Annotated in this window: 49 protein-coding genes (2 of these 49 cut by a window edge); 41 read left to right on the top strand and 8 right to left on the bottom strand. The window is 52.1% G+C overall.

Going from position 1 to position 57,671, the window contains the following annotated elements; translation table 11 throughout:
* The 6 genes from rpoB to QZN53_RS06040 form a co-directional block, all read left to right on the top strand.
* Positions 1-2,236 carry the 3' portion of a DNA-directed RNA polymerase subunit beta gene (gene rpoB / locus QZN53_RS06065; protein ID WP_163437975.1) on the top strand. It extends 2,036 nt beyond the left edge of the window, so only the last 2,236 of its 4,272 coding nucleotides appear in the window; its start codon lies beyond the left edge, outside the window; its stop codon occupies positions 2,234-2,236.
* 1 nt (position 2,237) lies between these two features.
* Positions 2,238-6,683, top strand: coding sequence for a DNA-directed RNA polymerase subunit beta' (gene rpoC, locus QZN53_RS06060; RefSeq protein WP_163437973.1), 4,446 nt, complete (start codon positions 2,238-2,240; stop codon positions 6,681-6,683).
* Positions 6,684-6,749: 66 nt separating this feature from the next.
* Positions 6,750-7,139 (top strand): 30S ribosomal protein S12, encoded by a 390-nt coding sequence (rpsL, locus tag QZN53_RS06055; RefSeq protein ID WP_072980597.1) that lies wholly within the window; start codon positions 6,750-6,752, stop codon positions 7,137-7,139.
* Between the two features lie 12 nt (positions 7,140-7,151).
* The gene (gene rpsG, locus QZN53_RS06050) at positions 7,152-7,628 is read left to right on the top strand and encodes a 30S ribosomal protein S7 (protein WP_163437972.1); all 477 of its coding nucleotides are present in this window, start codon (positions 7,152-7,154) and stop codon (positions 7,626-7,628) included.
* Positions 7,629-7,792: 164 nt separating this feature from the next.
* The gene (locus tag QZN53_RS06045; protein WP_163437971.1) at positions 7,793-8,473 is read left to right on the top strand and encodes a hypothetical protein; all 681 of its coding nucleotides are present in this window, start codon (positions 7,793-7,795) and stop codon (positions 8,471-8,473) included.
* A gap of 181 nt (positions 8,474-8,654) precedes the next feature.
* The gene (locus QZN53_RS06040) at positions 8,655-10,370 is read left to right on the top strand and encodes a glycosyl hydrolase family 8 (RefSeq protein WP_294652071.1); all 1,716 of its coding nucleotides are present in this window, start codon (positions 8,655-8,657) and stop codon (positions 10,368-10,370) included.
* 86 nt (positions 10,371-10,456) lie between these two features.
* Here QZN53_RS06040 and QZN53_RS06035 read toward each other — a convergent pair whose 3' ends face one another.
* Positions 10,457-11,614 carry a glycoside hydrolase family 26 protein gene (locus QZN53_RS06035; RefSeq protein ID WP_163437969.1) on the bottom strand — a complete coding sequence of 386 codons (1,158 nt, stop codon included), beginning with the start codon at positions 11,612-11,614 and terminating at the stop codon, positions 10,457-10,459.
* 131 nt (positions 11,615-11,745) lie between these two features.
* On the opposite strand from QZN53_RS06035, the gene QZN53_RS06030 reads away from it, so the two are divergent.
* The 10 genes from QZN53_RS06030 to QZN53_RS05985 all read left to right on the top strand — a co-directional run bounded on the left by QZN53_RS06030 (position 11,746) and on the right by QZN53_RS05985 (position 22,705).
* A complete protein-coding gene (locus QZN53_RS06030; RefSeq protein ID WP_163437968.1) occupies positions 11,746-13,065 on the top strand; it encodes a GntR family transcriptional regulator in 1,320 nt (439 codons plus the stop codon).
* Positions 13,066-13,192: 127 nt separating this feature from the next.
* Positions 13,193-14,599 carry a phosphopyruvate hydratase gene (gene eno / locus QZN53_RS06025; protein WP_088626685.1) on the top strand — a complete coding sequence of 469 codons (1,407 nt, stop codon included), beginning with the start codon at positions 13,193-13,195 and terminating at the stop codon, positions 14,597-14,599.
* Positions 14,600-14,709: 110 nt separating this feature from the next.
* Positions 14,710-14,868, top strand: a complete 159-nt coding sequence (locus QZN53_RS06020) for a hypothetical protein (RefSeq protein WP_163437967.1) — start codon at positions 14,710-14,712, stop codon at positions 14,866-14,868.
* A 296-nt stretch (positions 14,869-15,164) separates the two neighbouring features.
* Positions 15,165-16,988 (top strand): ABC transporter substrate-binding protein, encoded by a 1,824-nt coding sequence (locus QZN53_RS06015; RefSeq protein WP_163437966.1) that lies wholly within the window; start codon positions 15,165-15,167, stop codon positions 16,986-16,988.
* Between the two features lie 35 nt (positions 16,989-17,023).
* Positions 17,024-18,382: an ABC transporter permease gene (locus tag QZN53_RS06010; protein ID WP_233144185.1), complete on the top strand. Its 1,359-nt coding sequence runs from the start codon at positions 17,024-17,026 to the stop codon at positions 18,380-18,382.
* A gap of 2 nt (positions 18,383-18,384) precedes the next feature.
* Positions 18,385-19,230 (top strand): ABC transporter permease, encoded by an 846-nt coding sequence (locus QZN53_RS06005; protein WP_072800040.1) that lies wholly within the window; start codon positions 18,385-18,387, stop codon positions 19,228-19,230.
* Between the two features lie 11 nt (positions 19,231-19,241).
* Positions 19,242-20,240, top strand: a complete 999-nt coding sequence (locus QZN53_RS06000) for an ABC transporter ATP-binding protein (RefSeq protein WP_072800039.1) — start codon at positions 19,242-19,244, stop codon at positions 20,238-20,240.
* Positions 20,230-21,039: an ABC transporter ATP-binding protein gene (locus QZN53_RS05995; RefSeq protein WP_163437965.1), complete on the top strand. Its 810-nt coding sequence runs from the start codon at positions 20,230-20,232 to the stop codon at positions 21,037-21,039. Before QZN53_RS06000 ends, QZN53_RS05995 begins: the two co-directional genes overlap by 11 nt.
* Positions 21,040-21,224: 185 nt before the next feature.
* Positions 21,225-22,238, top strand: coding sequence for an N-acetylmuramoyl-L-alanine amidase (locus QZN53_RS05990; protein WP_163437964.1), 1,014 nt, complete (start codon positions 21,225-21,227; stop codon positions 22,236-22,238).
* A 23-nt stretch (positions 22,239-22,261) separates the two neighbouring features.
* A complete protein-coding gene (locus QZN53_RS05985) occupies positions 22,262-22,705 on the top strand; it encodes a hypothetical protein (protein WP_088626691.1) in 444 nt (147 codons plus the stop codon).
* Positions 22,706-22,812: 107 nt separating this feature from the next.
* Here QZN53_RS05985 and QZN53_RS05980 read toward each other — a convergent pair whose 3' ends face one another.
* Positions 22,813-23,412 (bottom strand): porin family protein, encoded by a 600-nt coding sequence (locus QZN53_RS05980; protein WP_163437963.1) that lies wholly within the window; start codon positions 23,410-23,412, stop codon positions 22,813-22,815.
* A 219-nt stretch (positions 23,413-23,631) separates the two neighbouring features.
* On the opposite strand from QZN53_RS05980, the gene QZN53_RS05975 reads away from it, so the two are divergent.
* Both QZN53_RS05975 and QZN53_RS05970 read left to right on the top strand, forming a co-directional pair.
* The gene (locus tag QZN53_RS05975; RefSeq protein WP_163437962.1) at positions 23,632-25,359 is read left to right on the top strand and encodes a glycoside hydrolase family 9 protein; all 1,728 of its coding nucleotides are present in this window, start codon (positions 23,632-23,634) and stop codon (positions 25,357-25,359) included.
* A 78-nt stretch (positions 25,360-25,437) separates the two neighbouring features.
* The gene (locus QZN53_RS05970) at positions 25,438-27,117 is read left to right on the top strand and encodes a DUF4832 domain-containing protein (protein ID WP_163437961.1); all 1,680 of its coding nucleotides are present in this window, start codon (positions 25,438-25,440) and stop codon (positions 27,115-27,117) included.
* On the opposite strand, the gene rpe is transcribed toward QZN53_RS05970, so the two are convergent.
* Positions 27,107-27,757: a ribulose-phosphate 3-epimerase gene (gene rpe / locus QZN53_RS05965; RefSeq protein WP_163437960.1), complete on the bottom strand. Its 651-nt coding sequence runs from the start codon at positions 27,755-27,757 to the stop codon at positions 27,107-27,109. The two genes, QZN53_RS05970 and rpe, sit on opposite strands and share 11 nt — an antisense overlap.
* 76 nt (positions 27,758-27,833) lie before the next feature.
* Here rpe and QZN53_RS05960 point away from each other — a divergent pair, with 76 nt between their 5' ends.
* The 7 genes from QZN53_RS05960 to QZN53_RS05930 all read left to right on the top strand — a co-directional run bounded on the left by QZN53_RS05960 (position 27,834) and on the right by QZN53_RS05930 (position 34,389).
* Positions 27,834-28,298: a glycogen-binding domain-containing protein gene (locus QZN53_RS05960; protein ID WP_163437959.1), complete on the top strand. Its 465-nt coding sequence runs from the start codon at positions 27,834-27,836 to the stop codon at positions 28,296-28,298.
* 131 nt (positions 28,299-28,429) lie between these two features.
* Positions 28,430-28,816: a hypothetical protein gene (locus QZN53_RS05955; RefSeq protein WP_163437958.1), complete on the top strand. Its 387-nt coding sequence runs from the start codon at positions 28,430-28,432 to the stop codon at positions 28,814-28,816.
* 156 nt (positions 28,817-28,972) lie between these two features.
* Positions 28,973-30,235 (top strand): diaminopimelate decarboxylase, encoded by a 1,263-nt coding sequence (lysA, locus tag QZN53_RS05950; protein ID WP_163437957.1) that lies wholly within the window; start codon positions 28,973-28,975, stop codon positions 30,233-30,235.
* A gap of 251 nt (positions 30,236-30,486) precedes the next feature.
* The gene (locus QZN53_RS05945; RefSeq protein ID WP_163437956.1) at positions 30,487-31,653 is read left to right on the top strand and encodes a ribose-phosphate pyrophosphokinase; all 1,167 of its coding nucleotides are present in this window, start codon (positions 30,487-30,489) and stop codon (positions 31,651-31,653) included.
* A 142-nt stretch (positions 31,654-31,795) separates the two neighbouring features.
* Positions 31,796-32,626, top strand: a complete 831-nt coding sequence (locus tag QZN53_RS05940) for a hypothetical protein (protein WP_163437955.1) — start codon at positions 31,796-31,798, stop codon at positions 32,624-32,626.
* Positions 32,627-32,791: 165 nt separating this feature from the next.
* Positions 32,792-33,409, top strand: a complete 618-nt coding sequence (locus QZN53_RS05935; protein WP_163437954.1) for a hypothetical protein — start codon at positions 32,792-32,794, stop codon at positions 33,407-33,409.
* A gap of 236 nt (positions 33,410-33,645) precedes the next feature.
* Complete coding sequence (locus QZN53_RS05930; protein WP_163437953.1) at positions 33,646-34,389, top strand: hypothetical protein; 744 nt, start codon at positions 33,646-33,648, stop codon at positions 34,387-34,389.
* Between the two features lie 246 nt (positions 34,390-34,635).
* Here QZN53_RS05930 and QZN53_RS05925 read toward each other — a convergent pair whose 3' ends face one another.
* Together QZN53_RS05925 and QZN53_RS05920 are read right to left on the bottom strand one after the other, a co-directional pair.
* Positions 34,636-36,318: a putative transporter gene (locus tag QZN53_RS05925; RefSeq protein ID WP_163437952.1), complete on the bottom strand. Its 1,683-nt coding sequence runs from the start codon at positions 36,316-36,318 to the stop codon at positions 34,636-34,638.
* Positions 36,319-36,339: 21 nt separating this feature from the next.
* On the bottom strand, positions 36,340-36,903 hold the full coding sequence (locus QZN53_RS05920) for an FISUMP domain-containing protein (RefSeq protein ID WP_163437951.1): 564 nt from the start codon (positions 36,901-36,903) through the stop codon (positions 36,340-36,342).
* 118 nt (positions 36,904-37,021) lie between these two features.
* Between QZN53_RS05920 and QZN53_RS05915 the strand changes: the two genes are divergently transcribed.
* Together QZN53_RS05915 and QZN53_RS05910 are read left to right on the top strand one after the other, a co-directional pair.
* Positions 37,022-37,924 carry a LysR family transcriptional regulator gene (locus QZN53_RS05915; protein WP_163437950.1) on the top strand — a complete coding sequence of 301 codons (903 nt, stop codon included), beginning with the start codon at positions 37,022-37,024 and terminating at the stop codon, positions 37,922-37,924.
* A gap of 69 nt (positions 37,925-37,993) precedes the next feature.
* A complete protein-coding gene (locus QZN53_RS05910; RefSeq protein WP_294652059.1) occupies positions 37,994-39,850 on the top strand; it encodes a hypothetical protein in 1,857 nt (618 codons plus the stop codon).
* On the opposite strand, the gene QZN53_RS05905 is transcribed toward QZN53_RS05910, so the two are convergent.
* Complete coding sequence (locus QZN53_RS05905; protein WP_163437948.1) at positions 39,851-40,327, bottom strand: cytochrome c; 477 nt, start codon at positions 40,325-40,327, stop codon at positions 39,851-39,853. It abuts the gene before it with no gap.
* A 120-nt stretch (positions 40,328-40,447) separates the two neighbouring features.
* On the opposite strand from QZN53_RS05905, the gene QZN53_RS05900 reads away from it, so the two are divergent.
* The 10 genes from QZN53_RS05900 to QZN53_RS05855 all read left to right on the top strand — a co-directional run bounded on the left by QZN53_RS05900 (position 40,448) and on the right by QZN53_RS05855 (position 51,879).
* A complete protein-coding gene (locus QZN53_RS05900) occupies positions 40,448-41,467 on the top strand; it encodes a GDSL-type esterase/lipase family protein (protein ID WP_294652056.1) in 1,020 nt (339 codons plus the stop codon).
* Between the two features lie 147 nt (positions 41,468-41,614).
* Positions 41,615-42,943: a GGDEF domain-containing protein gene (locus QZN53_RS05895; protein ID WP_088626707.1), complete on the top strand. Its 1,329-nt coding sequence runs from the start codon at positions 41,615-41,617 to the stop codon at positions 42,941-42,943.
* Between the two features lie 72 nt (positions 42,944-43,015).
* The gene (locus tag QZN53_RS05890; RefSeq protein ID WP_163437947.1) at positions 43,016-43,369 is read left to right on the top strand and encodes a hypothetical protein; all 354 of its coding nucleotides are present in this window, start codon (positions 43,016-43,018) and stop codon (positions 43,367-43,369) included.
* A 46-nt stretch (positions 43,370-43,415) separates the two neighbouring features.
* Positions 43,416-44,258, top strand: coding sequence for a TIGR02147 family protein (locus tag QZN53_RS05885; RefSeq protein WP_072800019.1), 843 nt, complete (start codon positions 43,416-43,418; stop codon positions 44,256-44,258).
* On the top strand, positions 44,255-45,961 hold the full coding sequence (locus tag QZN53_RS05880; RefSeq protein ID WP_163437946.1) for a carboxypeptidase-like regulatory domain-containing protein: 1,707 nt from the start codon (positions 44,255-44,257) through the stop codon (positions 45,959-45,961). Before QZN53_RS05885 ends, QZN53_RS05880 begins: the two co-directional genes overlap by 4 nt.
* 137 nt (positions 45,962-46,098) lie before the next feature.
* Positions 46,099-46,986, top strand: coding sequence for a polyprenyl synthetase family protein (locus tag QZN53_RS05875; RefSeq protein WP_163437945.1), 888 nt, complete (start codon positions 46,099-46,101; stop codon positions 46,984-46,986).
* Positions 46,986-48,854 carry a 1-deoxy-D-xylulose-5-phosphate synthase gene (gene dxs, locus QZN53_RS05870; RefSeq protein WP_163437944.1) on the top strand — a complete coding sequence of 623 codons (1,869 nt, stop codon included), beginning with the start codon at positions 46,986-46,988 and terminating at the stop codon, positions 48,852-48,854. The genes QZN53_RS05875 and dxs overlap by 1 nt, the downstream gene beginning before the upstream one ends.
* Positions 48,851-50,086 carry an RNA methyltransferase gene (locus tag QZN53_RS05865; protein WP_163437943.1) on the top strand — a complete coding sequence of 412 codons (1,236 nt, stop codon included), beginning with the start codon at positions 48,851-48,853 and terminating at the stop codon, positions 50,084-50,086. The genes dxs and QZN53_RS05865 overlap by 4 nt, the downstream gene beginning before the upstream one ends.
* Positions 50,086-50,979, top strand: a complete 894-nt coding sequence (gene pyrF, locus QZN53_RS05860) for an orotidine-5'-phosphate decarboxylase (protein WP_163437942.1) — start codon at positions 50,086-50,088, stop codon at positions 50,977-50,979. The genes QZN53_RS05865 and pyrF overlap by 1 nt, the downstream gene beginning before the upstream one ends.
* Before the next feature lie 3 nt (positions 50,980-50,982).
* Positions 50,983-51,879 carry a hypothetical protein gene (locus tag QZN53_RS05855; protein WP_163437941.1) on the top strand — a complete coding sequence of 299 codons (897 nt, stop codon included), beginning with the start codon at positions 50,983-50,985 and terminating at the stop codon, positions 51,877-51,879.
* A 7-nt stretch (positions 51,880-51,886) separates the two neighbouring features.
* Here the strand turns inward: QZN53_RS05855 and QZN53_RS05850 are convergent, their stop codons facing one another.
* Both QZN53_RS05850 and QZN53_RS05845 read right to left on the bottom strand, forming a co-directional pair.
* Positions 51,887-52,654: a hypothetical protein gene (locus tag QZN53_RS05850; protein WP_163437940.1), complete on the bottom strand. Its 768-nt coding sequence runs from the start codon at positions 52,652-52,654 to the stop codon at positions 51,887-51,889.
* Positions 52,648-53,649 (bottom strand): MlaD family protein, encoded by a 1,002-nt coding sequence (locus QZN53_RS05845; RefSeq protein ID WP_163437939.1) that lies wholly within the window; start codon positions 53,647-53,649, stop codon positions 52,648-52,650. The genes QZN53_RS05850 and QZN53_RS05845 overlap by 7 nt, the downstream gene beginning before the upstream one ends.
* Positions 53,650-53,745: 96 nt before the next feature.
* Between QZN53_RS05845 and QZN53_RS05840 the strand changes: the two genes are divergently transcribed.
* From QZN53_RS05840 to QZN53_RS05825, 4 genes are all read left to right on the top strand, one after another.
* The gene (locus tag QZN53_RS05840) at positions 53,746-54,951 is read left to right on the top strand and encodes a M18 family aminopeptidase (RefSeq protein WP_163437938.1); all 1,206 of its coding nucleotides are present in this window, start codon (positions 53,746-53,748) and stop codon (positions 54,949-54,951) included.
* A 195-nt stretch (positions 54,952-55,146) separates the two neighbouring features.
* The gene (locus tag QZN53_RS05835) at positions 55,147-55,977 is read left to right on the top strand and encodes a TIGR02147 family protein (RefSeq protein ID WP_163437937.1); all 831 of its coding nucleotides are present in this window, start codon (positions 55,147-55,149) and stop codon (positions 55,975-55,977) included.
* Positions 55,970-56,854: a hypothetical protein gene (locus QZN53_RS05830; RefSeq protein ID WP_163437936.1), complete on the top strand. Its 885-nt coding sequence runs from the start codon at positions 55,970-55,972 to the stop codon at positions 56,852-56,854. Before QZN53_RS05835 ends, QZN53_RS05830 begins: the two co-directional genes overlap by 8 nt.
* Before the next feature lie 99 nt (positions 56,855-56,953).
* On the top strand, positions 56,954-57,671 hold the start of the coding sequence (locus QZN53_RS05825; RefSeq protein ID WP_163437935.1) for an NPCBM/NEW2 domain-containing protein. 1,016 nt of this gene lie beyond the right edge of the window; 718 of the gene's 1,734 nt are visible here — the first part of the coding sequence; it begins with the start codon at positions 56,954-56,956; its stop codon lies beyond the right edge, outside the window.

The raw sequence follows: 57,671 nt of genomic DNA, 5'->3' as shown, positions 1-57,671 counted from the left end.
CGACGAAGAAGATGCATTCAAGGTGGCTCCGGCTTCTACCGAACTCACCGAAGACAACCGCTTCAAGGGTGACATGGACGGCTACGTGATCGTTCGCGACAAGAGCGAATATCCGCACCTCATGCGCCAGGACAGCTTCGCCCTCGACGACACCGAAACCGAACGCATTGACCTCATGGACGTGGCCCCGATGCAGATCGTGTCTGTGGCTGCTGGTCTTATCCCGTTCCTTGAACACGATGACGCTAACCGTGCATTGATGGGTTCTAACATGCAGCGCCAGGCGGTACCTCTGCTCCGCGCCGAAGCTCCGGTTGTGGGTACGGGTCTCGAACGCCGCGCCGCTCTCGATTCGGGTACGGTCGTCCGCGCCAAGCACGACGGTAAGGTGACCTTCGTTGACGCTCGCAACATCACCGTGCAGCGTGGCAACATGGTCGACGGCAACTTCGTGCCGCTCACCGGTCTCGGCGAAGACTACGAATTCCTCGGCAAGGATCCGATTGACAACTACGTTCTCCGCAAGTTCGAACGTTCCAACCAGGATTCCTGCATCAACCAGAAGCCTATCGTGGATGTGGGCGACTTCGTCAAGGCTGGCGATGTGCTCGCTGACGGTGTGTCTACCGACCACGGCGAACTGGCTCTCGGTAAGAACATCTTGATCGGCTTCCTCCCCTGGAACGGTTACAACTACGAAGACGCCGTTATCATTTCGGAAGAACTCGCCATCAAGGATACCTTTACTTCTATCCATATCGAAGAATACGAATTGGAAGTCCGCGACACCAAGCGCGGTCCGGAAGAACTCACTCGTGAAATTCCGAACGTCGGCGAAGATGCTCTCCGCAACCTCGACGAAAACGGCGTGATCCGCGTGGGTGCCGAAGTTTCTGCTGACGATATCCTCGTCGGTAAGGTGACGCCGAAGGGCGAAACCGAACTCTCTCCGGAAGAACGTTTGCTCCGCGCTATCTTCGGCGAAAAGGCCGGCGACGTGCGCGATTCTTCTCTGAAGGCTCCTCCGGGAATGAAGGGTGTCGTGCTCGAAACCCGTATCTTCAGCAAGAAGGACAAGGCCGACAAGAACAGCAAGGAAAAGGATCAGGAAACGATCAACGAAATCCGTTCCAACTTCCAGGCTCAGATCGACAAGATCAAGGCTTCTTGCTCCGAACACTTGTTCGAACTCTTGGGCGGCAAGGCTGCCGGTAAGGTCATGGACAACGAAACCCATGAACTCCTTATCCGCGAAGGCCAGACTTATACTGAACAGAACCTCTCCGTCATCGACGTGACGAAGGTTTCTCCGGCTTCCACTTTCGTGGTGGGCGACGACGAACTCCAGGAAAAGGTTCTTTCGCTCGTGCTCGTTGCACGCGACAACCTGGATACGCTTACCCGTACCATGGAAAAGGAAATCGACAAGGTCACTAAGGGTGACGAACTCAAGCCGGGTGTCCTCAAGAGCGTGAAGGTCTACATCGCCAAGAAGCGTTGCCTCTCTATCGGTGACAAGATGGCAGGTCGTCACGGTAACAAGGGTGTGGTCTCCAAGATCGTGCCTGTTGAAGACATGCCGTTCACCGAAGACGGTCGTCCGCTCCAGATTCTTCTGAACCCGCTGGGCGTGCCTTCTCGTATGAACATCGGTCAGGTGCTCGAAGTCCACTTGGGCTGGGCTGCCAAGACCCTCGGTTTCAAGGTTTCCACTCCGGTGTTCGACGGTGCCAAGTTCGAAGACATCTGCAAGGAACTCGAAAAGGCTTACCAGAAGAACCCGATCGTGAACTACGAAATGGATCCGGACAATAACAAGATTATCGGTAAGGCAAAGCTCTATGATGGCCGTACCGGTGAAGCATTCTTGAACCCGGTTACTATCGGTTACATGTACTACCTGAAGCTCGGTCACTTGGTGGACGACAAGATCCACGCCCGTTCTATCGGTAGCTACGCGCTCGTGACGCAGCAGCCTCTTGGCGGTAAGAGCCAGTTCGGTGGCCAGCGCTTCGGTGAAATGGAAGTGTGGGCTATGGAAGCTTACGGTGCCGCTTACACGCTGCAGGAACTCCTCACCGTCAAGTCTGACGACGTGCAGGGCCGTTCTAAGGTGTACGACGCTATCGTGCACGGTCAGAACACTCCGAAGCCGGGTGTTCCTGAATCCTTCAACGTTATGATCCGCGAAGTTCGTTCTTTGGGTCTCAATATTCAGACCAATGGAGATAAGTAATATGGTCGAAGAAATTGAACGCGACAATTCTGGCGATATTTCGATTCACCTCGCCGCTCCGGAAATGATCCGTAGCTGGTCCCATGGTGAAGTGACCAAGCCCGAAACCATCAACTACCGTTCCTTCAAGCCTGAAAAGGATGGTCTTTTCTGTGAAAAGATTTTTGGACCGGTGAAGAACTGGGAATGTAACTGCGGTAAGTTCAAGCGTATCCGTTACAAGGGTGTCGTTTGCGACCGTTGCGGCGTGGAAGTGACTCACTCCAACGTGCGCCGTAAGTACATGGGCCACATTGAACTTGCTATTCCTCTGACTCACACTTGGTTCGTCCGTAACCAGCCGTGCGTCATTGGCGCTCTGTTGAACCTTTCCACCAAGGATCTCGACAACATCATCTACTACGAAAAGTATGTTGTGATTGATCCGGGTGACGCCGACCTCGAACCGAATGCCTTGATCGATGAAGCCCAGTATCAGGACCTCACCAACGAAGGCCGTACTTTCGACGCCAAGATGGGTGCTTCCGCCATCAAGCAGCTGCTTGACCGCGTTGACCTCACCGCCCTTTCTGCAGAACTCCGCACTCAGGCTATGTCCAAGTCCAAGACCAAGCAGGAAGATGCTCTCAAGCGCCTCAAGGTCGTGGATTCCTTCCTCAAGTCTCAGCGCGAAAGCTTCCGCGGCTACTACGAAGATCCGGTCAAGGCCATGAAGGCCGACAGCCAGCAGCCCTGGCTCCGTGGTCTCGCCGAAGCCGTTGCCGAATTCAAGGCTAACTACGAAGCCAAGCACGACAACTTTGTCGTGGCCGACGCTTACGAAGAATTCCGCAAGATGTACCCGAGCGAAGCTCGTCTTCTTGCAAACCAGCCGTCTTGGATGATCCTCGACGTGCTTCCGGTGATTCCGCCTGATCTTCGTCCGCTCGTTCCGCTCGAAGGCGGCCGTTTCGCAACGTCTGACTTGAACGAACTTTATCGCCGCGTCATCAACCGTAACAACCGTTTGAAGAAGTTGATTGACCTCCGTGCACCGAACGTGATTCTCTGCAACGAAAAGCGTATGTTGCAGGAAGCCGTTGACCAGCTGTTCGACAGCGGCCGTCGCACTGCCCGTACGGGTTCTGCACGTCCGATGAAGAGCCTCGCCGAACTCTTGAAGGGTAAGCAGGGCCGCTTCCGTATGAACTTGCTCGGTAAGCGCGTGGACTACTCCGGTCGTTCCGTGATCGTGGTGGGCCCGGAACTCCGCATGCATCAGTGCGGTCTCCCGAAGCGCATGGCTCTCGAACTTTACAAGCCGTTCATTATCCACCGCTTGGAAGAAGAAGGTATCGTTTATACCCTCAAGTCCGCTAAGAAGTATGTGGACGCCGAACGTCCGGAAGTTTGGGACATCCTCGAAGAAATTATCGAAGACCACCCGGTGATGCTGAACCGTGCTCCGACGCTTCACCGTCTGGGTATTCAGGCCTTCTATCCGCGCCTGATCGAAGGTAACGCAATCCGCCTCCACCCGCTCGTCTGTACTGCATTTAACGCAGACTTCGACGGTGACCAGATGGCATGCCACCTTCCGCTGTCTTTCGAAACGCAGCTCGAATGCCGCGTGCTCATGCTTTCTTCCAACAACATTCTTCACCCGGCTTCCGGTCAGCCGATCGCTGTGCCGGGCCAGGACATCGTGCTCGGTCTGTACTATCTGACCAAGCCGCGTCCGGCTCGTAAGGGTGAAGGCATGCACTTCTTCGACTCTGCCGAAGCCGTGCGCGCTTACGAAAACGGTGTTGTTGACCTGAACGCAATCGTTTACTTGAAGCTCAAGGCCGGCAAGAAGATTTACATGGGCGCCCTCGAAAAGGATGCCGTGTGCCTCCGCGAAGCTGCCGACGATAACGGCAACATCGAACAGGCTGTGAAGGCCGGTGAAAAGATTAAGTTCCTTACTCTTAAGGAAGACAATGTTATCAAGACGACCGTCGGTCGTATCATCTTCAACGAATTCGTTCCGAAGGAACTTGGCTACGCCAACGAAACCTTCGGCAAGAAGGTGATCGCCAAGTCCATTGACGACCTGTACCGCCGTACCGGTAACCGCGTGACCGTGGATTACCTGGATGACTTGAAGGCTAACGGTTACAAGTGGGCAACTCGCGCCGGTTCTTCTGTGGCTATCGCCGAAATGGTGATCCCGAAGGAAAAGCAGGAAATGCTCGACAAGGCTGCCGAACAGGTTTCCCGCATCCGCGGCCTTTATGAAGACGGTGTGATTACCGACGGTGAACGTTATAACCAGACCATTGACGTGTGGTCCAAGACCACGTCCGAAGTTGCTGCTAAGCAGTGGGACTTGCTCTCCAGCGACCGCGACGGCTTCAACCCGGTTTACATGATGGCCGACTCCGGCGCTCGTGGTAGCCGTGAACAGATTAAGCAGCTGTCCGGTATGCGTGGTTTGATGCAGAAGCCGATCAAGCAGCTCGGTGGTCAGGAAGTTATTGAAAACCCGATTAAGTCTTGCTTCCGTGAAGGCTTGAACGTGATGGAATACTTCATCTCGTCTCACGGTGCTCGTAAGGGTTTGGCAGATACCGCTCTTAAGACGGCTGACGCTGGTTACCTTACCCGTCGTCTCGTGGACGTGGGCCAGGACCTCGTGATTACCGAAGAAGACTGCGGTACCACGAACGGCATCGAAGTGTCCGCGTTCAAGGACGGCGACGATACCGTGATTGCTCTTGAAGAACGTCTCCTCGGTCGTGCACCGGTGGACGACATCAAGCACCCGGTGACTGGCGAAGTGATCGTCAAGGCCGGCGAACTCGTGACCGAACGCGACCTCCCGAAGATCTCCGCTACGGGTCTCGAACACATCAAGATGCGTTCCGTGCTTACCTGCGATTCCCGCAATGGTGTCTGCTCCAAGTGCTATGGCCGTATGCTTGCATCCGGTCGCCCGGTTGACCTGGGCGAAGCTGTTGGCGTGCTCGCTGCACAGTCCATCGGCGAACCGGGTACGCAGCTTACCCTCCGTACCTTCCACATCGGTGGTGCTTCTTCTCGTCTTACTGTTGAAAGTGACAAGAAGGCAACCGTCGACGGCCACATCGAACTCGAACAGGTTGAAACTGTCGAACACGAAGGCCAGAAGGTCGTTACCAGCCGCATGGCTGAACTCGTTATCTTTGACAAGACCGGCATCAACAAGGGTCGTTACCAGATTCCGTACGGCTCTATCCTCCATGTCGAAAACGGCGCCGCAGTTACTGCTGGCCAGGTAATGTTCGAATGGGATCCGTATAACAGCCCGATTATCAGTAACGTTTCTGGTAAGGTTGTTCTTACGGACATGGTTGAAAACCGCACCTACCGTTCCGAAACTGACGAAGTGACGGGCGTGGAAACCTGGACCGTGATTAGCGACAAGCAGCACGGCAAGAAGGACCTCCACCCGGCAGTTACCATCGTTGATTCTTCTAACACGAAGATCGGTAACTACATGCTTCCGGACGGCGCTATCCTTACCGTTAAGGCTGGCGACATGGTGACCATCGGTCAGACTGTTGCAAAACTTCCGCGCGCTGCCGGTAAGACCCGCGATATTACGGGTGGTCTTCCGCGCGTGGCCGAACTCTTCGAAGCTCGCGTTCCGAAGAACAAGGCATTCATCGCTCCGATTGACGGTCTCGTCGAAAAGATCGAAGAAGTTCGCAACAACCAGGTAGTTTATATTAAGATGGATGACCAGGAAGAGAAAGTGCTGGTTCCCCGCGGCGTCCATCTGGCGGTCAACGAAGGTGACCGTGTCCACATTGGTCAGAAGATCAGTGAAGGCAGCGTGGATCCCCACGATATCCTCGACGTCCTCGGTCCTGAAGAGGTCCAGCGTCACTTGGTGAACGAAATCCAGGCGGTGTACCGCTTGCAGGGTGTGGCTATCGCAGATAAGCACATCGAATGTATCGTCCGCCAGATGATGCGTAAGGTGAAGGTCAAGGATTCCGGAGACTCCGAACTGCTTCCGGGCGAAGAAATTTCCAAGGCCCGTCTCCGCGCAGAGAACGACCGCTTGGTCGCACTCGGCAAGACTCCGGCGACCTTCACGCCGATGCTCCTTGGTATCACGAAGGCATCCTTGGCGACAGACAGCTTCATTTCTGCCTGCTCGTTCCAGGAGACCACCAAGATCCTTACCCGCGCTTCCATCGAAGGTAGCGTTGACCCGCTCCTGGGTCTTAAGGAAAACGTGATTATGGGTCGTCTTATTCCGTGCGGTACTGGCGCACGCCACCTGAGGAACGTCCAGGTGGTGGATGCCGATGCCGAACTGGATGCCGCGGCTCGGCCTATGGGTATCCAGGGCGATTACACCGAATCCGACGATAGCGCCATCCAGATGCTGGATAACGAAATCGGTATCAATGACGAGGAAGATTCGGATAATTAACCCGAGATACTTGAAAAAAATTGGAAAAGAAACTATATTTGCACTCCAAAATCTAGGAGATTAACAGTGCCAACTATTCAACAGCTCGTCCGTAACGGACGTGAACAGATCAGCAACAAGACCGCTTCCGTGGCCTTGAAGTCCTGCCCCCAGAAGCGCGGCGTTTGCACCCGCGTGTACACCAGCACCCCGAAGAAGCCGAACTCTGCTCTTCGTAAGATTGCCCGTGTGCGTCTTTCCAACAAGATGGAAGTGACCGCATACATTCCTGGTGAAGGCCACAACCTCCAGGAACACTCCATCGTGCTCATCCGCGGTGGTCGTGTGAAGGACGTCCCCGGTGTTCGTTACCACATCATCCGTGGTACCTTGGATACCCAGGCTGTGAACGGTCGTCAGAACGGCCGCTCCAAGTACGGTGTTAAGAAGAAAGGTGCCGCTCCGGCCAAGAAGTAAGGAAGGTAGAATATGTCTAGAAGAAGAAAGGCTCTCCATCGCTCCATCCTCCCGGATCCGCGTTACAAGTCCACGCTCGTTACCGAACTCGTCGGTGTCGTGCTGAAGCAGGGCAAGAAGACCATCGCTGAACAGATCGTCTATACCGCTCTCGAAACCCTCGGCCAGAAGCTCGAAGGCCCGGAATCCCCGCTTGAAAAGTTCGAAATCTGCCTCGAAAACATCAAGCCGCGTCTCGAAGTGAAGTCCCGCCGTATCGGTGGTGCAAACTACCAGGTTCCGATGGAAGTTGCTCCGGACCGCGCCAAGGCTCTCGCTCTCCGTTGGTTGCTCGACGCTGCCCGTAGCCGCAACGAAGCCAACATGGCTGACCGCCTTGCTGCAGAACTCGTTGCCGCCAAGAACGGTGAAGGCAACGCTGTCCGCAAGAAGAACGACACGCACAAGATGGCCGAAGCCAACAAGGCTTTCGCCCATTTCCGTTTCTAATTCTTGCATTAGCACAGAATTATCCTAGAGGAAGGCTCCGCTTAAAAGCGGAGCTTTTCTTTTTTGTGCCGTTTATCGTTGCGTTTTTCCCGTTTATCAAAGGATTGGGCTGGGGGAGGCCTTTCCCGGAGAAAAGGAATTACTTTTAGGGTGAATTTGTTGTGATGGGAACTTTTATGGGTCGGTTAGGAAAATTTAATTTGTTCGTATTTCTTTTCACTGCAGTGTCTGCGGTGCATGCCTTTGCGCAGCCAGCCGAAGTGGACGGCCCCATTTTGCAGGATTATTGCCCTAGCTGCGATGACAACAAGACGCCTGAATATATGCCGTATGGGTTTACGGCAGAGATCGCCTATGCAGGGCCGACCGTATTGAGGATGCAACTTTTTGGGTTGCGTATTTTTTCTATAAAGAAAAAGGCTCTTATTGGATTGCCCTTGATTGCCGCGGATATCGATTTTGACGAGTGGAATGAAGGGTGGAAGATTTCCGATGAAGGTATATTAGGTTTTTTCATCTGTTTTGCCTCCATAGAAGGGGGTGGTGACCTTGGAACTTGGCTGGGTTATCTCTTGTTCGGCAATACTTACTACCCCTTGACAGAAGACGCTAGTATCGGATTGTTCGAAACGCATCATATTGTAGATTACCTGATTTATGATACGAGCCTTGGAAAACCCTGGGAATTCGGCTTCTCGGAAGCGGCGGGCGTCAAGTTCATTTATAGTAAAAGTAGAACGGGTGACGTGTACTATCTTGACGTGGGCGCCAATGTCCGGTTGACGAATAAGGCATTCCGCTTCGGAGCGTTTGTACAGTTTGGATTCACTGGAACACATACGTAGGCACACTCACCTTGCTTTAATGCAATTGTAGACTAAAATTTTAACACAAAAATGCCGAAATTTTGCGTAATTAGGCGTTTAAAACCGAACAACGCAAATAGTTGGACTTTTATTGCTTTTGTATACAGCGGGATTTATCTTTGCAGTAAAGGGTAAAAACAAAACACTTATGGGAGTGAAAATGAAAAAACACCTGAAATCCTTTGCCGGCATTTTGGCATCTGCCGCTTGCCTTGGCGCATTCGCGACCACCACATCGATGGCTGCAGAAACCTACGCGGGAACCTTCTTTGATGAAAACGGAGCCTACTACGGCCCGGACTGCGATAAAGAAAAGAACTATTCCGGCGCTTATTACACGGGTAATTACGAAAGCCCGTTCAAGACAATCTTGGGTAAGACCGATGCAGAAATTCAGGAAAAGATGGATGCCCTTTGGAATCATTACTTTAAGGGCGACAACAACTCCAAGGTCTATTACGACAAGGGCAACGAAGCTTACATTCTCGACGTGAACAACAGAGACGTCCGTTCTGAAGGCATGTCTTATGGAATGATGATTGCCGTGCAGACCGGCCACAAAGAAGAATTCGACAAGCTCTGGAACTGGGCCAAAAATCACATGTGGCACAAGGGCGGTGGCTGGGATGGCTACTTCGCTTGGCAGCGCAACGAAAGCGGTTCCGGCGGTGACGACAACTGCGCTCCGGACGGCGAAATGTATTTTATGATGTCGCTCCTCTTTGCAGCGAACCGCTGGAATGACAGCAAGTACATGGACGATGCCCAGTACATCTTGAAGAAGATGTGGGACAACGGTCAGCATAGCCTTTTCAACCCACAACATTACGTTATCACGTTCCAGCCGCAGGGCAACGAAAATAACTTCTCCGACCCGTCTTACGACTTGCCGGCATACGTTGATCTTTTCGCCCGCTGGTCCACCTCCAATCAGGACAAGTGGAGCAAGGCAGCGAAGGCAACCCGCGATCACTTGTACAAGTCTTCCAACACCAAGTCTGGTTTGTTCAGCGATTACAACAACTTTGACGGTACTCCGCACGGTGTGAGCTACAATGCCCATGCAGAACAGTACATGTACGATGCCATGCGCTGTGCCATGAACTTCGGTATGGACTACTACCTGTTCGGTGTTGATTCTGCTCGTCAAGAAGAAATGGCCCGCCGCATTATCGATTTCTTTGAAAAGGATGGCTACAAGCACGCCCGCTTTAACTGGGATGGCTCTAATCCGCAGGAACAGTATACGCAGGGCGAAGCTGGTGCAAATGCAGTTGCAGCCATGGCTTTGATTAATGATTCCAAGTACGATGCCGCCGTCAAGAAAAACCTGGAATTGGCATGGGATACTAAGTTCATGACCGGTCAGTACCGCTACTACGACGGCCTGGTGCATTACCTTGCCATGCTCCATTTGAGCGGCACCTTCAAGATTTGGAAGCCGAAGCCGAATGTCGAATCTGAAGAAAAGACCATTAACGAAACCGAAATCAATGGCGTGACCTATAACGACGGCGACAAGATCGATTACTTCGAAGGTTGCAAGCTCTACAAGGCGACCATCAAGGCTGCCGCCCAGACTGGCCCGGGTAATGATTCTACTGTTACCAACCCTGATTCCACCGTTACCAACCCGGATTCTACGATTGCAATTGGCGCAACGGTTGCCTTGAACAATAATGTTCGCGTGTGGTCCACCAACAGCGCAATCGTTATCGAAAACGCTCCGGCTGGAACCAAGTATACGGTCACTGATCTCAACGGTCGCGTGCTGACTGCATCGAAGACTGCAACTTCGACCCAGGAAGTCCGCCTCGCCAAAACGGGCCCGATGCTTGTCATTGTCGGCAACAAGGCATACAAGGTCGTGAAATAGTAAAGCTTCTATTTAAGGCTTGTATATAAAAAGTCCCGGAAGGAAAACCTTCCGGGATTTTTTGGTTGTTTGGGTTGGAGTGATGATTATTGTTTAATAGAAAGTTTGTAAATGCTCCGTGTATTTGCCTCGGGTGCGTCGATAGCGTGTACGCCCGGGGTGAAGTGCTGTACGGCGCTCTGCCACAAAATGCGGCCCTGGTAGTCGAACTGCACGACGCTTGCCTTTAATGCTTTGTCGGTTTGCATGTAGAGTTTGCCGTCTTGCAGGCGAAAGGAGCTACCGGCGGCCCTCCCGGTAGGCTTGATGCCCGTGTTGCCGCCGTCGGGGTCTGCTGCTTTCATCTTCGCGATGCCGGCCTTCCAGGCGTCAACGGCGGCCTGCGAGGTGTTGAGCGCCCAGTCGCCTTCGTTGGCTTCTTTGCTCTGGCTGAACCACATCACCGCGAAAACGCGGGAGAAGTCCGTGGCAAAATGCTCGAACATGTCGGTAATCCATTCGGCCTTGTTGCCGCCGAGTTCGGAGCTCGAAATTTCGGCGATGAAGAGTGGCTTGTCGATATTCGCGAGAGCGTTGTAGGCCTTCTTGAATACCTGCGTGAAAGTCTGCCAGCTGGACCAGCTCTGGCATTTGCCCCAGTTGTAGCCGTCGATGGAGATGTAGTCGACGTATTCGTCGCCGGGGTAGTTGCCGGTAAGCGTGGAACCCTTTCCTGCGTTCGAGGCGTTAGTGGTCCAGACCCACTTGACGTTTTCGACTTTTTCTTCGCGGAAGATTTTCACGATGTGGCGGAATGCTTCGGCCACGTTTGCGTCGGTGTTGCCGGCACCTTCTTTACCCACGCCCCAGTCGTACCAGTCGCCGTTTGCTTCGTGGAGGGGCCTGAGCCAGATTTCTTCACCGTAATTCTTGACGCCCTTGGCGTAATCGCGGATGTATTCGTCGGCTCTGCCGTCGACCAAGTCTTGGGCACCGTATCCGTTAGCCATCCAAGTGATCACCAGTGTGGAGCCGTTTTCCTTGGCGACGTTGGCGTATTCTTCGGTTGCGTTCCAGTCGTTGATGTCGAAAAGTGCAAAGTAGCTGATCAGGTCGAGATGCGTGCCCTGCAAATCCTGGAACGCCTGCACGTTCTGCTGCGTGGGCTGCGGATACTGACCCGGGCCACCGACCCATGCGCCGACCTGGAATGCCATGGCCGCGACAGGTGCGACACACATAGAGAGGAATAATTTCTTGTTCATATAAACCCCGATTGGCGTTAAACGCCGGTGATGTTGTTTTACGTTTTAAAGATATGTTCGGGATTTTGTGAAATACGATTTAATTGTTTATATTTATATTAAAGTGTATCTAGTGTTATAACGGAGGCTCCATGACTGTCGATGAATTTTGCAAGTGGATAGAATCGTCCGGATTCAAGGACGGCGCAAGGCTTCCATCTGTGCGCAAGGTGGCTGCGTCATTGCATGCCTCGACCTTTACGGTTTTCCAGGCGTACAAGCGCTTGGTAGAACAAGGGAAAATCTACGGAGAGCATGGTAATGGTTACTTTTGGGGCCAAAAGCCCGAAATCGTGGTAGACGCAGGCGAACATGAGACCGAACGCCTGGAGCGCCTGCTTTTAGAAGACTGGAAATCCGGCAAGATTTCGGTAGACAGTACGCTGCCGTCGATCAAGGACTTGTGCTTAGTTTACAGGACCACGTCAGGCTCCATGAGCCGTACCCTTGAAATGCTGCGTGAAAGGGGAGTGCTCGACCGCAAGGGCCGCGGGCGTTACTACTTCAAGAATACAAGGTCGTCTGCGGTCAACTTGAAGGAAATCCTCTTGATTATGCGTTGCAATCCGAACGGGGATTTTAACGGGCTTGGCGAACGTGAACTGACGTTCATGCAGAAGGTGTACGCCGAGGCGCGCCGCAACAAACTTAAAGTCAAGGCGCTCGGATATTATGAAAAAGAGGGGCTTTTTCTAGATGCCGCCGGAAACCGGGTCAGGCTGGAGGACTGCGGCGAATACTTCGGTGCCGTCGTTTCGACCATGCTGGTGTTCAACATAAGCAAACTCTTTGCCCTGCTTGCCTGCACGCGGTTCCCGATTTCGGTGTGGTGGGAACACCCGCTGTACGACATTCCCCGCGCATTGAAAAAAGAAAAGCGCTACGCGTTCTTCAATTTGGCCTTTGGCGATTTTCCGGGACGCGCGGTGGGACATTTCTTGAAAGAAAAGGGAATGGAACGTGTCGCCTTTATTTCGCCTTACCACATGAGCATGTGGTCAAGGGACCGCCTGAAAGGACTCAAGAAGGTGGGGCTCGATGTAATCGAGGCAACCGATGCGAGCCATGCGAGCCATTTTGATTTTATGCAGGAGAAGGGGGCGTACGAACTTTTCAGCCGTATTTTGCTTAAGCTGGTGAAAGCGATTCCGCCTGTAGATGCGTGGGTCGTGTCTAACGATAGGGCAGGGGTGGAAATTTTGTCGCTTGTGGAGCAGGGCAAGCTCAAGCGCCCGCCTTACATGGTATCGTTTGACAATTCTAACGACAGTTACCGCAACCGCCTGGATTCCTTCGAGTTCAGCCTCGATGCCCTTGCCGAGCAGTCCGTGTTTCACTTGGTATCCCCTGGAGTTACTTTGTATAAAAAAGACGATTTTAGGGAACTTTCGGGGCATGTCGTGGAAAAATGACGGTTTTTTCTGCCAACCATTAATCACTAAATCTTCACATTTTTTCTAACCACTAACCATTAATCAGTAACCACTTTTTTATATTTAAGGCACAAAAATTTTTTCACTTTAACAGAAGGTTAATAAAATGGCTAAAATCGCTAAAGTTTGGGCTCGTCAGATCCTGGATTCCCGTGGCAATCCGTCTCTCGAAGTCGATGTTACTCTTGACAACGGTATCGTTGGTCACGCTGCTGTTCCGAGCGGCGCTTCCACCGGCGAACGCGAAGCTTGCGAACTCCGCGACGGTGATAAGAAGACTTACTGCGGTAAGGGCACGCTCACTGCTGTGAAGAACGTGAACACCAAGATCGCCAAGAAGATCATCGGCATGGATCCGTCCAAGCAGACTGAAGTTGACGACGCCATGATCGCTCTCGACGGCAACCGCATGCTCAAGAACAAGCTCGGTGCAAACGCTATCCTCGGCGTTTCCATGGCTGTTTGCGTTGCTGCTGCTAAGGACGCTGGCCTTCCGCTTTACCAGTACATTGCCAAGCTCCATGGCACCAAGAAGCTCACGCTCCCCTGCCCGATGTGCAACGTGATTAACGGCGGTGCTCACTCCTCCGCTCCGATCGACTTCCAGGAATTCATGATCGCTCCGGTTGGCGCTAAGACTTTCTCCAAGGGCCTCCAGATGGTCACCGAAATCTTCCACGCCCTCAAGGCTGTGCTGAAGAAGGCCGGCTTCGACACCACCGTTGGTGACGAAGGTGGCTTCGCTCCTGGCGTTTCTATCAAGCCGGCTAAGAACAAGTTCGGTTACGAAATCACTGGCGTGATGACCCTCGAAAAGGCTCTCGACGCCCTCAAGGCTGCAACCACCAATGCCGGTTACAAGTTCGGCACTGACATCAAGATTGCTCTTGACGTTGCTTCCTCTGAATTCTGCGACAAGAACACCAAGGCTGGCAAGCCGGAAACCTACACCTTCAAGAAGAGCACCAAGAAGACTGTCAAGTCTGCCGACATGGTGAAGCTCTACGAAAAGCTCATCGACAAGTACTCCATCTTCTCCATTGAAGACGGTCTCGATGAAGCTGACTGGGCTGGCTGGAAGGTCATGACCGACAAGCTCGGTGGCAAGATCAACCTCGTGGGTGACGACCTGTTCGTTACCAACCCGACCATCTTCGACGAAGGCATCAAGGCTGGCATCGCCAACGCTATCCTCATCAAGGTGAACCAGGTGGGTTCTGTGTCCGAAACTCTCGCTGCTATCAAGCGCGCTCAGAACGAAGGCTATGCTCCGATCGTTTCTCACCGCTCTGGCGAAACCGAAGACACCTTCATTGCTGACCTCGCCGTCGGTACCGCCGCTGGCCAGATCAAGACCGGTTCTCTCTCCCGTACGGACCGCGTTTGCAAGTACAACCGCCTCCTCCGCATCGAAGAAGAACTCGGCAAGGCTGCCGTGTACGCCGGTGACCCGCGCAAGGCTTGCAAGGCCCCTGCTAAGAAGGCCGCTTGCAAGAAGTGCTGCAAGAAGTAATTTCTGACTAATAGAATTACAAAAAGAAGCGCCCTTTATGAGGGCGCTTCTTTTGTACACGGCAGCCTTGCTGCGACCATGGAGGGCAGGTTGGTTAACTCCTGCTCGGAATGGTCGGCAAAGCCCCGCATACTTTTGCTAGTGCAATCATATATCGGGGCTTTGCACTCTTGTGTTTTGCTGCCGTGTACGCCGGTGACCCGCGCAAGGCTTGCAAGGCCCCTGCTAAGAAGGCCGCTTGCAAGAAGTGCTGCAAGAAGGCCAAGTAATTTTCTAAACCATTAGAGTTACTAAGAGAAACCGTTCCTGGTTAACAACCGGGGCGGTTTTTCTTTTGTATGTAATAGTGTTTAATTTGTACAAAACAAGATAAAAAATGGATTTGCACATGGTGTGTGTAAACTTCTATAAACAACTACGGCCGCAAGGACTGCCGCCTTGCGCTTAAAAGCACGATTGTAAACACTATTTTTGAAAATCGCGGGAACAAACAATTCTTTTAAATCTATATTACGATTGAATTTTTTCACATAAAGCTTATTACAGCTCATAAAAGAGGACACACATGATTGGACTTAAATCGATTGCCAGGACGGCGCTCGCGCTCTCGGCATCCGGTGCACTCCTTTCGGGTTGCGGCGACGCTTCTTCGGAAGGTGATCTGGGTGGAGCGCTTCCCCGTCAACAGACGCTATACTTGTCGGGCCAGCAGAACGACGCTCCGGGTTCCTTTAACCCGCTAGCCGAAAGCTGGATGGCTTCCTGGCCGGTGGGCGGACGTTTCAACCTGATGTATGAACCGCTCATCACGTACAACTCCCTGAATGGTAAGATTGAACCCCTTCTGGGTACCTTGGTTGAGGAACTCTCCAATAACGACTCTATCGTTGTGGACTTGAACCCCGCCGCCAAGTGGAGCGATGGCAAGCCGGTGACCTCCGTGGACGTGACCTTCATGTTCCTGCGCGGTTCCATCAACTCTACCGAACAGATTTCTGCAATCCATATCGACTCCCTGAAGGGTGCCGATGGCGTCATTACCGAACGTCTTTCGTTCATGGTTGCTAAAGACAAGCGTAACAACCCGTTGACCGTGCGCGACATGTTGCAGGCAACGCGTATCGCTCCATCTCACGTGTTTGAACCGCTGATCAAGGAAAAGGGCCTCGACGAAACGAAGAAGCTCCCGATGGATCAGAACCCGGTCGTTTCCGGTCCGTACAACCTGCGTAGTGCCGACCCGAACAAGATTATTCTTGAACGCCGCGACGACTACTGGGGCAATGCCGCCCTTCATGACGGAAAGCTCCCGGCTCCGAAGTTCATTGTTCACCCGATTTACAAGAACAACGAACACAACACGATTGCTATGCGTGAAGGCAACCTCGATGCCTCCCAGAGCTTCATTCCGCGTATTGCACGTAAGGCTTCGGCCGGCGTCCACACCTGGTGGAACGAACCGCCTTACTTCCGTCCGGGTGCAATGCCCATGCTCGTGATCAACACCCTTAAGGAACCCTTGAACGACAAGCGCTTCCGTCGTGCCTTGGCTACCGCCATCGACTACAACGCTCTGCGCCAGTTCGCTGTTTCCAACTACACCTCTACCCTGAAGGCCGGACTTATTATGCCGACGGACCTCGAAGGCAAGTACATTGTCGACGAAGACCTCGACAAGTATGGCGTGAACCTCGGCATCAGCGACGAAGCCGAACGCCTCGCCGCCGTGAAGCAGATTCTTTCCGAAGCTGGCTTCAAGTCCGTGTTCAACGACGACGGTACCTTGGACCATATGGAAAATGCCAAGGGCGAAAAGCTCCCGACTCTCTACATCACTAGCCCGAACGGCTGGACTGACTGGGAAGCCATGGTGACTATCGCTGTCGAAGGTATGCGCAAGGCCGGTATCGATATTCGCGAAGGCTTCGTGGACGGCGGTTCTTACTGGCCGGCTATGGGTCTTGGCAACTTTGACCTCGTGATGCACAAGCCTGTTGCTGACGTGACTCCGTCTCTTCCGTGGAGCCGCTTCAACGAAATCATGGCAAGCCGCGACTGGCAGCCGCTTGGCGCCTGGGCCGGTGTGAACATCGGTCGTTACAACCAGCCGGGTACCGAAGGCTTCCGCCCCGAAGTGGACCAGCTCCTTTCCGCTATTCCTCTGATGACGGACTCCGTGGAAATCGCAAAGGCTTACCGCGAACTCAACAAGATCTTCATGGAAGACCAGCCCTCTATTCCGCTGGTTTACCTGCCTGAACAGTTCTACGAATTCAGCGACCGCGTGTGGACGAACTGGCCCACCGCCGAAAACCCGTACGCTCCGGCTCAGCTGCCGTGGGTGGCTTCGGGCACCAAGATCCTCTGGAACTTAAAGCTTGCTAAATAAAGGTTAAAGGAATACAAATGCTTAAACAATATCCTATGCTACGCTATGTCCTGCAGAAGGGGTTCTGGTATCTCCTGACCTTCGTTTTTGCAGTGGCATTGAACTTCGCCTTGCCGCGTCTTGGCGATAATAACCCGGTTGACATTATCATGGGTCAGGCCGGTAAGGGTCTTTCTCCGACTGAAGCTCAGAAGAAGAAAGCCGAACTCCTGGTGTCCTTCGGTATGGCCGAACTCGACGATCAGGGCAACGTGATTTATGAACCGGAAGTTGACGAAAATGGTCAGATGGTTACCCGCAAGGTTCCCAAGCTTGACGACGCTGGCAATCCGGTACTCGTGACCGTGAAGGAAGTCAACGAAGATGGCACCCCGAAGATGGTGGATCGCCAGAAGGTTGACGCCGAAGGCAAGCCGGTCTTCGAAGAAAAGCCGGTTCTCGATGCCAAGGGCAAGCCGGTCATGGAAAAGAAGGGCAAGAAGAAGGTCGCTAAGGTCGAACAGGTTGCCGTGATGGAACAGGTTCAGGCCGAACGCCAGGACACCGTGATGGTGGACGAAGTCGTGCTCAAGACCGACCCGAAGCTTTCTTCCGCATTCTCCCAGTTCCTCCGTTACATTGCCAACGTGTTCAAGGGTGACCTCGGTCTCTCTTACCAGAACAACGAACCGGTGACCAACGTGATCAAGAAGTCCCTCCCGTGGACGCTCCTCATCCAGGCTCCGACCATTTTGCTCGGCTGGATTATCGGTAACTTGCTCGGTGCTTTCGCTGCTTACAAGCGCGGCATCTTCGACAAGGTGTTCTTCCCCTGCGCCATGTTCTTGAACGGTGTGCCGTACTTCGTGTTCGGTATGCTCTTGGTGGCCATGTTCTCCATTACGCTCGGCTGGTTCCCGGCTATGGGTGCTTACAGCTCCGACATTCCGGAACTCACCTTCTCCTGGACTTGCATCAAGAGCGTTGCTTGGTACTACATCCTCCCGTTCTTCAGCTGCTTCCCGATTCTTCTTTCGGGTCAGGCAACGGGTATGCGCTCCATGTCGATCTATGAACTCGGTACTGACTACATGAAGTACGCCAAGTGGCTCGGTCTTCGCGAAGGCAAGATCATCAGCTACGTGTTCCGTAACGCAATGCTCCCGCAGCTCACTGGTCTTGCCCAGTCCCTGGGTGCCATGGTGGGTGGCGCACTCATTACCGAAATGATCTTCTCTTATCCGGGCCTCGGTATGGCTATGCTCAACGCCATCCAGAAGAACGACTACGCAACGATTCAGGGTTGTACGCTCATGATTTCGACCTGCGTGCTCGTGGCCAACTACGCCGTTGACGTGCTCATCGCCGTGTTCGATCCGCGCGTGAAGGCCGGTCTCCAAATGGGAGGTAAGTAATTATGTTGAAACTCTTAAGAAACCTTCTCAAGTCCCCGATGTTCGTCATCGGTATCTCGATCTTCGTGCTTACGCTCCTGATCGCGCTTTTTGGACCTCTCTTCTACAGCGTCGATACTCACGCCCGTGACATTCTCGCTGGTCCGTATGCAGGTTCTTCTTCTGAACACTTGCTCGGTACTGACCACCTTGGTCGTGACTATGTGTCCCTGTTGATCGCAGGGCTGCGCAGCTCTCTCTATGTGGGCTTTGTGGCCGGCATCATCGCTACCACGATCGGTGTGCTTATCGGTCTGTTCGGCGGATTCCGCGGCGGATGGATTGACGAAGTGCTGAACATGTTCACGAACCTCTTCATCGTGATTCCGCAGTTCGTGATTCTCGTGCTCATCAGCTCTGCCGTGAAGGATGGTCGTTCCCTCACCTTGATCGGCCTCATCATCGGTCTTACCGCATGGAGCTGGTCTGCTCGTGCCGTGCGTGCCCAGGCATCTTCTCTGCGTAGCCGCGACCATATCGCCCTCGCTCGCATTAACGGTGCATCCACGCTCACGATCGTGATCAAGCATGTGCTTCCGTACTTGCTCTCTTACGTGTTCATGGTGTTCATCATGCAGGTGGGTTCGGGCATTCTTTCCGAAGCTTCTATCTCCATGATCGGCCTTGGCCCTGTCGATACGACTAGCCTCGGTATCATCCTGAACCAGGCAAAGGACAACGGCGCTCTTGCCGACTCCATCTGGATTGCCTTCATTCCGGCGACCCTCGTGGTGACCCTTACGGTGTTTGCCCTTTACCTCATCAATACTTCTATGGAAGGCGTCTTTAACCCGCGTCTGCGCAAATAAGAGGTAACGAAATGTCTGAAAATGTATTTGAAGTAGAAAATCTCGGCCTCTATTACCTTGGCCGTTTCGGCGACAAGACTCATGCCGTGACGGATGTTTCCTTCTCCATGAAGAAGGGCGAAATCCTCGGTATCGCAGGTGAATCTGGTTGCGGTAAGTCCACCTTGGTGTCCGGCCTTATGGGCATGTGCATTCCGCCGCTTTACCCCGAAAAGGGTGACGTGCGTGTGCGCGTGGGTGACCACATGGAATCCCTGATGCACCGCAAGCTCGAAGATGTTCGTGCCAACGTGCTCGCTCAGCAGGTTTCCATGATTCCGCAGGGTGCATTCAACGCTTTGAACCCGGTGCGTAAAATCAAGGACATCGCAGCCGACGTGATCGCCGCTCACCAGCAGCCGGGCAAGAAGCTCGACAGCAAGGAAATCTACGACCGTCTTTGCGAACGTTTCGACTTGTTCGGTATGGACACCAAGCGCGTGCTGAACTCCTACCCGATTCAGCTCACTGCCGGTGAACGCCAGCGTTCCGTGATCGGTATTTCTACGCTTCTCAACCCGCAGATGGTGATCGCTGACGAACCGACTTCCGCTCTGGACGTTTCTACCCAGAAGGAAGTGATCAAGATGATCTTTGATCTTTTGGACAAGGGCATCTTCTCTACCATGATCTTCATTACCCACGAACTTCCGCTCCTGTACCACGTGGCCGACAATATCGCCATCATGTACGCCGGCGAAATCGTGGAATACGGTACGGCTGACCAGGTCGTTAAGGACCCGCGTCACCCCTATACGCAGGCTTTGATGGGCGCTATGCTTTCTACCGAAGCTTCTCAGCGTACCCGTCATCCGGTGGCTATCGAAGGTGCTCCTCCGAGCCTCAAGAACAAGATTGTGGGTTGCCGCTTTGCACCGCGTTGTAAGAAGGCATGCCCCGACTGCAAGAAGAATACCCAGAACATCCGCATTGTAGGCGACCGTCAAGTGAGGTGCGATTATGCTGTCTGATAAACCCATTGTATTTTCCGCTAAGCGCATCAGCAAGGACTTTGGTGCCGGTAAGACCCTGAAGACCGCCGTGAAGGATGTGTCCTTCGACATCTATGACGAAGAATTCATCTCCATCGTGGGTGGTTCGGGTTGCGGTAAGTCCGTGCTCGCAAAGATCATGCTCGGTCTTTACAAGCCGACTCGTGGCCAGTTCCTGTATCGCGACAAGCCCATCAAGAACCTGAAGGCTCACTGGAACGAAGTGCAGTCCGTGTTCCAGGATCCGTTCGGCTGCTTCAACCAGTTCTTTACGATTCGTAGCCAGCTGGAAGACGCCCTGAACATCCTCAAGGACAAGCCCTCCAAGGAAGAAGTCCGCCGCCGCGTGGACGAAGGCCTGATGGCTGTGAACGTGAAGCCCGAAGACATCGAAGGCAAGTATCCGTTCGAACTTTCCGGTGGTCAGATGCAGCGTATGCTCTTGGCCCGTATCTTCGCACTCCGTCCGAAGGTCTTGATTGCTGACGAAGCCACCTCCATGGTGGACGCCTGCGTGCGTGCAAACATCCTCGATTACCTCCGCAAGTTGAAAGACGAGCTGAAGATGACCGTGGTGTTCGTGACCCACGATATCGGTCTTGCAAACTACGTTTCTGACCGTATCTTCATCATGCACGACGGTAAGATCGTGAACCAGGGTACTCCGGAAGAAGTGCTCGACAACACGACCGAACCGCACACGCTCAAGCTGCTTGACGATATCCCGGAAGTCCACAAGACCGAATGGATCAAGAACAGCCACAGAAGCAAGAAGTAATACTGTGTAATACGATAGTGCTGATTTAAGCACTGAGTTTAAGGAAGCCCGACTCCAGATGGAGCCGGGTTTCTTCTTTTTGGGGCGTTTTCTGTGATTTTATATTGAAATTAATCGTTTATTTTGAATGTAGAGTTGCGTACAAAAGAGAATTATTTTACCTTGTATCCAAAAAGAAGGGGTTCATGAGACCAGAGACAATCCAAAAGCGTGAAGACGAATTTTTTTCCAATCTGACCAATTCCGCAGGGGTTAAGTATAAGTTGATCCAGACGACCGATATTGGCCAAGGGGTGAAGATTTATTCCATCCGTCCGGATTTCACGTCTTACTATTACGCTACCAAGACTACAAAGAAAAGCATCTGCCTGCATTTTACGGTTGGCTATATCAAATCTGACACGACTGCTCTTTCGACAAAGGACAATTGTGTTTCAGTGTCGTACGTTGTGGACCGTTCGGGACACATTTACGAGATGTTCCCCGATACTGAATGGAGCTATCACCTGGGGAGTGGCGCCGTGGGCGGCAACGGCAACATGTCGAAGCAGTCTATCGGTATCGAGATTTCCAATTACGGCCCGTTGAAGTTGTCCGGCGAAAACCTGGTGGACGCTTATGGCAATAACTACTGCACTGTGGCCGAAACCCAGTTCTATGACAAGCTGAACTACAGGGGCTACGACTACTTTGCCTCCATGACGGATGCCCAGATTTCTGCGACAGCGGCCCTTATCAAGTATCTTGGCAAGAAGCACGACATCCCCATGAACTTTATGCCCAGTGATGCCCCGTTTGCAAATAATGCCGAGGCGCAAGCGTTCAAGGGCGTGTTCTACCATACCAATGTAAGAAAGGACAAGTTTGACTGGCCCTTTGGCCCCTCGCTCAAGTCGGTTATTGCCGCATGCTCCGATGTGCTCCCGAAGGTAGGAGAGGCCAAGGCTGATGCTACCAAGACCGCAGCACCCTCGGAAACCACGAAGGTTGCCGAGCCCGCCCAGAAGCCCGTCGAAGCGCCGAAGCCTGTCGAAACTCCGAAGGCCGAAGTCAAGGCTCCCGAAGTCAAGAAAGCACCCGAAATTAAACCCGCCACCACCACAACGAGCAAGCCCAAAACCACCCCGGTAAAGGCGCCTTCGCTTCTTGGAAGCATTATTTCGTTGCTCCTCCAATTGCTTGGCGGCAAGAAACGTTAACCCCCAAATAGGAAGAAGAAAACATGGCTACAGAAACACAAGTGCCGGCTACACCGGATTCTGCCGACAAGGCAAACGCCAAGCTCAACAAGATGGAGCTGATGAAGAAATTCAAGCAGCACAGGGATAGCGTGAACAAGGCTATCTTGGACTTGCAAAAGGATTCTTTGACGCTCTCGAAGGACCTGGAAATTTGCAATGCCAAGGCCGGCGAATTGCAGGTGAACTTGCAGCACCTGCAGGGCGCAAATGACTCGCTGAATAACGAAGTGGCCAAGTTGCAGACCGAATTGCAGGAAGCGATCAAGCAGCAGTCTCCTGTTGCCGCCCTTGCTTCGCCGAGCGGCTGTGCCGTCCTGATTGTTCTGATTATCGCTATCACGGCAATTGCTCTCAAGAAGGGCTTCTCCATCGCTAAGGGCGACACGAAGCTTTCTGTCGGCGGTGACGACAAGAAAGAAGAGTAATCGTCAAAATTAGTGCATAAGAAAAGGTCTCTCCAATCGGAGAGACTTTTTTGTAGAAAAAAAAGAGCCCGCAAATGCGGACTCCTTTAAAAGCGCTTTAGGCTCGATTAGTTGAACCAGTAGGTGGCGCCGAGCTGGAGCTGCATGTTCTTGACGGACTGATCGCTTTCAGCACCGAGCTTCTTGCTGTCGAGAATGGAGGTCAAACCGAGAGCGAAGCGGAAGTTCACATCGAGGTTCTGCATAACGCTGTAGCCAACGCCAGCATCGAGACCGAATTCGAAGGTGTTGAGAGCGTCGATCTTGCTGTCGCCGTACTTGATGGTTTCAGTTGCATAACCATAGTCGTATTCCATTTCAGAGCTCAGGAGGAAGGCAATCTGCGGACCGACTTCCAAGTAGAGCTGCGGCATCACGTTAATGCGGGCGAGAACCGGGATTTCAATTGCCCAGGTGCTCCAAGTCTGGTCGTCGTCGGAGCTACGACGCAGGGCGATGCCTGCTTCCGGCACGACGGAAATCATGTCATTCAGACCGATCTTGGCGGCAGCACCGGCGTTGAAGCCGAAGCCCCAAGGAACGTCATCAGTTTCATCACCCCAAGCGGTGCTGAAAGAAGCTGCGGCGTGACCACCGACGTGGACCTGTGCGAAAGAGAGACCAGTTGCGAGCAGAACAGCGGCAACGATAAGATATAACTTTTTCATTTGTTTTCCTCTTGTTTTGAAGGTTAGTAACTGAAATATAACAAAAAGTTTACGAAAGCGGATGATTTTTGTCAAAAAAAATTCATTTATTTATATTTGTTAATTTGGTTGCTGTATTTAGTGTGTAATACCGTGTAAATCCCTTTTTGGTTTCCCCTGAAAACACAAATTGACCGGATTTGCCCATTTTTGGGGGTGGTTTTTAGGTATATTCTAGGTATGAATTTCTCAAAAAGCGCATTTTTAGCAGGTGCGGCTTCTGTAGCCGTGTCTTTTTCGTCTGCTTTTGCAGGTCCCCTTGTAAACCAGCTGGGTTTTGCCCCCGATGCTGAAAAAATTGTCGTTTACCCCGGTAGCGATGCCAACGGGCTCGAAGTTCGCGATCTCAATGGAAAGACGGTCTTGAAACTCAAGGCCCCTATGGTCTACGACTGGGAATTTAGTGGCGAAGAAGTGCAGACTTTCGATATTTCTGCCGTCAAGAAACCCGGTACCTACCGCCTTTTCCGCGGCAAGGAATATGTGGGCACCCCGATTGTCGTGGGAAAGAACGTCTATAATGATTTGGTAAAGGCTAGCCTCAAGTGGTTCTACTACCAGCGCGCCAGCATGTCGCTGGAACCCCAGTATGCGGGCAAGTGGGCTCGCGCTGCAGGCCACAAAGACAATCGCGTTATCGTTTACGGCACCGACAAAGTGACTGGCGGTAAGGGCAACGGTCAGGTAATCAAGTCCGACCGCGGCTGGTACGATGCCGGAGACTACGGCAAGTACATTGTGAATTCGGGCATTACCGTGTTCACCTTATTGCAGGCTTACGAGAACTTCCCGAAGTATCTGGATTCGCTGACTTGGAACATTCCCCGCGAATTCGCGAAGTATCCCGAAATCTTGGAAGAAGTGCGCTACAACTTGGACTGGATGCTCACCATGCAGGACAAGGACGGCGGCGTTTACCACAAGGTGACAACGCTTAAGTTCGGTGGTAGCGTGCTCCCCGAAAATGACAGGGATGCCCGCTATGCCATTCTCAAGAACGTGACCGCAACGCTTGACTTTGCGGCCGTAATGGCGCAGGCAAGTGTCGTCTACAAGAACGTGGACAAGGCTTATTCCGACAAGATTCTCAAGGCTGCCGAAGAAGCCTACGCTTGGGCCAAGATGCATCCGCAGCAGTTCTACAAGCAGCCTGCCGACGTGCAGACGGGTAACTACATGCACGACGGCGAAGACGGCAAGGACGAATTCCGCTGGGCCGCTGCAGAACTTTTCCGCGCTACCAAGAAGCCGTATTACCAGGATGACTTGAAGAACAACCTCTTTACGCCCGATGGCGCCTGGTGGGGCAACGTGAACATGCTCGCCGCCTTCCGCGTGGCACTGGATTCTGCCGATTTTGACAAGGACCTGGTAGCTGCCGCCAAGAAGACTGTGCTCAACGAAGCGAACAACCTCCGCGCCGTGGGCGATACGAGTGCCTACCGCTTGCCCGCATTCCCGTGGAGCTGGAACTGGGGCTCTAATAGCGCCATGGCAAACAACGGCATGGTGCTGGTGCATGCTTACTTGCTCACCAAAGACAAGAGCTACTTGGATGGTGCGCAGCAGTGCCTTGACTACTTGCTCGGCAAGAACCCGCAGGACATGACATATGTGACCGGTTTCGGTTACAGGAGCCCGCGTAACCCGCATCACCGCCCGAGTGAATCTGACATGGTCGACGACCCGGTGCCGGGAATGCTCGTGGGTGGCCCGCACCTCGGCAAGCAGGACATCAACCTGGACGGCAAGGAAAATTGGAAGTGCCCGAACTATGCTGCTGCCGACAAACCGGCTCTTGCTTACATTGATAACCGCTGCAGCTACGCCACCAACGAAGTGGCCATCAACTGGAATGCTCCGCTGGCTTACCTTGCCGCAGCTCTTGAAGCGATTTATAACAAGTAGCTTTTTCCCTTACCCCCAGAATAATATATATTACGGATATGGCTTAATGCCGTATCCGTTTTTTGTGAAGGGGGCTCCATGAAGAAGTTTGTTATTTGGGCAATTGCTGCGGTACTTTTGCATGCGCCAGTTTTTGCCGTGGGCCTTGTAAAACAGTCTGTTGATACGACCGACGCGATGGCGACTCTCGGCAATTATGATCGCGGATTTTATACACCGCAGGTGTTGCATCTTAAGCCTTCGGGCGGTAAGCCGATTGAAAAGCCCTATAGCAAATTGCTACACTTGCGTGCCGAAATCTCGGAATTCAGCAGCCACGCCTGGCTAGGAATCGACACGACCGGAGGCAAGAAGGATACCACCTGGGGCAAGAACCAAGATTTGACTGAAGACGCCCTGAATGTTTTGCAGGAGACCTTTGACAATATCCGCAAGAATAGCGGACACGTGATAGTGCGCATTTGTTATGACCCGTGGTATAACGGTCGCAGCAATGTGACGCCGGATCACGAGTGGGTGCTGAAGCATGTAAAGCAGCTTGCGCCGGTGCTCTCGAAAAATACCGATGTAATCGTGGCGCTCGAGATGGGCATGCACGGCGCCTACGGCGAAATGCATTCTGACACGAACATCACTTATGATCGCGTTGCAGAAGCGGTAAATCTGATGCTGCGTAACACGCCTCCCGAATTGAAAATCCTCACGCGCACGGGAAACTATTCAGCGAAGGTGTTGGGCTTTGACAACTGGGGCGTCGACTTCCATATCGACGGCGATAAATTCAAAGAAATCGCGAAGGCGAAGGGCGACACCATGTACCGTGTGGGAATGTTCAACGACGGCTATCTCGGGACGCAATACGATTACGGCACGTGGGGTGCGGACTGTGCGACTTCCATTTGCCGCGAAGAAGGCGTGGCCTGGCTCGAGAAGTACGGCATCAACACGCCCTACGGTGGCGAGGCGCTCACGACGGCGAACGGTTACCAAGTTATCAATACGCCGGAGTTCTTGGCGTACGAGGGATTCCGCACACATACGAGCTATCTGAATATCCAGTGGAACAACAACTTGATTGACAGCTGGAAAAAGACCCCGTTTAAGCAGAAAGATTTTGATTACGATCCAGCGCGAGTCGATTCTCTTTCGGGCTTCAAGTACATCAACGACCACCTTGGTTACCGCTTTGTACTGCGTGAATCGTGGATGAGCGATACGGTGGGTGACGACGGTGTTTTAAGGGCGAAGCTCCGCATTCAGAATGTGGGCTTTGGCAATTTGACATGGAATGCACCGGTGAGGCTTGCCATTTTAACAGACCTGGAAGGTACCGGTTTGTTGGAGTGCCCTATGCCGACTTATTACGACCTGCCGGACATTGATTCCCGCAATATCCATTGCCGCACAATCTCTATTGCAGACGGCGATACCGTGATGACGTTCGACGGAAATAACGAAATAGAAATTTTGACCAAATTAAATATACGAGGCAAAGGACGTTACCAAGTGTTCTTGAAGGTGGGCGAGGTTCAATTTGCCAACAGTAAGCGTGTGGGTGGTGGAACATGTGGCGACGAGCAGCCTGCCGCCTATTTGGGCAAAATCTACTATGACGAAAATGTCAAATCATCGATTCCGCGTGCGCTCCCGAGTGCAGCACAAAAGAAAAACGCCCCCTTCGTTCAGAGGGAGCGCCACAATGCGATTATCCGCGATGGCGAAAAACGCTACCGCGCCAATGGTGCAACTAGCCGTTAACGAGCTTCACGAATTCGCGGCACACGGCTTCGGGATCGGGCTTGCCGAAGATCGCGGAACCGACGACGAATACGTTTGCGCCGGCTTCCTTGCAGGCGAGAATGTTATCAAGCTTCACGCCGCCATCAATCTGAATGTCCAGTTCCGGCTTCATCTGGCGCAATTCGCGAATCTTGTCGAGGCAATAAGGAATCAGACTCTGGCCGCCGAATCCCGGGTTCACCGACATGATAAGCACCATGTCTACGATATCGAGCACGTACTTGATGCTTTCGAGCGGAGTTGCCGGGTTAATGGCCACAGCGGGCTTCACGCCGAGTTCCTTAATCTGGTGCAGCAGACGGTCGAGGTGATTCGTAGTTTCGGCGTGCACGCTAATGAGGCTTGCGCCAGCCTTTGCAAATTCACCCACGTAGTTTTCGGGGTTTTCGATCATCAGGTGGCAATCGAGCGGGAGCTTGGTTCCCTTACCCACGCAGGCAGAGATTCCCGGGCCGAAGCTGATATTTGGGACAAAGTGTCCGTCCATGATGTCGAGGTGAACAAGGCCTGCGCCACCGTTTTCGATAGCCTTGAGGCCGTTGCCGAGTTCGAGGAAGTTTGCGTTCAACACGCTGGGGGCGATAATTTGCTTGAGCATAGCCCAAATATAGCAAAACTAGACAGGTTGAAAAAAATTTACTATCTTTGCGCGCAAACAAAGCAAGGAGATGAAAATGTCTAAAGGAACTAAAACTGTAGTCGCCAAGGCCGCTGCCAAGAAGGTTGCCGCTAAGGCTGCTCCGAAGGCTGCCGCCGAAAAGAAGGCTCCGGCCAAGAAGGCCGCCTGCAAGACCGCTGCAAAGCCGGCCGCTGAAAAGAAAGTTGCTGCCGTAAAGCCGGCTGCTAAGAAGGCCGCCCCGAAGGCCGCCGCCGAAAAGAAGGCCCCGGCCAAGAAGACCGCTGCTAAGGCTCCCAAGAAGGTGACGGTTGTGTTCGAAGCCAACTGCCCGCTCGCAACGACCGTGTCCGTTGCAGGTTCCTTCAACAACTGGGCTGTCGACAAGGACATGCTCAAGAAGGACAAGAAGACTGGTCTCTGGACTGGCAAGATCACCCTCGATGCTGGCGATTACGAATACAAGTTCGTTTGCGATGGCCAGTACTGGGACGAAGGCGACAACAAGGTCAAGCACGTCTAATCCCTTTTTTTGGTGCTTTATGCTCGATTGCGTTTTCTCAACCCTGTGAGCGGACCGATCAAGTATCTGGGGAATGCGCTAGTGATTCGCTTTCTGTCGCGGTTTCCGACAGTGCCTTGTACTACGAAGAAATGTCTGCGAAGCTGAAAACCGAAGGCGAACAATTGTTGGAAGACTACGTTGATGACATTGTTGCCGGCGTGTTTTTGGGGACTCTCGGTGCGGTCGGAACCATATGGAGTGTTAACGCTTCTTCAAGTGCTTCGTTAGAGGGTGGTGGCGTTTTAGTCGTGTTTATCATGGCTCCTAGCGCGTGCCTCTTGATGGGCGGTGTTTTCGGTGTTGCTGGCGGCATAGGGAAGGGTATCAGAGGAAACAGGATGCTGGAACAGTCCGAAGAGTACCAGAAATCCGCAGAAAGATACCGAACAAAGTCGCAGCAGGTAAAAGTGGATTTTGTCCCGCTGATAAATCCACTTGCCAAAACAGTTGGCATGGATTTGGCGCTCAGGTTTTAAAGTTTGAACGCAGGCAAGAACGCCTGCGTTTTTTCATTTTGTGTAAAGCCGGCGCGAACTTCGCTCTCCGTATTTCACTTGTCCTAAGCAATGTGGCGTTAAAGCTCGTCAGTGCGGCCCTGCACCTCACGCCCATTTTCTAAATTTAACCCCCGTATGGCAAATTATTCTATTCCTCAAGACGTTTTTGTGAAGGCTGCCGAACAGTACGGCACGCCGCTCTGGATTTATGACCGCGCCACGATTGAAAAGTGCGTGAAGGATGTCCAGGTATTTGACACCGTTCGCTTTGCTCAGAAGGCATGCCCGAACCTTTCCGTGGTTTCGCTTATCCGTAAGCTCGGCTGCGTCGTTGATGCGGTTTCTGCCGGCGAAATCGTTCGCGCCCTCAAGGCCGGATTCAAGGGTGGCCAGCAGAAGGGCAAGGCTCCTGAAATTGTCTACACCGCAGACATCTTCGACAAGGATGCTCTTGAACTCGTGAAGGAACACAACATCGCCGTGAACGTGGGCTCGCCGGATATGATCCAGCAGCTCGCTGATTTCGGCGTGAAGTCGGAACTCACCATCCGCGTGAACCCGGGTTTTGGCCATGGACACTCCCGCAAGACCAACACCGGTGGCGACCTCAGCAAGCACGGCATCTGGCACGAACAGATCAAGGACTGCATCAAGCTCGCGCAGGCGAATGGCATGTGGATTACGGGACTGCACATGCATATCGGTTCCGGCACGGACTTTGAACACCTCGCTCAGGTGTGCGATGCCATGGTCGACGCTAGCCGTCGCCTGGGCTCTCACTTGCGCACCATCAGTGCAGGGGGCGGCCTCCCGATTCCGTATCACGAAGAAGACAAGGGAAACCGCATCGACGTGAACGCTTACTACAAACTGTGGGACGATGCCCGCAAGCGCATTCAGCAGAGCATTGGCCACGAGGTTCACCTTGAAGTGGAACCGGGTCGTTACCTGGTGGCCGAAAGCGGTTACCTGATGGCCGAAATCCGCGCCGTCAAGAAGCAGGGCGACAACCTGTTCTACCTGGTGGATGCCGGCTTTACCGACCTCGTTCGCCCGAGTTTCTACGGTAGCTATCATGCCATCTCGATTATTGCCCGCGACGGTCGCGAACTGAACGAAACGGTGGACGCCGTTGTTGCAGGCCCGCTCTGCGAATCCGGTGACGTGTTCACGCAGGAAGAAGGCGGTTTCGTGGTGACCCGCAAGCTCCCGAAGGCCCAGGTGGGCGACCTGCTGGTTCTCCATGACGCTGGCGCCTACGGTGCCGCCATGAGCAGCAACTACAACAGCCGTCGTTATGCTGCCGAAACCATGTACACCAACGGTGAACTGAAGGTCGTGCGCGAACGCCAGACTTTTGAGCAGCTCATGCAGAACGACAGGATTATTGATTTATAAACGGCGCATTACGGCGTTGCTCGCTCCCTCACGTACGTTTTAGTACGCTACGGGAGCTCGCGCCTTGTCCTGCTTGTTTCTAAATCAATATCAAAATGTGAGCATCATTTTATTTTTAAGGCTTTCGTCAGAAATGGCGAAAGTCTTTTTTTTGAAAAGTCGCCTATTGTAAGACGGCCTTGAATTTGGGTATCGAATTATTCTATATTTGCCCATAACCAATGGTTCAACCTCAACATCAAGGCGTAAATATGTCTGATCGTTTTATCGTGACCGGAAACTTCACTGATGATCCGTTCGCCATCGACATGGCCCAGTACATCGGCCTCCGTGAAGATATTTCCGACGTGGTCTCCTTGAAGACCTTCGCAAACTCCGAATTCTGCCCCCGCTACATGCTCGACGTGGACGATATGGAACATATCGGCCGTCGCCTGGAAGGCAAGATCGTTTTGATTTGCTCGGTTTCGAACCATGAACGCAGCCGTAACGACTACGCCATGCGTAACTGCATTTTGGCCCGCGCCGCTAAGGACAACGGTGCCGAACAGGTGGTGCTCGTGGAGCCCGATTTGTTCTACAGCGCCCAGGACCGCGGTCCGCACCGCGTCGGTCCGCTCGAAAAGGATCGCCCAGATGTCGACCTCAAGAAGTTCGACGGCCAGGCCTTCACGAGCCTCCTTTACGCCGAACTCCTCAAGAAGTCTGGCGTTGACGCCGTGGTGACCTGCCACAACCACAGCATCAAGGTGCAGAACCTGTTTACTGAAATTTTTGAAGGCAACTTCCACAACCTGATTCCGACCGACGTTTACGCTCACTACATCAAGAGCAGCAACTTCGTTCAGACCGGTAAGGACGGCAACAACCTCGTGATCGTCTCTCCGGACAAGGGCGCACGCCCGTTCATGAACGCTGTGTTCGACGCTCTCCAGCTCCCCGAATGCAAGCGCGTGGTGATGGACAAGGTCCGTACCGGCGAACGCGAAATCAGCATGACCTTCAACCCGGAACTTTCCGACATCAGCATCGAGGAAATCGAGGGCAAGGACGTGATCGTGTTCGACGACATGGTGCGTACCGGTACCACGATCGTGCAGTGCTGCGAACACATCAAGAAGGGTAACCCGAACCGCGTTTGCTTCGGCGTGACGCACTTCCACACCAGTGCCGAAGCCCGCGAAAAGCTCAACAGCCCGGCCATCGACGAAATCCTCACGACCTCGACGCTTCCGGACATTATGAACCGTGACTGCCAGGGCCGCCTCCGCAAGAAGCTCACCGTGCTCAAGCTCGGCAAGTGGATTGCCCGCCACGTGATGCAGATGTACGGCATGGACGACGGCCGCTTCGAGAAGGACTTCTACAAGATCGATATGTCCTCGAAGAACCCGCGTTGGCCGCCCCAGTTTTTTTAATAAGTTCTGTTGCCTCAGCTCGGCGAACAAGATAGATTAGAGCTACTTTTTAAATCCCTTGGCGAAATGCCGGGGGATTTTTTTTGCAGAACTCTCTGATATTGATGTATATTTGGTTATAAGAGTTAAACAAGGAGTTCTAATGAAACATCTGAAATATTTGATGCCTGTCGCTGCGTTGGCGCTTGTAACCCTTTTCGGTTGCGATAGCGATTCCAACTCTACCGAAGCGAATGCCAAGGTTGAAAATACCAAGTGGTATGCCAATGATACTGCAGAGGCAGATTCCGTAGTAAAAAATTTTACGGATGCTGTTTCGACGCCTGACAATTCGACGGTGAAAGATGAACCGGCTGAGCAGGATTCTAAACAAGATACATATGATGGTTCTACGGGCTTGATTTCGTGCTATTACCAAATGGCCGATGTTTTTAGGACGCGTTCCTGCATCGAGGCGAATGCCGCCTTTGAAAAATATGTGAAGGCGATGTGCACGACAGAAGCCGAAGGTGCCGATGGCATGATTGTTTCGGTCACTTTGGGAAATGGATGCCCTTCTGGTGCTGCGAAGGTTTGTTCCGACAAGGATAAAAACGGAACGGATTCGGCCAAGGTTTATTACTATGGCGCTGTGTTTAACACGATGAGCTGTGCCGAACTTCTGGAAGATGGGGATGATGACGCCGAAGTAAAGGATGTTACGAACTCCGATAAAGAAAATAGTGACCCCAAAGAAACGGTTCCTGTGAGTGTTCAGAACGGCGCCACTTTTACATGCTATGACAGTGAGCTTTGTGCCGTGTTCCCGTCAGATAGGTATGATACTTCTGAATGCGAAGGAGATGATGTTGTTATTGCGTCAGAGTGCCCAGCGGGTGGAATAAAGTGTGGCGATGTCATTGAGGGCGTTCAATTTTATGTTTATGCAGGCGGCTCTATTAACTGCCAAACGATTCACGATCTTGTGGAATAAGAAAATATTGCTACTTTGTACATAAATGTTTACAAGGTAGCAATATTTGTATAAAATCGTTGTTTTGTAATACAACAAATGTCAATATTTTGTTTAAAAAAAGCAACCTATTTGAAAAAAATGGATGTATATTAGGGACTACCTAATTCATTATAAGGAGACAAAATGTTTACTAAAAAAGTTATTCTTCCTGTTGCTGCTCTTGCTATGACCGCTCTCGTGGGTTGCGGTGACGATAGCTCTTCTTCGGGTCCGTCCTATGATGTCGCCCCGGCTAGCGTCAAGACCTTTATGGATATTGACAAGATTCCGTGCTCTCCGACTCAGAATCTTTGCGCTAAGGTTCTTACCGAAGATTACAATGACTACTATCAGTGCAATGGTACTCAGTGGAATATGATGATTATGGGTCAGGATACTCCGGTTAAGGGTTGCGAAAATGCTGATCCGGCTGCCGAAACTCCGGCTGACCCGGCTGCCGAAACTCCGGCTGACCCGGCTGCCGAAACTCCGGCTGATCCGGCTGCCGAAACTCCGGCTGACCCGGCCGCTGAAACTCCGGCTGACCCGGCCGCTGAAACTCCGGCTGACCCGGCTGCCGAAACTCCGGCTGACCCGGCTGCTGAAACTCCGACCGACCCGGCCGCTGAAACTCCGGCTGCTGGTGGTGCAACCTGCTATATGGCTAGCGATGTTCCGGGTATGGCTGAATGCATTCCGGTTACCCAGGAACAGTGCGCAACGATCGCGGGCGAATGGGTTGAAGCTTGCCCGGTGAACTAATAAAGCTCTGACAACAGGCTGACGGCCTGTTGCTTTAGCTCAACAAATGACTTCCCTGCAGAAGGGGAGTCTTTTTTTTGTGGAAACGCTTCTAAAACGTGACGAAAAGTTCCAAAAAGCGATATTGTTGCTCCAGAATAGAGCAAGAAAAATTTTTTTACTAGCGCCGCGTATCCGATTCTTTTTGAATCGGATATATGTTTTCTTTATGGTTTTTAGTTCTATAAGGAGTCCAAATGCTTAACAAAAAAATCATCCTTCCTATTGCCGCCTTTGCAATGGCATCGTTCGTTGCTTGCGGTGATGACAGTTCCTCTTCTGGCACTGCTGCTAGCAGCAATCCCGCTAATAACAGCAATGTTCCGGCAAGTGTTCAAACGCTTGAAGAAGCGATCAATCTTGCTTGTTCTTCGACCGAGAATATGTGCGCCAAGGTATATGTGGAAGAAGATGCCGATACCGTACAGTGCGATGGAACAATCTTTACTCCGATGATGTTGGGCAAACCGGTTGATGGTTGCAAGAATAAGGCTTCGGCAGACACTCCTGCTGATTCGGAAAACAAGACGCCTGCTGCAGAAGAACCTGCTGGCGATGAAAAACAACCCGCTGGCGAAAATCCGGGTGCCGGTAAGGAACCTGCCAATCAGGGTGGCGACGAAGAAACTGTCGACCTGGGTGGTGGCGCCGGTGAAGAAGGTGCTGAACCGGGTGAAGGCAAAGAACCCGCCGGCCCTGGCGCAGGTGAAGAACCTGCCGGCCCTGGCGCAGGCGAAGAACCTGCTGGCCCTGGTGCAGGCGAAGAACCTGCCGGTCCTGGCGCCGGCGAAGAGCCCGCTGGCCCTGGCGCTGGTGAAGAACCCGCTGGCCCTGGCGCTGGTGAAGAACCCGCTGGTCCTGGTGCAGGCGAACAACCCGCTGAACAGGGTGCAGGTGAACAATCTGCTGATTCTGGTGCAGACGAAGAATCCGCTGGATAAAGAATTGTAAGCAAAGAAAATAGAGTACTTCAAAAAAACGACCCCCCGGAAGGAGGGTCGTTTAGTGTTCGAGGGAGTACTAAAAGACCGTTCGGCTCTACCGCACTATGAAAATGTGATATCGCCTCGCTACCCCCGCAAGGGGGGCCATGCTCACATAAGCGCTAAAGCGCTAAGTGATCAAAGGTCGCAGCCACGACTCGTTAATACGAGTCGCTTGCTGCTCACAGAAGGCCATTCGGCTGACTATATGGCCTGAAGCAGCAAAATGGCGAGCACTTGGCCGCTTAAGATTCTGAGCAGCATGGTGAGCGGGTAAACGGAGGCGTAGCCGATGTTCACTGCTTCGCTGTTCGCTTGGCCGTTGGCAAATGCGAGAGCGGGCGGGTCGGTGGTGGCGCCGGCGAGTACGCCGCAGAGCGAAAGGTAGTTGACTTTGAAAACCAGGTGGCCGACAGTTGCGACGATAGCGAGCGGCACGAAGGTGATGAGTGCGGCAAGTCCCATGTAGTAAACGCCGTCACCGTTCAGGAGCACGTCAAAGAACTTGATGCCTGCATTCAGGCCGACGCAACTTAAGAAGAGCGTGAGGCCGAATTCGCGGAGCATAAGGTTTGCGCTGTTGGCCATAAAGAAGTTCAGCGGACCGATTTTGCGCTTGCGGCTGAGGAGGATGGCTACAATCAGCGGGCCGCCGGCGAGACCGAGCTTGAGAGGCGTCGGCATTCCAGGGATTGCGATAGGAATGCTTCCGACAATGACTCCGAGGAAAATGCCCAAGAAGGCAGGGAGAATTTCGGGGTGGTCAAGAGCGGTCAGCGAGTTGCCCAGTTCCTTGGCGGCTTCTTCGATTCCTTCGGCGGTACCGACGACTCTAAGCTTGTCGGCGAACTTGATTCTTAAATCGAGTCGGCCGGTGAATTTGAATCCGCTGCGCACGACGCGGCTGATGTTTACGCCATAGCGTTCTGCAAGAGCCAGCGAACCGATGGTGCGGCCGAGAATCTTCTTGTTCGTTACGAGAATCGTCTTGACGACAATCTTTTTGTCGGTGTTGCTGGTTTCAAGCGTAATCGGTTTTTCCAGACGCTTGCCGATAATTTTTTCCATGGCGCAAACGGCTTCGGGCATGCCCACAATGTGCAGCTTGTCGCCTTGTTCAATCACCGTCTTTCCGTTCGGGGTAAAAATGCTTTCTCCGCGCAAGAGGCGGGTGACGACGACTCCGCTCGAAATCAGGTTCGGAATGTCCTTGAGCTGGATTCCGTAAAGGTTCTGGTTTTCAACGGTAAGACTGCAAGATTCAATTTCTTTGCTGTGGGCGGCGATTTCTGCCGTATATTTTTCGGCTGCCTTCGCGGGGTCTTGCCTAAAGACGAGGCGCACGAGAATCATGACCAAGATGATTCCGATGACGCCGAACGGATATGCAACAGCGTACCCGATACCCGTGAGGGACGTGTCCACCCCGGCCGCGGCAAAGGCTGAGTTAGCGGCTCCAAGGGAAGGCGTGTTCGTGACAGCGCCACAAAGCATTCCTATGAGTACGGGTACGTTGTTATGCATATCTGTAAAGAAGTACAGGCAGAGCGTTACGATAACGCCGAGCAGCACGATGCTTGTCGAAAGGATGTTCAGTACAAGGCCGTGACGGCGAATGGAATCCATGAATCCGGGGCCCACTTGCATGCCTATGGTGTAGACAAACAGGATCAAGCCGAATTCCTGAATAAAGTGAAGGACGTTCGGCTCGACACGGAGTCCCAGGTGGCCAAGGCCAATGCCCACGAAAAGGGCGCCTGCGCTACCGAGCGCGATTCCCTTGACCTTGATTTTTCCGATCATGAGGCCGAGTGCGGCGGTGAGCGCGATTGCTAATACTTGTTGCCCTACCGAGGGCTTTGCGAATAAATCGATTAGCCAAGTCATTTTATCCCTCCGTCTTTAAATTTACTCTTTTATGCAACGGACCGAGGCGGCAATGTTCTTGTTGAAGTGTTCGTAAGTGATAGTGGAATCGGTGGCGCGGACGAGGTAGGCTCTGGAATCGTCGTAGCTGTCGCTGGTCCAGAAGCTTGCGCTAGCATCCAAGTCGGCAAACTTTCCGTCATAGTAGCGGAATCCGGCGAATTGCATGTTGAAGGCGCTTTGCTTAAGAGCTTCTGTAGAGGCGCCGCCAAAGGCCTTCTTGAAATCTTCTTGCGAGGGGAGTGTCCAGCCTTTCGGGCAAAGACCTGTTGTCGCGGCGCTCCAGGTGTAGAGTCTTCCCATGATTTCGCAGTTGACGTGTTCGTTGCCGTAGCAGACACTGGAGTCGGGAATGTAGGCGGCAATGTTTTCAGCCATCCAGACTTTACCGCCGAGGTTTGCGGTCTTGTAAGTCTTTTCGGAGCAAGAAAGCGTGTTGGCGGCTTCATCGTACTTGCAGGTATTTGCCTGGTCGCATGCCGAGAGAATTGCGGCGGCGCCCAGTGTAATGGTGGTGAGTGCGATGGTCTTGAATGTCGGTTTCATAAGTACTCCTTGTTGTTTTCGCGTGCAAATTTAGAACCGGCGATTCATATTGTCTAATAGATTATTTATATTTAATTCATCAATATTTTTGATGAATTGTTTTAGATAAGAAAATTGTATGGAACTTACGCATTTGAAATATTTCTTGGAGGTGGCCCGCACGGAGCATGTCACGCAAAGTGCGAAAACCCTATGTATTGTGCAGCCTGCGCTTACGCATGCTCTTCATAAACTTGAAGACGAACTTGGTGTCAAACTCTTCAAGACTCAGGGCCGAAACATCAAATTAACAGAAATCGGGGAATTTTTTTATAAGAAAGTAAAGCCTCTTTACGAAGATATCGAAGCGCTCCCGGCACAGCTCCGTGCCATGGAAAATGAACAATCGGCAACCTTAAACTTGAATGTGCTTGCGGCTTCGACGTTCGTGACCAATGCCGTTATCTTATATAAGCAAAACGATCCTGACTTGCGATTCAACCTGGTGCAGAACGAAGAAACAACGCTTTATGACATCTGCGTTCGTACGTATGCAAACTACAAGGCGTCTGCGCAAAAATACAGTTCCGACGATGAAGAAAGTTTTGTCTGCTCCGAAAACATTTTCTTGGCTGTGCCGAATACATCGCAGTACCGCAAGCGCGACAGCATCAGCCTCAAGGAATTGCAAGAGACGAACTTTATCGGGCTCTATGGTTCCAAGCAATTGCGCAATATTTGTAACGAGTATTGTGAACGAGTCGGGTTCAAGACGCATATCATTTTTGAAAGCGATAATGCACTCGCTGTAAAAGATGCTATTGCTAGCGGAATCGGTGTGGGGTTCTGGCCAGAATATTCGTGGGGGCGAATCAACAACCGCCGTATCCGTCTTTTGAAAATCACTGATGCCGAATTTAAGCGTGATATTGTGATTACGCTGCGCCGGAACAAGCAGGATAATTCACGATCTGAAAGATTTTTCCGTTTTTTGACGGGCTTATTGAAAAGGACCGAGAAACGTAAGAAACCGATAAGGTGATTTTTTACTATATTTGGCTCCCCAATAAAGGTTGATTTGATGTTTGATTTGAATGCATTTTTTGAAGGGATGTCCAAGCCTCTGCTTCGCAATGCACATGCGAAGGCTTTTGGTCACAAGGGCCTGTTGAACAACGCCCTCATCCAAGATGAAACGCTCGGTTTTTATAACGACAAAGAACGTGTTGCAGGCCTGTTCCAGAAGATGGAACCGTGGCAGCGCCACTGCATGACTTTGATTTATAATAGTGCATCTAGAGGTCTTACCTTTAATGAACTTCGACTGACGGTTCCTGTAAGCAAGTGCCGCGACCTGCAGACTTTCTTGCTCGAAATGTGCCGCGAGTACGTGCTTTGGCGCAGCCCGTCTACAAACACCTCGGTGTATTATGGCTTTGCGAACTTCCTCGGTATTTTTGATGAACTGCTTGTGGAGGCTCCCGCTGTAAAGGGTGCAGACCTGTTCTACCAGAACCTGATTGACTGGCATATTTGCGAGGTGCTCGCCCTGGCCATGACCGGCGACCTCAAGGTCAACAACAGCAATGCATTGCACCGCCGCAGTTACCAGATTTGCACCGAAGCGTTTACTTCTGCAAGGCGCATCTCCGAAAAGACTGCCGAAAACGAAGTCTCCCTGATTTTCAGTTTCCTTACCGGTAACGGCTGGCTGGAACAGGAAGACGCATGCCTTGTCCCTACGGAAAAGGCTCTTGAATTTATCCGCAAGAACGGCTTCCGCCTGCACCAGGACTTGGTTTCCTGGTGGCTCAAGGAACGTTTCCGCGGCGACCGTAGTCATTGCGTGCGATTGCTCCGCATGCTCGACAAGCCGCGTACGGCTCTCTTTGCGTCTTCTATTTTCTGGGTATTGGACCCGACGTTCCGCCTGCAAGAAAAAGATGGCCTGATCGCTTGGGAATACTTGCCGCGTCCGCTGCGCGAACTTTGGCTCTTGGGCCTTGTCCGCTTTACCATGGTGGGCGGCAAGGTGGCCGCAGTCTCGCTTGAACAGGCCGGCCGCGACTGGCTGGAATCTTCGATTGCGTCGGTGCCGGAACAGAATATTTCTTGTTTGCCGAACTTCGAACTGATTGCCTCGACCGGAACTTCGCCGCGCGTGCTCTTGATGCTTGCCTGCCTTGCGAAGGTTGAAAACGACGAAGTGTACTTGCGCTTCTCGCTGAATCGCGAAAGCTATCTCCGCGGTCTCAAGTGCGGCATTGCCGAATCTGAAATTGAAAATTTCAAGGGCTGGATCAAGCCGCCGGTCAACGTGGAATCGACGATTGCCGAATGGAATTCGTCTTACTACGGCGCCCGCGTGCAGACGGTTCGTTTGCTCAAGATCGAAAACACCGACGTGTTGAACGAGCTTTCCCGATTCCCGCAGTTCATGGAATGCGCCAACGAATACATTGCCGGCTACGGTTTTGTGCTCAAGCCCGAAATGGAATCGCGTGCCTTTGAAATCCTTACGAACTACGGTTATTGCCCGTTCGTGGAACGCAAGAACGTGAACCGCTCGAGTGCTCCGACTGAAGAATGGCGCAAGGAATTTGTGGTCGCATGGCCCGAAGCGAAGGCTCCGGACTACGAACTCAAGGATACCGCCAACTCGGAAACCTTGCAGACGGCACTCAATTCTACGAAGTACGGCAACAACTACCAGAAGCTGAGTACGTTTGACTTGGTGAAGGTGTTGCGCTATGCGAAGACCGTGGGTGCGCTCATTGGGGCCAAGGTCAAGAACCCGACCAAGCGCGGCGACAACGAAGTCGAAAGAAGTTTCTTTGTGCATGCGTTAAAGCTTGCGAAGTCTCCGCAGACAATCGAAATCCAGCCGTACGGAAGCGAAGTCCCCGAACTGTTGGAACTTTCGTTTATTCAAGAAGTCAAGGTCTATAACGGCCGCCAGCCGCAGTAATTACGGCAGCGTTTGTGCAAAGCCTGCAATATCGATGAGTTCCTGTAACGTGAACTCGTCGATGTAGGCTTCCATGCCGCGTTCTTTGTCGCCAAAGTTTATCTGGTGCCAGAAGGTGGGCATTTCTTCGCGTGCGCGGTCACCAATAAAGGCGGGCTTTTCGTAATAGAGCGAAAAGTTGAAGCGCCGGCCGTCGTCGCCGTGGCAGGGCCTGCAGTTTTGCATGAATAGTTTTTTGCCGCGTTCAATGTTTGCGCCCTTGATTTTTCCGTCCTTGTCAAGCAGTTTGTACACAAGGAGTGCCATGCGGGCGTCTTCGCGCGTGAGCGTGTCGCCGGGGGAGCCCGGTTCGGGTTTTTGCACTGCCGGTTTCGTTTCGGCCGGCTTGCCGTTTTCGGCAAATGCAGAGGCCCCGAGCAGCATACCGTAAGCTGCCAAGGCCAATATCCCTGTAGATGCCAACCGAGCAAGTTTCATGTAAAGCAATGTAGAAAACTATTTTACTACTATTCCCTTATGCGTTGTTTGAATTGGATTTACTCGACATTGGTGGGTTGTGCCCTCATGTCGTCATTCTCATTTGGAGCGGAGGTCTCCGTGGATCAGTTTTCTAAGAACCTGTTGTTCAGCGGTCGCTGGGAACATGGAAAGGAATATAGCCGTACCAGTGCCCCGGCAGCCATGGTGCAGTTCAAGGCCGCGGCAAAGTCGCTGGAATTTGAACTGGAAGGCGAAGCCAGATTCCGTGTTGACGAAGACGGAAAAGAGATTGCCGTGTTTACAACAAATGCACGGAATGTGTATAAAGTAAAAACGACCGCCGGTGCAGGTTCGCACCTTTATCGCCTGATAAAAATCAGCGAAAGCAATCCGGGAGGCGTTCACCTATACAGAGTCGCCACCGACAAATCGGGCAAGTTTGAAGAACCTCCCAAACCGAGCAACCGCCGCATTGAATTCATTGGCGACTCGTTTACCGTGGGCTTTGGCGACGAAGGCCAAAATGGTCAGGACGAATCCTTGGTGTTCGAAAAGACGAACGCTTCCAAGAGTTTCGCGTTCCTGATTGCCGATGGTTACAAGGCTGATTTCCAGGTGAATGCCTTTAGCGGGCGAGGCCTTGTGCGCAATTACGACAACATCGTGCCGGAATGGCCGATTCCGCGTTTGTATGACTTTACTGTACCGGGCGAAGCTCCGGGGGATCTTGCAAATGGCGTTTCCGAGCAGTCCATCCGTTACGATTTTAACTCTTTCCATCCGCAGGTCATAGTCCTTTTCATCGGAATCAACGATTTCCAGGGGAACCCGCCCTACGCAAAGCACGACGCCTTCAAGAAGGCCTACGCCGAACTTCTCGATAAGCTCCGTAAGGCCCATCCGGGTGTCAAGTTCCTGCTTTTGTCGACCAAGGTGTGGCCTAACGATGACTTGACCCCGACAGTGAAGGCGGTTTACGACGCCCAAAAGGCTGCCGGTAAGTCCGATTTGGAATTCATGACGCTCACGACGGCGAATGTCGGACTTCTGGGACACCCCGACATACATTCGCACGAAGACATGGCGAAGGCAGTTCGACCCCTGATTGGGCGCCTCGGAAGGTGGCTTTCCCGCTAGTTTTTTGTACAAGGGCCCCCTTTTTCTTGAATTAAGGGGCTTTTTTGTACATAATCGCGTTAGTAACCGCACACTTTTTTACAGGGATTATTGCTTTTTTGGTCTTTTTTGTATATTTAAATTGAGGATTTTGGTAGGATAGTTCCCATGTCTAGGATACTTGAGAAGATATACGTTCTGTTCAGGATGAACATTCTGATTTTCGTGCTTTTGGCAATCACCGTCATTGCACTTTTTGCGCATCAGAATGGCCTAGATGTTATTGAACCTTTGTACCTGCATGATTATCCGTATATCATTGCCGAAACGGATTCTGCGGATGGCGGTGCGTCGGCTGTAAAGCTTTCCCGTACCGACTCTTCCATTATCGTGGACTACGAACTGAAGGAAGGCTACGCCTACCCGTATGTGGGCGTCAAGATTTTCTTGGGTGACGGCAAGACTCGCGGTAAGGATCTTTCCAGGTTCGATAGCATTTTTGTGTGGGTGAAGCCCCGTGGTGAAGGAACCGTTCGTCTCTACATGCGCGGCTACGACAGCACGTTCTCCCGCCCCGATGACGAACTTTCCCTTAAGTTCAACGAAATTGAATTCTTCCCGCTGGAAGAAACTTACCCGGCCGTGTTTGTTCCGCAGGAATTCCGCGTGGCTAGCTGGTGGGTGGCCCAGAACGGTATTAACGTCCATAACGCAAGGGTTGACCTTTCGAACATTCCGCTGATTGAAATCCAAACGGGTACGAACGCTCCGCTTGGCTACGGAACGCTTGAAATCAAGGGCCTCTGCTTCAAGGGCAAGAAGATTTCGAAGGCTGAACTTTCGACGGCACTTGTGGCCCTCTGGTTCATTACCTTCTTCGTGATTTTGATGATCCGCTTCTTTGACTACAGCCGCGAACGTACGGCAAGCAAGAAGAAGCGCGAAGAACTCGAAAAGAACTTGCGCGCTCTCGAAATCGAGAAGAGCGAATACGAAAAGTCCAGCAAGGAAGACCCGCTTACGGGTTGCTTGAACCGTGCCGGCTTTAGCAGCGTGCTCATGCGCGAACAAGAGAATTTGAGCAAGAACGACAGTCCGGTGTCGTTCGTGATTCTGGATATCGACCACTTCAAGCATGTGAACGATACTTACGGCCACATGGTGGGTGACGAAGTCCTGGTGAACCTCGCGAAGCTTATCCAGAGCAAGATTCGTAATACCGACGCCCTGGTGCGTTGGGGTGGCGAAGAATTCGTGATTCTGTGCGGCGACACGCCGATCCAGAATGCCCAGTTCCTTGCTGAAAAGCTCCGCATGGCGATTGAAAATTCGCAGCTGATCAAGCAGCAGAAAATTACCTGCTCCTTCGGTATTGCTGAAATGATTGCCGGTGAAGACCCGAAGCGCTTGTTCGAACGCGCTGACAAGGCCCTTTACGCCTCTAAGGAAAATGGCCGTAACCGTGTAACGAGCGCAACTTTCCGTCATACCCGGTAGTTCGCAGAATTTAGAACTATGAAAAACGTCATTGCGAGTGCAACGAAGCAATTCACAGTGGCGTTTTTTTTATTGATAGCGTTAATCCTGTTTGGTTGTGCCAAAAAGGAACCTGAAGTAGATTTCAAGCCGCTCCAGATGCATTGGGTCTTGGCCGAGGGCGAAGATGATTCACAAATGCCCCGCAAAGACAACTGTGTGATTTTGCTCACAGCGCGCCTGATGGCCGAACCGCCGGTGCAGGCCTCAACTGCCGGCGAACTGAGCTACAAGGTCACCTACGGCCGTAGCTCCGAAAACCCCGAAATCCTCGAATTTAGCGGAATTTGCAAGGATTTATCCATGATGGATAAGCCCGAGTGCCATTGGAAAGCTACCTGTGATGCCGATTGTAAAATCGTTGTAAACTTCCACAACGGAGATTGATTTTACGGCATAGGCTTTTGATAGTCAATGATTTATCTTTATAGTTATGAAGAAGATTTTTGAATATACGGACTATCGCGAATGGTTGAGGGATGCTTTTGAGGATTTTAAGCAGCGTAAGACTGTTATTTCGTGGCGTTACATGGCCATGAAGATGGGCGCTGATCCTGGCAACCTCCTTCGCGTATCGCAGGGCAAGATCCACTTGCCCCTTAGTCTGATTAAGCCCGCAGCAGAATTCTTCGAACTTGAAGGTAAAGAAGCCGATTATTGGGCTGAAATGGTGTATTTCGGCCGCGCCAAGACTGACGCCGACGCTTTGCAACACTATGAACGCATGCAGGCCCTGAAGGGTGTTTCTCTTAAGTTGTTGCAAAAGAAGGAACTGGAATTCTACCGTCATTGGTATTACAACGCAATTCGTTCGGTGATTGGCATTTGCAAGTTCAAGGATGACTACCAGGGTCTTGCTGAAAGCTGCACCCCGAACATTACCGAAAAAGAAGCCCGTGACGCCGTGAAATTGCTCGCGGACCTCAACATGATTTCTACCGACCGCGACGGCTACTGGAAGGTGAACGACACCTTTGTATCCACGGGGGGAAACTGGCGTTCTCAGGCTGTGCGTGCATTCCAGCACGAAACAATTCGCCTTGCCGACGAATCCCTGGACAGGCACCAGCCGTTCCTTAGGGACATTAGCACGGTCACGATGACTTTTTGCATGGATGATATCCAGCTCCTGCGCGAAAAGATTAACGCTTTCCGTGAAGATTTACTACGTTTATCTCAAGAAGGGACGGATGACGATACTGTATTCCAGTTGAACATCCAGATGTTCCCCTTGGCATTTACCAAACCTCTAAAGGAAAAGGAGAAAGAAAAATGAGAAAATCGCTCTTTCTTTTGCCTTTGCTCTCGCTGTCGATAGCGGGTTTGGTAGCCTGTTCCAACAATAAAGATGATGTGGCAGGTGGTCCGGGTAGTATTACTACGAACGGGCTTGCTCTTATTGATGGTCAGCCTGCATCTTATGCGACTGTGGCACTCCGTAAGGTGGACTATAAGGAAAAGTCCGCTGGCGAAGTGAATGCCCTTGTGATTGCGGATTCCTATGCCGACGAAAAGGGTAACTTCAAGGTTGAAATCCCTGCTGACGGCAAGTACCGCTTGACGGTCGCCCATGATGGCGTGGCTTACTCCAGAGTTTTGACCCGTAATGAATTTGCTGAAGCCGGTGTCTCGCTCAAGCCCGATACCGTGCGTCTCGAACCGACGGCTGTGCTTGCCGGTGTCGTAGATGTTCCTGAAGGATCGTCTACGGTTTGGGTCGGTATTGTGGGTACTGACGTCCTGGTGAAGACCGATGAATCCGGCTGGTTTGCGCTTTCGTCTATTCCGGCCAATGACTCCTTGCAGTTGTACTTCGTGAACGAAGACTTTGACAAGAGCCTGGGCGAAAAGGACCTCTTTGTAACCCCGATGGAATCGATTATGCAGGATTACCGCGAAGCCGTGGTTCCTGAAGATACGACTCCGGAAGATACGGTTGAACCTGAAAAACTGCTGCAAGTCTTGGCTTTGCTCAAGGATGGAACTCCGGCAACGTATGCGACGGTTGCCTTGCGTGCCGCCGATGCTAAGGTTGAAGATTATGCCGTGCAGAACTCGATGGTGGAATCTGAGCTGCGTACCGACAAGAATGGCCGTTTTGAAATGGAATGGCCTGACTCGGGCGACTACCGCTTGACGGTTACCAAGGACGGATTTGCGTACTCCAAGGTTTACAAGGCTAAGGACCTCGCCAAGCTTGACACGCTCCGCCTGGAAGCTACGGCCTCTATTTCGAGCAAAGTAACGCTCCGTACGGGTGAAGAATTCCTGTGGGTGGGCGTTTACGGCCTCGATCTGTTGGTCAAAACGAACGATGCTGGCTCTTATGTGTTGCCCAGCGTACCGGCGAAGGATTCGCTTGACATCTACTTTGTGATACCGGATAGTGCTAACACCCTTTATGCAGAATGGAAAGCTATTGCCGATCCGTACAACACCAAATTCTCTAACCCGGTTATGGTGCTGCAGGACTTTGAAGATGGTATCAAGAGCTGGTATGTGAATACGGATGCCCTTTTCAAGGGAACGACGCTCACGCCTATGGCCAAGAATGTGGCTGACGGCATTGTGTACGATTCGACTCGCAAGTCCAAGGTGTTCCATGGTGAATACAAGCTTGCCGATGACGATTACGCCTGGGTACTTGTCGGAATGACTTTCGAATATGAGATGAATTTCTCTGCGATCGATTCCGTGGTGTTCTACGCCAAGGGTGACGGAAATATTCGCCTTTCGCTTGAAAACTACATCAACGATAACAAGAGCTTGAAGGCTGCTACCGAATGGTTGCCGCTCACCAAAGACTGGCAGCGCATTAGCGTGAATCCGGCTGAACTCTGCGTCGGAAATGCGAAGACCGAAACCTGCTTTACTTCTTGGAGCGGGGTGAAGTACTTGGTCAAGCAGCTCCATATTTTCCCGCAGGACGGCACCGAATTCTACATCGACGATGTGACGCTTTACGGCGCCTTGTTCTAGGGAACAAATACAATTTTCTTACAAGTAAAAGCCGCCTTAAAAGGGCGGTTTTTTATGTGCTTTTTCACATCTTGTAGCCTTGTTTCGCTCTGTTTAGACTTGTATACAATCGCGAAATTAAGTATCTTTGGGGTTATATGGAAACCCTTGAAAAAGAAGCGGCTGTTGCCCTCGATTACCTGTCCCGCATCTCTAAGGAAGCGGAAAAGAAGTTTGATGAATTTTTGCCGCCCGTAGCCGACCGTCCGGAAAGGCTCCACGAGGCGATGCGTTATTCCATGTTTGCGGGCGGCAAGAGACTCCGTCCGGCACTTGTGCGTGCTGCATTTGACATGTTTGGCGGCAAGGGCGAATCGGTAGATTACGCCATGAGCGCCCTCGAAATGCTCCATACCTTCTCGCTCATTCATGACGACTTGCCCTGCATTGACAACGATGACTTTAGACGCGGTAAGCCCACGAGCCACAAGCAGTTCGGCGAAGCCACTGCCGTGATGGCTGGCGATGCCCTTTGCATTCTCGCTTTCGAATTGATGGGCAAGACCGGTAACGCGAAGGCAATTGAAGTCCTTGCTCACCTCTTGGGTACCTACGGCATGATCGGTGGCGAAATGATCGACATCGAATGCGAAGGCAAGAAGGTGGACCTGGAAATTGTCGATTACATCCATTACCACAAGACGGCGGCTTTGATTGAGGCCTCTTTGGAAGTGGGCGCCCGCCTTGCAAATGCAAGCGAAGACGACATTAAGATTATTCGCAACTACGGCCGTTCCATTGGCCTTGCGTTCCAGATTGTGGATGACATTCTGGACATTGTTTCTACGACCGAAGAACTGGGCAAGGATGCCGGTTCCGACATCGAAAAGGGTAAGGCGACATACCCGGCACTCGTGGGTCTCGACAAGTCCCGCGAGCGTGCGCATGAACTGTACGAGGAATCGCTCAAGGCCCTGGATGGCCTCAAGTGCGATACCAAGATCCTGCGCTCCATTGCCGCATTCATCATTACCAGGGTTAACTAATGGACCTTAAGAATATCAAGTCCCCCCAGGACATAAAGCACTGCTCTGTCGAGGAGCTTTATCACCTGGCGTCGCAGATCCGCGAGACCATCATCGGTCAAGTGGCGAAGCATGGCGGTCACCTGGCATCTAGCCTGGGTGTGGTGGAACTGACGCTTGCCTTGCATTACGTGTTCAACGCTCCTGACGACAAAATCGTGTGGGACGTAGGACACCAAGCTTACGTGCACAAGCTTTTGACGGGACGTTTCGACCGTTTCGAGACGCTTCGCCAGCAGGGTGGCATTTCCGGATTCTTGAAGAGGAACGAAAGCGAGTACGACTGCTACGGCGCCGGACACGCGACGACCTCTATTTCTGCAGCCCTCGGCTTTGCCGTGGCGCGCGACCACTTCAAGCGCAAGAACAGCGTGGTCGCAGTCATCGGTGACGGCTCCATGACGGGCGGTATGGCTTACGAAGCCATCAACAACGCCGGTCTTTCGAAGCAGAACATGACCATCATCTTGAACGACAACAAGATGAGCATTGCTCCGAATGTGGGTAACTTCAGCAAGTACCTGAACCGCGTGATTTCGGACCCGGTCTACAACAAGATGCGTTCGGACTTGGACCGCCTGATGAAGCGCCTTCCGGGCATTTTGGGATCTCGTTTCCGTGACTTGTTCCTGCAGGCAGAAAATGCGGCGAAGACGGTGGTGAAGCCGGGCCGATTCTTTGAAGATCTCGGTATCCGTTACTTTGGCCCGATTGATGGTCATGACATTAACGAACTGATTATGCTGTTGCAGCGTGTCAAGGAACAGCCGGGCCCGTGCCTGGTGCATATCTTGACCGAAAAGGGACGTGGGCTTGATGCTGCGGTAAAGAACCCGACCAAGTGGCACGGCATTGGACCTTTCGATCCCGAAAGCGGACTTCCGCTTGCTCCGGGAAAACCGAACCCGTCTTTGACGCATGTGTTCGGAAACACGCTCCTTGAACTCGCGAAGAAGGACGACCGCATTATCGGCATTACCGCCGCTATGCCTACCGGTTGCGGTATGGACATTGTGGCCAAAGAACTTCCGGACCGCGTGATTGACGTGGGTATTGCCGAAGAACATGCGCTTACGTTTGCGTCGGGCCTTGCCTGCGACGGCGTGGTTCCGGTGGTCGCTATTTATTCGAGCTTTATGCAGCGCGCCTATGACCAGATTATGCACGACATTGCCTTGCAGAACTTGCATGTGGTGATGGTGCTTGACCGGGCGGGCCTGGTCGGAGCCGATGGCCCGACTCACCATGGCGCGTTCGACTTGTCATTCTTGCGCACGGTGCCGGGTATTACCATCTTGGCGCCGAGCAACGAAAACGAACTGCGCGACATGGTGCGCGCGGCTATCGACATGAAGGGACCTGTCGCAATCCGATATCCGCGCGGGACCGCACTGGAAGAACACCTGAAACCCGCTCCCGAAACCGTGGACGTGAAGCTCCCGAAGGTTCTGGAAGAAGGCAAGGATATCTTGCTCTTGGGTGCAGGCTTCATGACAAACGAACTGAAGAAGACGGCTGCCGTTCTCCGCGAAAACGGAAAGAGCGCCACAGTCGTGGATGCACGCATTATCAAGCCGCTGGATACCGAAGCTTACCGCAAGCTCTTTGACGCCCACAAGACGATCGTGACGCTCGAAGACAACACGCTGGTAGGCGGTTTCGGTTCTGCTGTGGCTGAACTCATTGCTGATCTCGGTTACACCGATAAGCGCCTGTTGCGCTTTGGCTTGCCGGATCATTTTGTGGAACAGGGCGAAATTCCTGCCTTGTTCAAGCTTTTGAAAATTGACGGAGAATCCGTCGCCAAACAAATCATGGAAAAAGTATGAGCGAAGAAAATAAAAACCGCACCGTAAAGATGACTCTGGACCGTAAGTTCGGAGTGAGCGAAAAGCCTGAACGTCGTCCGCGCCGTGACGATGACCGCGAAGAACGCGGTGGCCGTGAAGGTCGTTCTTTCGACCGTGGCGAACGTAAGTTTGGCGACAGGAAGCCTTTTGGTGATCGTGGCGATCGCCGCGAAGGTCGCTTTGACCGTGAACGCCGTCCGCGCCGCGACGGTGATGACCGTGGCTCCTTCGGAGGCCGCGAAGGTCGCCGTCCGTTTGGTGAACGTGGCCGCTTTGGTGGCGACCGTCGCCCGCGCCGCGAATTCGCTTCTGCAGGTGCTCCGATTTACCGCCAACGCCCCGAAGAACAGAAGGAAGAAGTCGAAGAAGTATTGGACGAAGCCGCACTCGAAGCACGCGTGGCTCAGGCCGAAGCCAGCGAAGATTCTAACTTCAACCCGCCTTGGTACAAGAAGCTTTTGGCCCTTACGACTGAAAAGGGCCGCGAACGCGAAGGCAAGTTCCTTGGCGAAGGCGTGCATGTGGTGCAGGAACTCGTGAGCAATCACCGCGAACTCGTGATGGGCGTCTATGTGACCGAAGCCTTTAACGACGAAGCCCTGATTGAACAGATTAACGAAGCCGAAATCAGACTGAACGTGCTCACCGACGAACAGATGAAGCGTCTATCTTCGACCATGACCACGCAGGGCGTGATTGCCGTTGCCCGCATTGCAAGCAAGAAGCCGGTTTATGAATCGAGCCGCAGTGTGATTACGCTTGTGGACGCCGTGCAGGATCCGGGTAACCTCGGAACGATTTTCCGCACGAGCCTCGGCTTTGGCTCTGACGGTATGATTCTTGGCCGCGGCACCGTGAGCCCGTTCAACCCGAAGGTGGTGCGCGGTTCCTCGGGAACCTTCCTCCGCGTGCCTTTCGAATTTGATGTGGATCTCGTTGACCAGATTAACTTCTTGCGCAGCAAGGGTTACACCATCATTGCAACTGACTTGCACGCCAAGCAGTCCCTGCGCCAGATTCCGCAGAACAAGCTTCGCAAGATGGCGTTCCTCGTGGGTAACGAAGGCGCCGGTACCAACCCGTACTTCATTGAACTCGCCGACGAAACGGTGAAGATCCCGATGAGCAGCGAACTCGAATCCTTGAACGTCGCTGTCGCTCATGGTATCCTTAGCTACGAAGCCGCCCAGATTCAAGAGGACCTTAAGTAATGAACTTCCAGGCTCGCTTAGAAGAACGTATCGCCAAGTGCGGTAACCCGGTTTGCCTTGGCATGGATCCGGTCATGAAGTTGATCGACCCGTGCTGTCCTGAAGGATCTGCCGAAGACAAGATCAAGCGTTTCTATTCTGAAATTCTGGAATGCTGCCTCAAGCGTAACGTGACGCCCGCGGTGGTGAAGCCGAACAGTGCTTACTACGAATGCGTGAGCGTGCAGGCCATGCTCGTGTTGCAGCAGCTGATTGCCGACTATCGCAGCGCCGGTATTCCCGTGATTTTGGATGCAAAGCGCGGTGACATCGGTAAGTCGAGCGCTGCTTATGCAACTGCCGCTTACGATGTGTACAAGGCCGATGCCGTGACGGTTTCTCCTTGGATGGGTGCCGATTCTGTGGGCCCGTTCATTCGCGAAAATTCTGAAAATGGTGCCTACGTTTTGCTCCGCACGAGCAACAAGGGCGCCCACGACTTCCAGGATTTGCCGGTGGTCCGTGGCGATAATCCGCGCGATGTTGCCGAAGCATTCTATTCCGTAGCTGACAAGATTATGGAATGGGACGCCAACCTCGGTTACCTCGGTGCCGTTGTCGGTGCAACTCACCCCGAAGAACTTGAAAAGATTACCGCTTACACGGTTGCTCACAAGCACGAAATTCCGTTCTTGATTCCGGGTGTATCTATTCCTGGTGTTCCGGGCGGTCAGGGCGGTGACGCAAAGACCGTGCTTACGGCTATCGCCAACGGCGGTGGCAAGCGCAAGTTCCACGTGCTCAACAGCTCCAGTGGTTTGAACTTTGCTTACCAGCGTAGCGGACATCCCGAGAACTTCGCAAGCGATTGCGTCGACGCTCTCGAAAAACTCGCTGAGGCCTGCCAGATTTAAGTTATGCGATTCCTTGCTGTCATCATCGTTGCTATCGCCATTGTCGCTGCGGCTTTCCATTTTGCAAAGCCGCTTCCCGGCACGAACTTCGACGAGTCGTTCTTGCCGAAGGCATCGACGGTGCATTATGTGGCAGCAGGGCACGACGCATCGGTGGCAGGACTCTTCTGGATCAAGGGCTTGACTGAACTTGGTGAAAGCTACCTGACCGGTAAGGAATACGCTTACCTCGGCCATGTGGCTGAACTTTCTACCAGTCTTGACTCCTTGTTCTATACACCGTATTACTTTGTAGGCGGTGTGACGCCTGTCGACGCTCCTGACACGTCTGACTTCTCGGTGCTGCGTCGTGCAAGCCGCGTTTACCCCGAGAACTGGCGCCTGTCGCTTTACTATGCGCTCCGCCTTGCTCGCGGACCTTACCCGAACAGGACTGAAGCCGCTAACGTGATGCGCAAGTATTTCGATAGCCCGGATTCGACCATTCCCGATCATATCCGCACGATTTACCGCAGCTTTGAACTGGATTCGATGCAGACAGAGATGGCGCTTGAAACCATCTTGAACGATGTGATGCAGCCGCGCTTCAAGAAGTTCCGCAAAAGCTTCTATATAAAGATTACCAAGCTGCTCAATTTTAATTTCTTCGGCCAAGATTTAGAGAAGAACGAAACCTATCAAAAAATCAAGGTTCTCGTCGACGGAATGGCCGACGGCAAGATTCATCCGGCAGTCGTTTATCGCGAACTCCTTGCTATGAAACAGGCCCAAGACGAAAAGCTTGCAGAAGAAGCTAAAGCGAAAGAAGCCGCAGCAGATTCTACAGCAGTAACGGATTCGACAGCGGTCGTCGACACAACAGCCGCAGTCAACACTCCGGCAGATAGTTCTGCAAATTAAGTTGAAATTATTCCGCGCAACGCTTGGCGTTGTTCGGAAGACCCATCAATTCAAAAGCATTCTTGCAGCGGGCTTTCAAGTCCGCTACTTCGTTTTTAGGAGTGCTTTTCAATTTAGAGCGATAATAAAGAATGGTTGCCGTGTTGTAAGGCTTGTTTGCCTTGATTGCCTTTTCTTCGGCGACACGGTAAAGGGAGTCGGCTTCGCTGCTTCCGGAAAGGTCTGCCATGCGGGCAGCGGTGAAGGCGTAGAATCCGCCCTTCTTGTCGGAACGCTTGCCGGTCATTTTTAAAGCATCTTCGGCGCGGTCGCTGCGAACGGCTGCATAAGCGATGGCGCATTCTCCGTAGAAGGCGGCTTGCGCCGTTTCTTCGTTTTTCTTTAAGGCCTTTTCGTCGTAGGCGCTACAGATCTTTGTCGCTTCCTTGAATTTTTCTTGAGCGTTCAAAAGGCTGATTTTGACTTTCGTGTATTGCAAGAGTGTGCCTTGGTCTAATACTTCCTTGCGGACGACCGAGAGCAGGGAGTCTGCAAAATTCAGGTCGAGGCTCATGGTACGGATCTGTGCCATGGCGACAAGTACGCGGCCTTCAGAAAGCAAGTCGGCTTCTTTGCGGCTAGCAAGCAGGGCGCGTTCCAGCTGGTTGTAACCCTTTGCGAATTTGCCTTTGTCTAAGGATCTTTGGGCGCGGAACGAATAAACGCCCGAATCGGAAGCGCTAGCAATGGAGCCTGCGGCAAGGAGCGCGATAATGGCTGTCTTAAGCTTTACCATAACGTCTCCACCATGAAGGGCACGGAATCTTGATTAGGCATGGAACGCTTCACGATCCACATGTTCGAAACACCAGCCATCAAGTCATCCGCATTCTGGAGCGTCTGCTCCGTTGCTTCCATAAAGTCCGAAAGGCCTGAGGTAACAAGGCTCACCTCGTTCAAGAGTCCGTCGACGCGGCCGAAGGTTTTGTCCACCTGACCCATCAAGCCGTCAACACGATTCATCACGTTGTCCACCTTTTGCGGCAGGGGCCTGACCTCGACCATCATTTCAGAGACAGTCGTTGCAATGGTATCCACCTTTTCAAGCAAGACAGGAACGTGGTATTGGATTGTATCGAACAAGCCGGATGCCTGGAACAAGACCTTTTTGCCTTGGTAGGTAATATCGTCAAGACGCATGAGCTGGCGGTTCAAGTTGTCATACAAAAGTCTAGAGCCGAACAGGGCGCCGATGGTCGTTCCCGTATCCTTGGCCATGCCGAGAATGGTGTCGGCGGCGTCAATCAAACCGTTTACGCGGCCCAAGACCATGTTGATTTTTTCCATTACCGTTTCGATATCTTGCGATTCTCCTGGCGGCAAATAACCGCCGTCAGGCAGTACGTTACCCTTACCACGACGAATATCGATGTTGATGACACGCGCTGCAATCATGTTCTGGTCGCGCATGGCATACACCTTGGCACTATCCGTAATCAGGTTCTGGAACTTTTTTTGAATAGTAAATGTAATCCTGACGCCTTCACCTTCGACGGTCATGCTGTCAATACGGCCCACATCCACACCGCTAATCATAACTCGGGTTCCCGGACTTAGACCGAACGCTTTTTCAAAGCGGCTATGCAGACTGTATTCTTCCACACCGATCATGCCGGAGGAGAAAAGTTTTGCGTAAAGTACGATGCCAAAAACCATCACAGCGACGGCAAAGAATATACCGACCAGGAGGCCGGAAATTTCCATCCAGTTAATGCGAGGTTTAAAAGCCATGTCAAGAATATAGATTAAAGACTTGTCAATAAATACATTAGGTAAAAAAAAGTATGCGAAATAGTTGTAAATCATTGTAATATCTATTTTTAGGGTATGGAATACTTTGAATTTTTGAACAAATCGGTGACTCCGTACCATACCGTAGAGGCGTTAAAAGCCCTTTTTGACGCAAAATGTGAAAAAAATGCCCGTTTTTTTGAACGTGGTGGTGCCTTGATAGCGGTTCGATGCCCAAAACAAATTTGTTCGGACTCCCAGTTTAGGATAGCCCTTGCCCATACAGATTTTCCGACTTTGAAAATTACGCCGAACCCGGACGGGGCGGCGGCCGGTGTACGCACTTTGCACCCTGAAATTTACGGAAGCCCGCTTTTTACGAGTTGGCTGGACCGAGATTTGGGCTATGCCGGCTTGCTGGCTTATGAATTGGATGGAAAATTGCAGACCAAGCTGATTCGCGGCGTTAAGTTGTTCCGCATTCCGCAACTGGCGGTTCATTTGAATCGCGGAGTGAATCAGGATGGCCTCAAGGTGAATCCGCAGACCGATTTGAATGCTCTGTGGACTGCCGTGGGCGGCAAGGAACGCTTTGTGGAGGCTTTGCAGGCGGAACTCCCTGCAGGTGCGAAGCTGCTTGATTTTGACGTGCAACTTTTTGATGTACAGCCGGCGCAGTTTGGCGGTTTTGAAAACGAGTGGATTTATTCGGGCCGTCTTGACAACCTGAGCAGCTGCCATGCGATTGCCGAAGCGTTTGCTGCGGCAGGCGAATTGGAGAAGGATTTCCAGGTGGCGGCGTTTTTCAATAACGAAGAGGTTGGCTCTACTACGCGCGAAGGTGCTGGTAGCAACTTCCTGAGAAGTGTGCTGGAATCGTCGCTGAGCGGGAGTGGAACAGGCAATTTGGATTCTATGCTTGCGGCAAGCCTCGCCCTTTCTATTGACATGGCCCATGCCGAACACCCGAACTTTACGCAGAAGCACGATCCGAACCATGCTCCGATTCTGGGGCAGGGTGTTGTATTGAAGACAAATTCACAAAAGCGTTATGCAAGCGATGTAATTTCGAATGCTAGTTTCAAACTGCTTTGCGAACAAAATAATATTCCGTATCAGACATTCGTGATGCGCAACGACATGCCGTGCGGTTCGACGGTTGGCCCCACGATTTCGGCTTCGCTTGGAATCCCGACGGTAGACATTGGCGAGCCCATGCTCAGCATGCACAGCATTCGCGAGATGACCGCGGTCAAGGATCACGAGAGCATGATTCGATTAGTCACGGCGTTCTTCGGTTAAGTCTGTACCATACATTGTTGCGATTGGACCCTTATCCCTCTAAGAAGGATAAGGGTTTTTATATGCTACAATCTGTAGTATATAGAATCCATTTTTTTTTATTATTGAATGAATATGCTTAAATTTGCTTAAATAATTGTATTTTGTAGCACAGAATAATTGTGGCAGAATCAAGAAAAACATATATTTAAGAGCATGAAGCCGATATTTGAGTACTACGATTATCGAGAATATATGCGGGCGTTTTATGAGGAACGCAAGCGTATTTCTGCATTTTCGTGGCGCGAATTTTCGAAGATTGCCGGGTTTACTTCTCCAAACTATATGAAGGTTGTTTGCGATGGTAAAAGTAGGCTGAGTAAGATTGGCGTTGCCCGTGTTGCAAATGCGATGGGACTTGCCGACCACGAAAAACTGTATTTTGAAAAGTTGGTCGCATTAAGTGATGCAACCGATGAGTCCAGGAAGCGAAAGATTTTGTCTGAAATTCAGGAGATGGCGAAAGTCTACAAAATCAAGATGCTTGATGGTGATGCGTTTGCTTATTTTGAATCGTGGTTGAATCCGGTGCTCCGTGAGCTTGCTCCAATGAACCCTGGTAAAAAGCCCCTTGCGCTTTCCAAGATGTGCTATCCGCAGGTGAGTGCCACTGAAGTCCGCCGCTCGCTTGACTTTATGGTGCACGCAGGAATCCTCAAGAATGTGGGCGAAGATCGTTATGAACAGACGGAAAAAATTGTTTCGGGGGCGACAGAAATTATGCCCTTGGCGATTCGCTCCATGCATCGGCAAATGGCGAAAAACGCCGTGGATTCCATTGACTCCGTCCCTGTATCCAAGCGTAACTTTAACGGAGTGACGCTTTCGGTGACGCAGAAGGAATATGATTTGATTGTCGCGGAAATGGAAATCTTTAGACAGAGAATTTTATCTATTGCAAGCGGTGTGGAATCTGGTGATCAGGTTTATCGTTTGAACTTGCAATTTTTCCCCTTAACAAAATCCAAGGAGAATGACCATGAATAAGTTTTTGTTCTTCGTAGCTGTTGCGATGGCTGCGGTTTGGGTTGGATGCTCTGATTCCGATTCCAAGGATATTGCGGGCGCAACGACAGAGCAGAACGGGATTGCCTTGAATTCGTCGAGCTCTGCAGAGTTGTCTAGTTCTTCAGATCTTTCAATCTCTTCTGCAGTGTTGGCCGGAGACACCTTGAAGGAACTTTCGTCTTCTAGTTCTTTTGAATCTGTGCTGCCGGAAGATACGACTTGCTGCAAACAAGACGATACCTTGTCTGGCTTTGATCCGAAGCATTTGCGTGACAGCGTGCTTGCAAGATTCGAAGCAGGCGCGGGAACCCCTGGCTACGGACAAAGTCATGATTCCTCCGTGGTTGATCCCATGCCGACCACATCGTCGTCACGGACGGAATATAGATTCAAAACGGAACAGGAAGTGTTCTATGAAGCCGCTGATTGTTATGTGAGCATTTTTGAACAAGAATCGGGTGTAAGGATTATTTATAGCGGTAAGGAATTAAAGGGTAGTTTTACGAGAATTTCGTTGTACTATCCGGAAGAAGGCGTGTTGCTGCGCTTGGTAAACAACGCTTATTGGGGCGGCGCCTGCGAAGAGGATTTGGCCGCTTTCAAGAGCGAATGCGAAGATGAACTGGGCATTTTTAGGGACTACAAAAATGGCGTAGGCTGCACCCAAAATGGAAAGATGGAAGCCGCATGTGCTACACTTGCCGATGCGGGATCTCCGCGGGCAATGCTCCAGAGGGAAGCGAATCTTTACAAACGGATTTGCGATTCAAACCCAACTCCGGCGGCACGCGAATGTAGTGTCTATTGCCGGATAGAAAACAATGTGAGCGTTTGCGATACAACTTGTAGCGAATAGCCGGATAAAAGTTGCATTTTTGCATGTTGACGCTCACACGGATTCCGCGAGGGCGTTCATGTATCGGTCTGAATTTATATTAATAACTATATTTCCTCTATGCGTATTTTTTTGAAGCTTAAGGTCCATTTTTCTAGGGATTCTTTTGCCCTTTGGGGGCTACTGGTCATTCTGCTCAATTTCGTGATGCTGCACGGAATCGGGTTTGCATCGGATTTGACGTTCTGGCGCCATTGGGTAACGGACTTGCAGCAGGGGGTCGGGAACTTTACCGGCAACTACCCGCCGCTTTATGTGTTGTGGCTTCGCGTGGTCGGCTGGATTTACCAGGTGACCGGCCTCAACATGGATTTGGAATATGAACTCAAGCAGTTCTGCCTTTTCCCGGTGATTTTGGCCCACATTTCGCTTGCTCATTTTGTGTGGTTGCGTATTTACAAGCGCGACTGGCTCCCTGAAGTGAAAACCATCGTGATGCTTTTAGTGGTTGCTAACCCGGCGTTTTACCTGGACGGCCCCATTTGGGGACAGGTCGATGTCTTGCCTGTAACATTCTGCGTGTGGGGCCTTTGGTACGCTTCTAGGCCAAAGACATATGCCATTGGCATGGGACTGTTTATGCTTGGACTTTTGACGAAGTTCCAGATGATTATGTTCTTGCCGGTATTCGGTGCGCTTTCTTTGCGTTACCGCAAGGTGATGTGGAAGGGCCTTTTGGCGATGACTGGCGTGTTCCTGCTGGTATTCTTGCCCTTTATTATTGCCGGGAACTTTAGCAAGGAATTTGCCCAGGCGTATTTGAGCACGATTGACGAAT

It is taken from the genome of uncultured Fibrobacter sp. (assembly GCF_900316465.1).
Taxonomy (GTDB): domain Bacteria; phylum Fibrobacterota; class Fibrobacteria; order Fibrobacterales; family Fibrobacteraceae; genus Fibrobacter.
Note: the sequence above shows the minus strand (reverse complement) of the source record. Positions and strands in the feature narration are given on the sequence as shown.

Coding starts and splice junctions, on each gene's coding strand:
- rpoC (WP_163437973.1), top strand. CDS start 2,238: ATGGTCGAAGAAATTGAACGCGACAATTCTGGCGATATTTCGATTCAC.
- rpsG (WP_163437972.1), top strand. CDS start 7,152: ATGTCTAGAAGAAGAAAGGCTCTCCATCGCTCCATCCTCCCGGATCCG.
- QZN53_RS06045 (WP_163437971.1), top strand. CDS start 7,793: ATGGGAACTTTTATGGGTCGGTTAGGAAAATTTAATTTGTTCGTATTT.
- QZN53_RS06040 (WP_294652071.1), top strand. CDS start 8,655: ATGAAAAAACACCTGAAATCCTTTGCCGGCATTTTGGCATCTGCCGCT.
- QZN53_RS06035 (WP_163437969.1), bottom strand. CDS start 11,614: ATGAACAAGAAATTATTCCTCTCTATGTGTGTCGCACCTGTCGCGGCC.
- QZN53_RS06030 (WP_163437968.1), top strand. CDS start 11,746: ATGACTGTCGATGAATTTTGCAAGTGGATAGAATCGTCCGGATTCAAG.
- eno (WP_088626685.1), top strand. CDS start 13,193: ATGGCTAAAATCGCTAAAGTTTGGGCTCGTCAGATCCTGGATTCCCGT.
- QZN53_RS06020 (WP_163437967.1), top strand. CDS start 14,710: ATGGTCGGCAAAGCCCCGCATACTTTTGCTAGTGCAATCATATATCGG.
- QZN53_RS06015 (WP_163437966.1), top strand. CDS start 15,165: ATGATTGGACTTAAATCGATTGCCAGGACGGCGCTCGCGCTCTCGGCA.
- QZN53_RS06010 (WP_233144185.1), top strand. CDS start 17,024: ATGCTACGCTATGTCCTGCAGAAGGGGTTCTGGTATCTCCTGACCTTC.
- QZN53_RS06005 (WP_072800040.1), top strand. CDS start 18,385: ATGTTGAAACTCTTAAGAAACCTTCTCAAGTCCCCGATGTTCGTCATC.
- QZN53_RS06000 (WP_072800039.1), top strand. CDS start 19,242: ATGTCTGAAAATGTATTTGAAGTAGAAAATCTCGGCCTCTATTACCTT.
- QZN53_RS05995 (WP_163437965.1), top strand. CDS start 20,230: ATGCTGTCTGATAAACCCATTGTATTTTCCGCTAAGCGCATCAGCAAG.
- QZN53_RS05990 (WP_163437964.1), top strand. CDS start 21,225: ATGAGACCAGAGACAATCCAAAAGCGTGAAGACGAATTTTTTTCCAAT.
- QZN53_RS05985 (WP_088626691.1), top strand. CDS start 22,262: ATGGCTACAGAAACACAAGTGCCGGCTACACCGGATTCTGCCGACAAG.
- QZN53_RS05980 (WP_163437963.1), bottom strand. CDS start 23,412: ATGAAAAAGTTATATCTTATCGTTGCCGCTGTTCTGCTCGCAACTGGT.
- QZN53_RS05975 (WP_163437962.1), top strand. CDS start 23,632: ATGAATTTCTCAAAAAGCGCATTTTTAGCAGGTGCGGCTTCTGTAGCC.
- QZN53_RS05970 (WP_163437961.1), top strand. CDS start 25,438: ATGAAGAAGTTTGTTATTTGGGCAATTGCTGCGGTACTTTTGCATGCG.
- rpe (WP_163437960.1), bottom strand. CDS start 27,757: ATGCTCAAGCAAATTATCGCCCCCAGCGTGTTGAACGCAAACTTCCTC.
- QZN53_RS05960 (WP_163437959.1), top strand. CDS start 27,834: ATGTCTAAAGGAACTAAAACTGTAGTCGCCAAGGCCGCTGCCAAGAAG.
- QZN53_RS05955 (WP_163437958.1), top strand. CDS start 28,430: ATGTCTGCGAAGCTGAAAACCGAAGGCGAACAATTGTTGGAAGACTAC.
- lysA (WP_163437957.1), top strand. CDS start 28,973: ATGGCAAATTATTCTATTCCTCAAGACGTTTTTGTGAAGGCTGCCGAA.
- QZN53_RS05945 (WP_163437956.1), top strand. CDS start 30,487: ATGTCTGATCGTTTTATCGTGACCGGAAACTTCACTGATGATCCGTTC.
- QZN53_RS05940 (WP_163437955.1), top strand. CDS start 31,796: ATGAAACATCTGAAATATTTGATGCCTGTCGCTGCGTTGGCGCTTGTA.
- QZN53_RS05935 (WP_163437954.1), top strand. CDS start 32,792: ATGTTTACTAAAAAAGTTATTCTTCCTGTTGCTGCTCTTGCTATGACC.
- QZN53_RS05930 (WP_163437953.1), top strand. CDS start 33,646: ATGCTTAACAAAAAAATCATCCTTCCTATTGCCGCCTTTGCAATGGCA.
- QZN53_RS05925 (WP_163437952.1), bottom strand. CDS start 36,318: ATGACTTGGCTAATCGATTTATTCGCAAAGCCCTCGGTAGGGCAACAA.
- QZN53_RS05920 (WP_163437951.1), bottom strand. CDS start 36,903: ATGAAACCGACATTCAAGACCATCGCACTCACCACCATTACACTGGGC.
- QZN53_RS05915 (WP_163437950.1), top strand. CDS start 37,022: ATGGAACTTACGCATTTGAAATATTTCTTGGAGGTGGCCCGCACGGAG.
- QZN53_RS05910 (WP_294652059.1), top strand. CDS start 37,994: ATGTCCAAGCCTCTGCTTCGCAATGCACATGCGAAGGCTTTTGGTCAC.
- QZN53_RS05905 (WP_163437948.1), bottom strand. CDS start 40,327: ATGAAACTTGCTCGGTTGGCATCTACAGGGATATTGGCCTTGGCAGCT.
- QZN53_RS05895 (WP_088626707.1), top strand. CDS start 41,615: ATGTCTAGGATACTTGAGAAGATATACGTTCTGTTCAGGATGAACATT.
- QZN53_RS05885 (WP_072800019.1), top strand. CDS start 43,416: ATGAAGAAGATTTTTGAATATACGGACTATCGCGAATGGTTGAGGGAT.
- QZN53_RS05880 (WP_163437946.1), top strand. CDS start 44,255: ATGAGAAAATCGCTCTTTCTTTTGCCTTTGCTCTCGCTGTCGATAGCG.
- QZN53_RS05875 (WP_163437945.1), top strand. CDS start 46,099: ATGGAAACCCTTGAAAAAGAAGCGGCTGTTGCCCTCGATTACCTGTCC.
- dxs (WP_163437944.1), top strand. CDS start 46,986: ATGGACCTTAAGAATATCAAGTCCCCCCAGGACATAAAGCACTGCTCT.
- QZN53_RS05865 (WP_163437943.1), top strand. CDS start 48,851: ATGAGCGAAGAAAATAAAAACCGCACCGTAAAGATGACTCTGGACCGT.
- pyrF (WP_163437942.1), top strand. CDS start 50,086: ATGAACTTCCAGGCTCGCTTAGAAGAACGTATCGCCAAGTGCGGTAAC.
- QZN53_RS05855 (WP_163437941.1), top strand. CDS start 50,983: ATGCGATTCCTTGCTGTCATCATCGTTGCTATCGCCATTGTCGCTGCG.
- QZN53_RS05850 (WP_163437940.1), bottom strand. CDS start 52,654: ATGGTAAAGCTTAAGACAGCCATTATCGCGCTCCTTGCCGCAGGCTCC.
- QZN53_RS05845 (WP_163437939.1), bottom strand. CDS start 53,649: ATGGCTTTTAAACCTCGCATTAACTGGATGGAAATTTCCGGCCTCCTG.
- QZN53_RS05840 (WP_163437938.1), top strand. CDS start 53,746: ATGGAATACTTTGAATTTTTGAACAAATCGGTGACTCCGTACCATACC.
- QZN53_RS05835 (WP_163437937.1), top strand. CDS start 55,147: ATGAAGCCGATATTTGAGTACTACGATTATCGAGAATATATGCGGGCG.
- QZN53_RS05830 (WP_163437936.1), top strand. CDS start 55,970: ATGAATAAGTTTTTGTTCTTCGTAGCTGTTGCGATGGCTGCGGTTTGG.